The 55,307-nt window shown below is 65.9% G+C and carries 57 protein-coding genes and 1 riboswitch (2 of these 58 cut by a window edge); of the genes, 33 read left to right on the top strand and 24 right to left on the bottom strand.

The genetic code is table 11. The annotated features are described in order from the left end of the window. Positions 1–758: the 5' portion of a D-amino acid dehydrogenase gene (locus KW832_RS22240; protein WP_218301487.1), read on the bottom strand. The gene continues 562 nt to the left of window position 1, outside the view; 758 of the gene's 1,320 nt are visible here — the first part of the coding sequence; it begins with the start codon at positions 756–758; its stop codon lies off the left edge, out of view. A gap of 91 nt (positions 759–849) precedes the next feature. Beyond that, positions 850–971: riboswitch (glycine riboswitch) on the bottom strand. Positions 972–1,195: 224 nt separating this feature from the next. Between KW832_RS22240 and KW832_RS22235 the strand changes: the two genes are divergently transcribed. Beyond that, entirely contained in the window at positions 1,196–1,978 is a 783-nt protein-coding gene (locus KW832_RS22235) for a 2-keto-4-pentenoate hydratase (protein ID WP_218301488.1), read from the top strand. A 30-nt stretch (positions 1,979–2,008) separates the two neighbouring features. Here the strand turns inward: KW832_RS22235 and KW832_RS22230 are convergent, their stop codons facing one another. The 8 genes from KW832_RS22230 to KW832_RS22195 form a co-directional block, all read right to left on the bottom strand. Further along, entirely contained in the window at positions 2,009–2,503 is a 495-nt protein-coding gene (locus tag KW832_RS22230; RefSeq protein WP_218301489.1) for a YXWGXW repeat-containing protein, read from the bottom strand. Between the two features lie 174 nt (positions 2,504–2,677). Continuing rightward, positions 2,678–3,220 (bottom strand): YXWGXW repeat-containing protein, encoded by a 543-nt coding sequence (locus KW832_RS22225; protein WP_121508377.1) that lies wholly within the window; start codon positions 3,218–3,220, stop codon positions 2,678–2,680. A gap of 187 nt (positions 3,221–3,407) precedes the next feature. After that, the gene (locus tag KW832_RS22220) at positions 3,408–3,788 is read right to left on the bottom strand and encodes a hypothetical protein (RefSeq protein WP_218301490.1); all 381 of its coding nucleotides are present in this window, start codon (positions 3,786–3,788) and stop codon (positions 3,408–3,410) included. A gap of 52 nt (positions 3,789–3,840) precedes the next feature. Further along, positions 3,841–4,266 carry a DUF6463 family protein gene (locus tag KW832_RS22215; RefSeq protein ID WP_255577906.1) on the bottom strand — a complete coding sequence of 142 codons (426 nt, stop codon included), beginning with the start codon at positions 4,264–4,266 and terminating at the stop codon, positions 3,841–3,843. Between the two features lie 12 nt (positions 4,267–4,278). After that, positions 4,279–5,598: an AarF/ABC1/UbiB kinase family protein gene (locus KW832_RS22210; RefSeq protein ID WP_218301491.1), complete on the bottom strand. Its 1,320-nt coding sequence runs from the start codon at positions 5,596–5,598 to the stop codon at positions 4,279–4,281. Further along, a complete protein-coding gene (locus KW832_RS22205; RefSeq protein ID WP_218301492.1) occupies positions 5,585–6,148 on the bottom strand; it encodes a DUF2867 domain-containing protein in 564 nt (187 codons plus the stop codon). Before KW832_RS22205 ends, KW832_RS22210 begins: the two co-directional genes overlap by 14 nt. After that, the gene (locus KW832_RS22200) at positions 6,145–7,047 is read right to left on the bottom strand and encodes a TetR/AcrR family transcriptional regulator (protein ID WP_218301493.1); all 903 of its coding nucleotides are present in this window, start codon (positions 7,045–7,047) and stop codon (positions 6,145–6,147) included. Before KW832_RS22200 ends, KW832_RS22205 begins: the two co-directional genes overlap by 4 nt. A 178-nt stretch (positions 7,048–7,225) precedes the next feature. Then, entirely contained in the window at positions 7,226–7,957 is a 732-nt protein-coding gene (locus KW832_RS22195; RefSeq protein WP_055401999.1) for a helix-turn-helix transcriptional regulator, read from the bottom strand. Between the two features lie 136 nt (positions 7,958–8,093). Here KW832_RS22195 and KW832_RS22190 point away from each other — a divergent pair, with 136 nt between their 5' ends. The 3 genes from KW832_RS22190 to KW832_RS22180 all read left to right on the top strand — a co-directional run bounded on the left by KW832_RS22190 (position 8,094) and on the right by KW832_RS22180 (position 11,506). Then, a complete protein-coding gene (locus KW832_RS22190) occupies positions 8,094–8,954 on the top strand; it encodes a hypothetical protein (RefSeq protein WP_255577905.1) in 861 nt (286 codons plus the stop codon). Positions 8,955–9,029: 75 nt separating this feature from the next. Then, positions 9,030–10,970, top strand: a complete 1,941-nt coding sequence (locus tag KW832_RS22185) for an MFS transporter (protein WP_218301494.1) — start codon at positions 9,030–9,032, stop codon at positions 10,968–10,970. Continuing rightward, positions 10,967–11,506, top strand: coding sequence for a hypothetical protein (locus KW832_RS22180; protein ID WP_218301495.1), 540 nt, complete (start codon positions 10,967–10,969; stop codon positions 11,504–11,506). Before KW832_RS22185 ends, KW832_RS22180 begins: the two co-directional genes overlap by 4 nt. Positions 11,507–11,546: 40 nt before the next feature. Here the strand turns inward: KW832_RS22180 and KW832_RS22175 are convergent, their stop codons facing one another. Then, positions 11,547–12,545, bottom strand: a complete 999-nt coding sequence (locus KW832_RS22175; RefSeq protein ID WP_218301496.1) for a tripartite tricarboxylate transporter substrate binding protein — start codon at positions 12,543–12,545, stop codon at positions 11,547–11,549. A gap of 110 nt (positions 12,546–12,655) precedes the next feature. Further along, the gene (locus tag KW832_RS22170) at positions 12,656–13,672 is read right to left on the bottom strand and encodes a 1-aminocyclopropane-1-carboxylate deaminase (RefSeq protein WP_218301497.1); all 1,017 of its coding nucleotides are present in this window, start codon (positions 13,670–13,672) and stop codon (positions 12,656–12,658) included. Between the two features lie 160 nt (positions 13,673–13,832). Here KW832_RS22170 and KW832_RS22165 point away from each other — a divergent pair, with 160 nt between their 5' ends. Next, the gene (locus tag KW832_RS22165; protein ID WP_218301498.1) at positions 13,833–14,348 is read left to right on the top strand and encodes an Lrp/AsnC family transcriptional regulator; all 516 of its coding nucleotides are present in this window, start codon (positions 13,833–13,835) and stop codon (positions 14,346–14,348) included. A gap of 11 nt (positions 14,349–14,359) precedes the next feature. Here KW832_RS22165 and KW832_RS22160 read toward each other — a convergent pair whose 3' ends face one another. Further along, the gene (locus tag KW832_RS22160; protein ID WP_218301499.1) at positions 14,360–15,274 is read right to left on the bottom strand and encodes an EamA family transporter; all 915 of its coding nucleotides are present in this window, start codon (positions 15,272–15,274) and stop codon (positions 14,360–14,362) included. A gap of 175 nt (positions 15,275–15,449) precedes the next feature. Further along, positions 15,450–16,361: a LysR family transcriptional regulator gene (locus KW832_RS22155; protein ID WP_218301500.1), complete on the bottom strand. Its 912-nt coding sequence runs from the start codon at positions 16,359–16,361 to the stop codon at positions 15,450–15,452. 154 nt (positions 16,362–16,515) lie between these two features. On the opposite strand from KW832_RS22155, the gene KW832_RS22150 reads away from it, so the two are divergent. From KW832_RS22150 to KW832_RS22065, 18 genes are all read left to right on the top strand, one after another. Continuing rightward, positions 16,516–18,180 carry a DUF1302 domain-containing protein gene (locus tag KW832_RS22150; protein ID WP_255577904.1) on the top strand — a complete coding sequence of 555 codons (1,665 nt, stop codon included), beginning with the start codon at positions 16,516–16,518 and terminating at the stop codon, positions 18,178–18,180. A gap of 14 nt (positions 18,181–18,194) precedes the next feature. Then, positions 18,195–19,547 carry a DUF1329 domain-containing protein gene (locus KW832_RS22145; RefSeq protein WP_218301501.1) on the top strand — a complete coding sequence of 451 codons (1,353 nt, stop codon included), beginning with the start codon at positions 18,195–18,197 and terminating at the stop codon, positions 19,545–19,547. Positions 19,548–19,560: 13 nt separating this feature from the next. Further along, positions 19,561–20,595, top strand: a complete 1,035-nt coding sequence (locus tag KW832_RS22140; protein ID WP_218301502.1) for a hypothetical protein — start codon at positions 19,561–19,563, stop codon at positions 20,593–20,595. Further along, on the top strand, positions 20,592–22,991 hold the full coding sequence (locus tag KW832_RS22135; RefSeq protein ID WP_218301503.1) for an RND family transporter: 2,400 nt from the start codon (positions 20,592–20,594) through the stop codon (positions 22,989–22,991). The genes KW832_RS22140 and KW832_RS22135 overlap by 4 nt, the downstream gene beginning before the upstream one ends. Positions 22,992–23,010: 19 nt before the next feature. After that, a complete protein-coding gene (locus KW832_RS22130) occupies positions 23,011–23,508 on the top strand; it encodes a nuclear transport factor 2 family protein (protein ID WP_218301504.1) in 498 nt (165 codons plus the stop codon). Positions 23,509–23,512: 4 nt separating this feature from the next. Further along, on the top strand, positions 23,513–24,676 hold the full coding sequence (locus tag KW832_RS22125) for a S9 family peptidase (RefSeq protein ID WP_218301505.1): 1,164 nt from the start codon (positions 23,513–23,515) through the stop codon (positions 24,674–24,676). Between the two features lie 46 nt (positions 24,677–24,722). Then, positions 24,723–25,664, top strand: a complete 942-nt coding sequence (locus KW832_RS22120) for a VOC family protein (RefSeq protein WP_218301506.1) — start codon at positions 24,723–24,725, stop codon at positions 25,662–25,664. 9 nt (positions 25,665–25,673) lie between these two features. Beyond that, on the top strand, positions 25,674–26,024 hold the full coding sequence (locus KW832_RS22115; protein ID WP_218301507.1) for a Rieske (2Fe-2S) protein: 351 nt from the start codon (positions 25,674–25,676) through the stop codon (positions 26,022–26,024). Continuing rightward, complete coding sequence (locus tag KW832_RS22110; RefSeq protein WP_370628776.1) at positions 25,958–27,151, top strand: FAD-dependent oxidoreductase; 1,194 nt, start codon at positions 25,958–25,960, stop codon at positions 27,149–27,151. The genes KW832_RS22115 and KW832_RS22110 overlap by 67 nt, the downstream gene beginning before the upstream one ends. A 12-nt stretch (positions 27,152–27,163) precedes the next feature. Continuing rightward, complete coding sequence (locus KW832_RS22105) at positions 27,164–28,324, top strand: MFS transporter (protein ID WP_218301509.1); 1,161 nt, start codon at positions 27,164–27,166, stop codon at positions 28,322–28,324. 78 nt (positions 28,325–28,402) lie between these two features. Continuing rightward, positions 28,403–29,200, top strand: coding sequence for a cyclase family protein (locus KW832_RS22100; RefSeq protein ID WP_218301510.1), 798 nt, complete (start codon positions 28,403–28,405; stop codon positions 29,198–29,200). Positions 29,201–29,211: 11 nt separating this feature from the next. Next, positions 29,212–29,793, top strand: coding sequence for a cupin domain-containing protein (locus KW832_RS22095; RefSeq protein ID WP_218301511.1), 582 nt, complete (start codon positions 29,212–29,214; stop codon positions 29,791–29,793). Continuing rightward, positions 29,790–30,761 (top strand): tripartite tricarboxylate transporter substrate binding protein, encoded by a 972-nt coding sequence (locus KW832_RS22090; RefSeq protein ID WP_218301512.1) that lies wholly within the window; start codon positions 29,790–29,792, stop codon positions 30,759–30,761. The genes KW832_RS22095 and KW832_RS22090 overlap by 4 nt, the downstream gene beginning before the upstream one ends. Then, on the top strand, positions 30,758–31,504 hold the full coding sequence (locus tag KW832_RS22085) for an SDR family NAD(P)-dependent oxidoreductase (RefSeq protein WP_218301513.1): 747 nt from the start codon (positions 30,758–30,760) through the stop codon (positions 31,502–31,504). The genes KW832_RS22090 and KW832_RS22085 overlap by 4 nt, the downstream gene beginning before the upstream one ends. Before the next feature lie 4 nt (positions 31,505–31,508). Further along, entirely contained in the window at positions 31,509–32,498 is a 990-nt protein-coding gene (locus KW832_RS22080; protein WP_218301514.1) for a tripartite tricarboxylate transporter substrate binding protein, read from the top strand. A gap of 21 nt (positions 32,499–32,519) precedes the next feature. Then, positions 32,520–33,515, top strand: a complete 996-nt coding sequence (locus tag KW832_RS22075; protein WP_218301515.1) for a fumarylacetoacetate hydrolase family protein — start codon at positions 32,520–32,522, stop codon at positions 33,513–33,515. Further along, positions 33,515–34,516, top strand: coding sequence for an NAD-dependent epimerase/dehydratase family protein (locus tag KW832_RS22070; protein ID WP_218301516.1), 1,002 nt, complete (start codon positions 33,515–33,517; stop codon positions 34,514–34,516). Before KW832_RS22075 ends, KW832_RS22070 begins: the two co-directional genes overlap by 1 nt. A gap of 41 nt (positions 34,517–34,557) precedes the next feature. Continuing rightward, positions 34,558–36,102, top strand: coding sequence for a methyl-accepting chemotaxis protein (locus KW832_RS22065; protein ID WP_218301517.1), 1,545 nt, complete (start codon positions 34,558–34,560; stop codon positions 36,100–36,102). 165 nt (positions 36,103–36,267) lie between these two features. Here KW832_RS22065 and KW832_RS22060 read toward each other — a convergent pair whose 3' ends face one another. Continuing rightward, positions 36,268–37,449 carry a trans-acting enoyl reductase family protein gene (locus KW832_RS22060; protein WP_218301518.1) on the bottom strand — a complete coding sequence of 394 codons (1,182 nt, stop codon included), beginning with the start codon at positions 37,447–37,449 and terminating at the stop codon, positions 36,268–36,270. Positions 37,450–37,744: 295 nt separating this feature from the next. Between KW832_RS22060 and KW832_RS22055 the strand changes: the two genes are divergently transcribed. From KW832_RS22055 to KW832_RS22030, 6 genes are all read left to right on the top strand, one after another. Further along, positions 37,745–38,233 (top strand): YiaA/YiaB family inner membrane protein, encoded by a 489-nt coding sequence (locus KW832_RS22055; RefSeq protein ID WP_055401956.1) that lies wholly within the window; start codon positions 37,745–37,747, stop codon positions 38,231–38,233. Positions 38,234–38,353: 120 nt separating this feature from the next. Next, on the top strand, positions 38,354–38,836 hold the full coding sequence (locus KW832_RS22050) for a hypothetical protein (RefSeq protein WP_218301519.1): 483 nt from the start codon (positions 38,354–38,356) through the stop codon (positions 38,834–38,836). 71 nt (positions 38,837–38,907) lie between these two features. After that, positions 38,908–39,702 (top strand): DUF2145 domain-containing protein, encoded by a 795-nt coding sequence (locus KW832_RS22045; RefSeq protein WP_218301599.1) that lies wholly within the window; start codon positions 38,908–38,910, stop codon positions 39,700–39,702. A 77-nt stretch (positions 39,703–39,779) separates the two neighbouring features. Beyond that, entirely contained in the window at positions 39,780–40,835 is a 1,056-nt protein-coding gene (locus KW832_RS22040; RefSeq protein WP_218301520.1) for a zinc ribbon domain-containing protein, read from the top strand. A 123-nt stretch (positions 40,836–40,958) separates the two neighbouring features. Beyond that, positions 40,959–41,750 (top strand): acetoacetate decarboxylase family protein, encoded by a 792-nt coding sequence (locus tag KW832_RS22035; protein WP_218301521.1) that lies wholly within the window; start codon positions 40,959–40,961, stop codon positions 41,748–41,750. Next, complete coding sequence (locus KW832_RS22030; protein ID WP_218301522.1) at positions 41,743–42,186, top strand: DUF2000 family protein; 444 nt, start codon at positions 41,743–41,745, stop codon at positions 42,184–42,186. The genes KW832_RS22035 and KW832_RS22030 overlap by 8 nt, the downstream gene beginning before the upstream one ends. Here the strand turns inward: KW832_RS22030 and KW832_RS25775 are convergent. Then, positions 42,183–42,389, bottom strand: a complete 207-nt coding sequence (locus KW832_RS25775; RefSeq protein WP_255577903.1) for a hypothetical protein — start codon at positions 42,387–42,389, stop codon at positions 42,183–42,185. The two genes, KW832_RS22030 and KW832_RS25775, sit on opposite strands and share 4 nt — an antisense overlap. Between KW832_RS25775 and KW832_RS25770 the strand changes: the two genes are divergently transcribed. Continuing rightward, complete coding sequence (locus tag KW832_RS25770; RefSeq protein ID WP_370628777.1) at positions 42,300–42,992, top strand: AraC family transcriptional regulator; 693 nt, start codon at positions 42,300–42,302, stop codon at positions 42,990–42,992. The genes KW832_RS25775 and KW832_RS25770 overlap by 90 nt on opposite strands. Positions 42,993–43,065: 73 nt before the next feature. On the opposite strand, the gene KW832_RS22020 is transcribed toward KW832_RS25770, so the two are convergent. From KW832_RS22020 to tgt, 5 genes are all read right to left on the bottom strand, one after another. Continuing rightward, positions 43,066–44,463, bottom strand: coding sequence for a GGDEF domain-containing protein (locus KW832_RS22020; protein ID WP_218301524.1), 1,398 nt, complete (start codon positions 44,461–44,463; stop codon positions 43,066–43,068). A gap of 135 nt (positions 44,464–44,598) precedes the next feature. After that, the gene (locus KW832_RS22015; RefSeq protein WP_218301525.1) at positions 44,599–45,168 is read right to left on the bottom strand and encodes a LuxR C-terminal-related transcriptional regulator; all 570 of its coding nucleotides are present in this window, start codon (positions 45,166–45,168) and stop codon (positions 44,599–44,601) included. 54 nt (positions 45,169–45,222) lie between these two features. After that, positions 45,223–46,359: a diguanylate cyclase gene (locus tag KW832_RS22010; RefSeq protein WP_255577902.1), complete on the bottom strand. Its 1,137-nt coding sequence runs from the start codon at positions 46,357–46,359 to the stop codon at positions 45,223–45,225. A gap of 111 nt (positions 46,360–46,470) precedes the next feature. Continuing rightward, positions 46,471–46,947, bottom strand: a complete 477-nt coding sequence (locus KW832_RS22005) for a hypothetical protein (RefSeq protein ID WP_255577901.1) — start codon at positions 46,945–46,947, stop codon at positions 46,471–46,473. Between the two features lie 109 nt (positions 46,948–47,056). Beyond that, positions 47,057–48,229: a tRNA guanosine(34) transglycosylase Tgt gene (tgt, locus tag KW832_RS22000; RefSeq protein ID WP_218301527.1), complete on the bottom strand. Its 1,173-nt coding sequence runs from the start codon at positions 48,227–48,229 to the stop codon at positions 47,057–47,059. A 109-nt stretch (positions 48,230–48,338) separates the two neighbouring features. Between tgt and KW832_RS21995 the strand changes: the two genes are divergently transcribed. Beyond that, the gene (locus KW832_RS21995) at positions 48,339–48,818 is read left to right on the top strand and encodes a universal stress protein (protein ID WP_218301528.1); all 480 of its coding nucleotides are present in this window, start codon (positions 48,339–48,341) and stop codon (positions 48,816–48,818) included. A gap of 70 nt (positions 48,819–48,888) precedes the next feature. Here the strand turns inward: KW832_RS21995 and KW832_RS21990 are convergent, their stop codons facing one another. The 4 genes from KW832_RS21990 to KW832_RS21975 form a co-directional block, all read right to left on the bottom strand. Continuing rightward, positions 48,889–49,275, bottom strand: coding sequence for a hypothetical protein (locus tag KW832_RS21990; RefSeq protein ID WP_055392926.1), 387 nt, complete (start codon positions 49,273–49,275; stop codon positions 48,889–48,891). Positions 49,276–49,643: 368 nt separating this feature from the next. Continuing rightward, a complete protein-coding gene (locus KW832_RS21985; protein WP_202907095.1) occupies positions 49,644–50,843 on the bottom strand; it encodes a phospholipase A in 1,200 nt (399 codons plus the stop codon). Next, positions 50,840–51,193 carry a hypothetical protein gene (locus tag KW832_RS21980; RefSeq protein ID WP_238385436.1) on the bottom strand — a complete coding sequence of 118 codons (354 nt, stop codon included), beginning with the start codon at positions 51,191–51,193 and terminating at the stop codon, positions 50,840–50,842. The genes KW832_RS21985 and KW832_RS21980 overlap by 4 nt, the downstream gene beginning before the upstream one ends. A 179-nt stretch (positions 51,194–51,372) precedes the next feature. Then, positions 51,373–53,463: an ATP-dependent helicase gene (locus KW832_RS21975; protein WP_121508396.1), complete on the bottom strand. Its 2,091-nt coding sequence runs from the start codon at positions 53,461–53,463 to the stop codon at positions 51,373–51,375. 333 nt (positions 53,464–53,796) lie between these two features. Between KW832_RS21975 and KW832_RS21970 the strand changes: the two genes are divergently transcribed. Together KW832_RS21970 and KW832_RS21965 are read left to right on the top strand one after the other, a co-directional pair. Further along, on the top strand, positions 53,797–55,077 hold the full coding sequence (locus KW832_RS21970) for an ABC transporter substrate-binding protein (protein WP_218301529.1): 1,281 nt from the start codon (positions 53,797–53,799) through the stop codon (positions 55,075–55,077). 141 nt (positions 55,078–55,218) lie between these two features. Then, a protein-coding gene (locus KW832_RS21965) for an AEC family transporter (protein WP_121508398.1) crosses the window boundary here: on the top strand, positions 55,219–55,307 show its start. It continues 865 nt past the right edge of the window; 89 of the gene's 954 nt are visible here — the first part of the coding sequence; it begins with the start codon at positions 55,219–55,221; the stop codon falls past the right edge of the window.

Below are 55,307 nucleotides of genomic sequence, written 5' to 3'. Positions count from 1 at the left end.
GCATCGCCGCGCACGCGCTCGAAGCGGCCTTCGGCATTGGTCACTTCCACATGGTCGATGCGGCCGCCTGCCTCGCGCAGTGCGGTGATGTGGTGGCCCATGCGGAACTGCACGCCCGCCGTCTCGCACAGCTTGGCCAGCTCGCGTGTGAACTGGTTGGCATCGCCCGATTCGTCCTCGGCCGTGTAGGTGGCGCCTGCCAGCTGCGGGCGGATATGGGCCAGGGCGGGCTCGATGCGCACGGCTTCGTCGGCGCTGATGACCTGGCGCTCGCAGCCCAGCTGGCGCATCTGCTCGGCCGGGGCCAGGGCGCCGTCGAACTCCTTGGCGTTGGTATAGAAGTGCAGGATGCCCTGCGTGCGCTGGTCGTACTGGATGCCGGTGGCGGCGCGCAGCTGCTGCAATGTGTCGCGGCTGTAGGTGCCCAGGCGCACGATCTGTTCGATGTTGTGGCGCGTGCGCGCCGGGGTGCAGTTGCGCAGAAAGGACAGGCCCCACAGCCACTGGCGCATGTCGGCGCGGATGCGGAACAGCAGAGGCGCGTCCTCCTTGCCCAGCCACTGCAGCACCTTGAGCGGCGCACTGGGGTTGGCCCAGGGCTCGGCGTGGCTCACCGAGATCTGGCCGCCGTTGGCAAAGCTGGTCTCGGCACCGGGCGCACCCTGGCGGTCGATGACCGTGACCTCATGGCCAAGTTGTTGCAGGAAATAAGCCGAAGTCACGCCGAGCAAGCCGGCGCCCAAAACGATCACGCGCATTTTTGAAGCCTTTTAAGGGTTCAGCGCTTGATGGATATGCGTTGGCAGCTATTGATTCAATAGCAAGCAGCCAGCGCGCGTCCGCCAAGCTGCCGCTCCCCCTGTCCTTGGTACCTGAGAGATTCACCGCGCTGCCCACATGGCACGCGGTTTGCTCCTTCGGTGCGCCTCCACGCTGCTGACAGGTGGTGGCGGCTCTCCAGACGGCTTTGATAAATGGTGCAGTACGGGACCTGAGCGTGTATGGGAGTTTGCGCCTTCGGTGCAGCGGTGGGCCTTGTGGCCTGCCGTGCTCTCCTGCGGGGGCCATTCTAGGAGGGTGCGGGCGGCGGTGGGGTGTTTGGGGCGGCTAATGGGTGGCAATCGTTGCTGATGCTGGCGGCGACATGGGGTCGCCATAATCCGGCGATTTGACCCACCCCCAGGACGCTTTCCCGATGCCCGATACCGCCTTTGACCCCTTCGCCAGCGCCGCCGTGATCACCATGGCGCGCCAGGGACGCACGCCCCGGCCGCTGGATCTGCCCGTTGCATTGCGCCCTCGCGATGCGGCCGAGGCCTACGCCGTGCAGGACGCCGTAGTGCGTGAGCGCGGCGAGGTCGCGGGATGGAAAGTGGGCGCCGCGTCGCCCCAGGCCCAACCCGCGCGTGCGGCGTTGACCCGCGACTCGGTGTGGGTGGAGCAGCCTGGCCAGGAGGTCAACTTGTCGGCCACAGGCTTTGCCGTGATCGGGGTGGAGGCGGAGCTGGTGTACGAACTGGGCGCAGACCTGCCCGCACGCGCCACGCACTACAGCGCAGCCGAGGTGCTGGCCGCCATGGTGTCGGTGCGTGCCGCCATTGAGGTGTGCGACACGCGCTTTGCCGCCTGGGCACAACAGGGGGACTGGAGTCGCCTGGCCGACCAGGCCTGCCATGGGGCGCTGATCGTGGGTTCGGGTTTGACCGATGTGGCTTCGGTGCAGCCCCTGGTGCAAGGGGTCAGCCTGTCGGTGAACGGATCGGTGGCCGTGCAGCACGCCACCTGGGGTAACCCGGCAGGTGATCCGCTGCGGCTGCTGGTGTGGCTGGCCAACGAAGGCGCGCGCAGCCTGGGAGGGCTGCGCGCAGGGCAGTGGGTGACCACTGGGTCCTGCACCGGCACCGTGATGGTGGCGCCGGGCACGGTGGTGGTTGCCGACTTTCCTCGTGTCGGTCGCGCCGAGGTGAAATTCGACTGAATCGTTTCGAGGATCGTGGAACGCGGCAGATCAGTTGCGGCGCGGGTTGTCCGGCTGGCTGTCGCGGCGGTTGGACACGCCGTCACCGTCGCGATCACGGTCATTGCGGTTGGAGATGCCATCGCCATCGCGGTCCCGGTCGTTGCGGTCGGCAATGCCGTCACCGTCACTGTCCCAGCGGCCCCGCTGCATTTCCCAGCGGCCATCGCGCTCCACCCATTGGGGCTGCCGGTACTGGTAGCCGCTGCGCGCTTGTACCCAGTGGCCCTTCACCCAGCGGTGGCGGTTGCCGCGCCATTCCCAATGGCCTTGTTCCCACACCTGGCCACGGCGTGGGCGCGGCACGGCTTCGTACCGTGGTGGTGGGGGCGCGGGAATCACCTCGTAGGTCTGCGTGGGCTGGTACCCACGCTGTGGTTGGTCGGACTGAATGACGACGGTGCCTTGAATGGCCGCGTGTGTCGGTACGAGGGGCAGCAGTGCCATCAGGGCGATGGCGGCTGCGGTCAGTGTTTGGCGGGTCATGGTGGTCTCCGGGGTGATTCCTGTCGGAATCGGTCTTTGCATGGTGGCGGCCTGGTGCGCGGCGCCACGTAGGTGTTCAGTGGGGGCGGGCGTAGGCCAAAGGGGGGAGTGGGCGCGGGGCTCGCGAGCCTCCGCGCTCCTTCCGCTCCTTCAGTTGTTCACTCTCTCAATCGTTCAATTGCGGTAGGGGTTGTCCGGGCGGCGGTCGTGCCGATTGGGAACGCCGTCTCCGTCACGGTCGCGGTCATAGCGGTTGGACACGCCATCGCGGTCTCGGTCGTGGTGATCGCGGTCGTAGCGGTTGGGAACACCATCGCCATCGCGGTCACGGTCATAGCGGTTGGGGATGCCGTCGCCATCACGGTCCCAGCGGCCGGGGCGCAGGTCCCACCGGCCGCCGTGTTCCACCCAGCGCGGCTCGCGGTAGTAGTAACCAGGGCGGGCCTTGACCCAGTGGCCCTGGACCCAGACATGGCGGTGGCCGCGCCAATCCCAATAGCCGGGCACCCACACCATGTTGTGCCGAGGGCGGGGCGCCACTTCATGGCGGGGGGGCGGTGGTGGGCCGTATTGCACCACCATGGGCGCTGGTGCCTGGTAGTGGTGGGGCTGCCCTGACTGGATGACAACGGTGGCGCTGGTCTGTGCCTGCGCCACCGTTGCGGCGCCCAGAGACAGCAAGGCGATGGAAACAGCGGCGAGTGCATTGCGGGCCATGGTGATCTCCTCAGAATGATTCCTTGCGGAACCGGAGACTTCATGGTGCAGATGCTGCGTCAAGCCGGTGTAGGCGAATTGCGAAGTCTTGTGAAGTTGTGTTTCCTGCAGCAGGAGCAGCAGCGGTTTCCGTGATTTTTCTCACACTTCCGGAAAGCTGCCCACCCCGTGAACGTAGTGCGGCCCTTCAGCGCCACCACACCAGCGCCGCCACCACGAGCAGGGCAAACCAGGCAGGGTGTCGGCCCTCAGTGGCATAGAACACCAGCACGCCGCTGGCCAGCGTGGCGACCCCGGCCACATCGGCCACCCAGGCTCCCAGGTCCGCGTCCACGGGCGAGGTCCCCAGGCGCCACATCAAGGCGCTCAGGGCCCAGCCCAGCACGGTGGCCAGGTGCCAGGTGCCCCACAGAATGCGCACCTGCCACTCCCGCAGCACGGGCCGTCCGCCGGTGGGCACGATGCCCTCTGTGCGCAGGGCGCGAAACACTAGCAATTCACCCAGCACCGAGTGCGCAACACCCACCAGGGCGAGGCCCCCGGCTGCCAGTACCAGCGCAGTATTCATGGACAGTTTCTAGTTCAATCAGGATGGCCGTGGAAGGTGCAGACGCAGCGCATCAACCGCCTTTTTCGCCTTCAGCGCTTTGGGGCCAGCACAGCGCCAGCGCGGGCGGCAGCGCCAGCCAGAAACCGGAGGAAGGCATGAGCACAATGCCCAGCACCGTGAGTGCCAGCAACCCGGCACCCAGCCCGCGCAAAGGAACGGGCGCCAGGGCAGCGTTGCGTTCGGCCAGCAGGATGGCCCAGCCCAGCAACGCGAACAACACGCCGAACAATACAAACCAGACCACGGCGCCCACGGCCGGGTCTTTTTGTACGCTGTTGAAAACGCCGCGCCGCACGATCTCTTGCAGCTGGGTCGGAAACACGACGGCGGCATACAGCGTGTGCAGCACCGCCACGGCCAGCATCCACTGGCCCTTCCAGCGGTTGCGAAGCGGTATGGCCGTAGAGCGAGGGGAGGGGGAGGTCTGTGAGGTCATGTGGGTGGGGTCCTATGAAGGAAGAAGGGCGGGGCAATGCGTGTGGACGCGCGCGCCCAGCCCCGTAAGCAGGTGCATGAGGCCCATCCACATGCGCTCAAACGCGGGCATCTCGCCGGGCACCTGCACCAGGTGCTCGCCCAGCATGCGCTGGTGCCGTCCGGCGGTGATGGGTGGCGGCGTCTTGACGCCAAAATCGAAAACCGGTTGCGTGAAGGGCTCCATCTGCCAGGCCTGCATGTCAGCCAGTGCGGGCGCGAGTTCGGCGGTGTAGGCCGACACGGTGAGGCGGGCGTTGACGAGTCCGAGTGCCTGGTAGGCCTGCAGCACCAGCGCGTCTCGCTGTGGGTCGGTGGCAGGCCTCAGCAGGGCGGACCATGCCTTTGTCACCTGGGTGCGAAAGTGCTCCGACAGGCTGCGCGTGCAGCCAAAGTCCAGCACGCCCACGGTGCCATCGGGTGCGAACAGAAAATTGCCCGGGTGCGGATCGGCGTGCACTCGGCCCAGCACAAAGAGGCAGTGCATGAACCAGTCCCACAGGTGCTGTCCGGCCCGGTCGCGCTGCGCCTGCGTGGGCTGCGAGGCCAGCCAGTCCTGCAGATGCCGGCCCGGCAGAAACTGCTGTGTGAGCACCTGAGCCCGGGTGTGCGACAGGATAGGCTGGGCCAGCACCACGCCCGGCAGCGCCGCGTGCTGTGCAAACCACTGCAGTTGTTCGGCCTCCAGCAGGTAATCCACCTCGCGCAGCAGCGTGGCCTCGATCTCGGTCATCACGCTGTCCACCACGGTGTTGGCGGGCAGCGGCATGTCGGTATGGGCCAGGGCGCGCAGCGCGGCGCGCATGAGCTGCATGTCGCTGGTGATGGTGGCGGCGATGCCGGGGTACTGCACCTTCACGGCCACCGTGCCGTGGCCTGCCAGCTGCGCGCGGTGCACCTGGCCCAGGCTGGCGGCGGCGAAGGCGGTGGGTTCGAAGTGTTCAAACAGTGCCTCAGGCTCCTGCCCGAAAGCCTGGCGGAACACGCGGCCCACCAGCGCGCGGTTGAGTGGCGGGGCCTGGTGGTGGGCGCGCGCCAGCTCTTGCCGCACACCGTCGGGCAGCAGGCCGGGGTGCATGCTGAGCAACTGCGACACCTTGAGCGCCGAGCCCCGCAACTGGCCCAGCGCGCCAAAGAGGATGCGGCCGAGGGCGGCTTCGTGGTCGGCCTGCGCTTGGGCAGATGGCGTGCGCACGCGGTGCCCCAGCTGGGCCATCCCGATGCGCGCGGCAGCGATGCCCGTGATGGTGCCGCGCGCAAGGCGGCCGGTGCGCGGCGGTTCAGTGCGTGCCATGGTCTGCCAGGCGTTGCACCATGGCCCGTGCAATGCGGCGGTGAAAGGGGGTCACCACCGCCATGTAGGCATGCCCGAGCGTGTTGTGGATGTGCACCACGGTGCTGAGCACCATGGTCGGCGGCCCAGAGGTCTCGGTCCGTCCGCTGTGCTTGGTCAGTGCAACCTGCACGTCGAGGTGCTTGTCGTCCTGGCCCATCACGACTTCGGTGTCGCTCAGGTGGCGGATGCGGAAGATGCCCACGCGGTCGCCCACACGGTAGCTGCTGGCCTCGCGCAGCGATCTGCCGCTGGCGGGCGGGTACCCATCGTGCAGTTGCCCCAGGTCCTTCAGGCCCACCAGCCGCACCAGTTTGTTGCGCACGGTCATGAGCATTTGTGTCCAGCGCGGCGTGCGGGCCACCACGTCCAGCCAGGCCTGCAGGGCGGTGTGGGATGGCTGGCCGTCAGCCACCTCGTAGGCATCAAAAAAATGGGCGCCGGGCAAGCTTGCATGGATGGCGGTGCCTGCGGGCACCTGCGTTTCGCGCACGGTGGGGGCGGTGTTCATGCGGACTTCCTCTTGCGTGGTGCGGCGGCGGGCTTGGCGGTGGTGCTGGGGGGCGGGACTGGGCTGGCTGCGCGTGGTTTGCGCGGCGTACGGGGCGGCTTGGAAGGCTCTGGCGCTGCGGGTGAACCGGCGTTTGCCGTGTGGGCCTGGTGTGCCTGGGGAGTGCTGTAGGGCGCGCTGGCCATGGCCTGCTTGGCCAGCTGCAGCATCCCCATCAGGCCGCTGCTGTGCTGCACCATGCGGGCCATCTGGCTGCGCAGCACAAAGCCGCCCAGTTGCAGCACGCGATTGACGAGCCCGCCACGCAGTGCCTGCACCAGCACACCCAGCGAAAGGTCCACCAGCTGCGTGGTGTCGGCAAATTCGTCGGAGGTGTCGGCCAGCCAGTAGGTCACCACACCGGCCAGGTAGTCGGTGTAGAGCCCACCCGCCATGCCTTTGAAGTCGCAGGGCTCGATCTCGCCACTGGCCTCTGCCGCTTCGAGAAAGCTGGCGACGGCCTCGCGCAGGCTCTGGCGCGCCGCCAGGGGCTCGGCCAGCATCGACAGCGGCGAGCGCCGCGCCAGACTGCGTACCTGGGCCACAAATTCGCGGTCGGCCAGCAGGCGCTCCAGCACGGCGTCGGTCAGGCGCTGAAGCTTTTCCTGCAGCTGATAGCCCGCGAAGCCTGGCGTCTGCAGGGTTTCGGCCAGCGCCTGGTGGACCACATCGTCCAGGTAGCCGAGCACGATGCGGTCCTTGGTGGGGAAGTACTTGTAGATCGTGGCGTCGCCAATGCCTGCTGCACGCGCGATGTCTTTCATCGTCGTGCCGTCAAAGCCCTGGCGGGTCATGAGGTCCACCGCGCTGGCCACGATCTGGCGGCGCGTGGCGTCTTGTTGCTGGCGGGTGGTTTTCATTTGACTATCTTTAAATAAACAAAATTTGTTATTTAAAGAATAGTATTTTCTGTTTGTTGCGTCAAGCAGGGGTGGCACAGCACAGCTGCTGGCGCTGTGCTCAACTCATGAATTCAGGGTGTTATTGGCCTCTAGCGCTTTTTGGTAAAGCGCTGATAGCTATCAAAATAAGAGTAAATCAACGCCGCATGGACGCAAACGCCTCAAACTCCCAGCTGCGCATCGCCAGCAGCAAGGTGTAGCCCTCGCGCTCGCGGTCGGGCAGCTTCTGGTCGGCTAGGTGCTGCTGGGCAAAGTCCTGGGCCACGCGCTGCATGCGCTCCATGAACGCAGGGGCCAGGCTGCGGCTGATGTTGCCGTGCACCAGCAGCACGCCTTCGCCCGCGCCGTCAAAGCCGCCCGCGAAGTAGTCCAGCAACGCGTGGTCACGAAAGTAGTTCATCACCGGGCCATGCGGGCGCCAGCGAAAGGTCTTGGCCAGCTTGAGGCGGTAGCGGTTCAGTGGCCGCAGCTCGATGATGCCGATGCGGTCGAGCTGTGCGAGGTACTTGATGCCCTCGGCCTCGGTGAGGCGGTAGGCGGTGGTCACCTGCTCCAGCGTCCATTGGCTGAGCACGCAGATCGCCATCAGCAGCAGCTTCTTGTCGCCCACCACGGCTTTTTCCTGCTCTTGCGTCAGCTCTTTCAACAGCGGCTGTTCGTCGGCCACACGCCGCGCCAGATCGGCAAAGTCCAGCGCCAGTGCGCGGCAGATGGCGTCGATGCGCGACAGCGGCATGTCGCCCTTGGCCAGCATGCGCTTGACGCTGGACTCGGCCATGCCCAATGCCAACGCCAAGTCGGCGTAGGTCATCTGCGCGGTCTTGAGTTCCTTCTTCAGGGCGGTGACGAGGTCGGCGGTCGTGCTCATGGGCTTGGGCTCCTTGGTATCAATTATCAATACCTGAGGTGGCTTTGGTAGCCCTCTGAGCGACTTTCTGGTGTCCAGGTGACTGCGGCTGAACACACTTCGCGGCAATCCCCACTCATCCACGGATGTGACGACCATGACTTCTCTGATTTCTCTCCCCACCCGGCGCCACAAGACCGCGACCCGCGCTGAACTGGCTCTCTTGCTGGGCGCGGCCGCGTTGCTGGCGCTGGCGTTGTTCGGCCCGGTGCTGCCCGCAAGCGCACACCAGCATGCCTTTGCCGACCAGCGGGCGCTGTGGGGCATTCCTTGCGCGGTGGATGTACTCAGCAATCTGCCGTTTGCCATCGCAGGGGTGTGGGGCCTGTGGGCGCTGCGCCGGTTGGCGCCAGGAGCGCTGGATCCCACCTCGCGCGCGCTGGCCGCCCTGTTTTTTGCAGGGCTGCTGTGTACGGCCGTGGGCTCCAGCGTTTATCACTGGAAACCGCAGGATGCGGGCTTGCTGTGGGATCGGCTGGGCATGGTGCTGCCGTTTGCAGGACTGCTGGGGCTGGCGGCCAGCCGCGTGAGCGAACGGGCAGGCTGGGCCATGGCGGGGGCGGTGCTGCTGGCGGGGCCGTTGGCCGTGCTGTGGTGGGCACACACCGGCAACCTGATGCCCTGGGCCGTAGTGCAACTGGGCGGCATGCTGGTGGTATTGGCGCTCGCCTGTCTGCCCCGGCGCGATGGTGCGCTGGCGGTGCACTTGGGCGCGGTCATTGGCCTGTATGCCGTGGCCAAGTTGTTCGAGGCGGCGGACCACGCGGTGTTTGACGCCACCTACCACTGGGTGTCGGGCCACAGCCTCAAGCATGTGTTCGCTGCAAGCGCTGCCTGGCCGGCGCTGCTGGCACTGGCGGCATTACGCAACAGCAGGGCTGGAGGTGTGCCGCAGGTCACGCTGTCCGGGCAGAATGGCGCCCACGCCGTGGGTGTTGCCCGCAGATCACGCGCATGAAGAGCCATGAAGGCGCATGAAGTGCGGGCACGGAAAATTCCAACAAGCCAACCCATCGGAAACGAGGAGAAACGCATGCACCCCGAGACTCCCTCAGCCAGCGCGGCGCCAGTGCCGACGCATGAGGACCCGAACCAGTTCGCCCTGCTGCGCCAGCGGCGATTTGCGCCGTTCTTCTGGACGCAATTTTCTGGGGCGGCCAACGACAACCTCTTCAAGTTCGCGTTCACCGTGATGGTGACCTACCAGCTCAGCGTGTCGTGGCTACCGCCAGCGATGGCGGGGCTGGTGATTGGTGCGCTGTTCATCCTGCCGTTTTTGCTGTTCTCGGCCACCTCGGGGCAGCTGACCGACAAGTACGACAAGACCAAGATGATCCGGTTCGTGAAGAACATGGAGATCGCCATCATGCTGGTGGCGGCCTTCGGGTTCATGACGGACAACGTGCCCATCCTGCTGCTGTGTACCTTTCTGATGGGCGTGCACTCCACGCTGTTCGGCCCCGTGAAGTTCGCCTACATGCCCCAGGTGCTCAACGAACGTGAGCTGACCGGCGGCAATGGCATGGTGGAGATGGGCACCTTTGTGGCCATCCTGCTGGGCAACGTGGCCGGTGGCCTGCTGGTGGCCGTCCCGGGCATTGGCCACACCACGGTGGCCGTGGCCTGCGTGGTGGCGGCCCTGGCCGGGCGCGCGGTCGCGCAGTTCATTCCCTCGCTGCCCGCCACCGACCCCGGCCTGACCATCAACTGGAATCCCTTCACGGAAACCTGGCGCAACCTGAAACTGGCGCACGAGAACGTCGCAGTGTTCCGCTCGCTGCTCGGCATCAGCTGGATGTGGTTCTTTGGCGCCGTGTTTCTGAGCCAGTTTCCGAGCCTGGCCAAGGAGGTGTTGCACGGCAACGAACAGGTGGCGTCGCTGCTCCTTGTGGTGTTCTCCATCGGCATCGGCATCGGCTCGCTGCTGTGCGAGGTGCTCTCGCGCCGCCATGTCGAGATCGGCTTGGTGCCGCTGGGCGCCATCGGCATGAGCGTGTTCTCCATCGACCTGTACTTCGCCTCGCGCAACCTGCCCCCTGCCGAGATCATGGGCTTGGCCGCCTTCATGGCCCAGGGCGCGCACTGGCGTGTGATGCTGGATCTGCTGCTGCTCAGCCTGTTTGCGGGCCTGTACAGCGTGCCCATGTACGCACTGATCCAGATGCGCAGCCAGCCCACACACCGCGCGCGCATCATCGCGGCCAACAACATCCTCAACGCGCTGTTCATGATCGCCAGCTCGCTCATCGCGGGCGCCTTGCTGGGCGCGGGCTTCACGGTGCCGCAGATCTTCCTGTTCACCGGCATTGCCAACGCGGTGGTGGCGTTCTATATCTTCATGCTGGTGCCCGAGTACCTGCTGCGGTTTGTGGCCTGGGTGTCGTCGCGCTTCGTGTACCGCTTCAAGGTGCAGGGCGACGAGAACCTGCCTTCGACGGGCGCGGCCATCCTGGCCTGCAACCATGTGAGCTTTGTCGATGCCGTGTTGCTCATGGCGGCCAGCCCGCGCCCCATCTACTTCGTGATGGACCACCGCATCTTCCGCGTGCCGGTGCTGGGCTGGCTGTTTCGCCTCGCCAAGGCGATTCCGATTGCACCCTACAAGGAAGACCCCAAGACTTACGAAGCCGCTTTCGACCGCGCCGCGCAGGTGCTGCGCGAGGGCGATCTGCTGGCCATCTTCCCTGAAGGTGGAATCACCAAGGACGGGCAGCTGCAGGAGTTCAAGGGCGGCATCATGAAGATCATCGAGCGCGCGCGCGCAGAGGGTGTTGAAGCCCCGGTGATCCCTATGGCGCTGACCAATTTGTGGGGCTCGTACTTCAGCCGTATCGAGCAGGGCGGCGCCATGGTGCGACCGTTCCGGCGGGGATTTTTCAGCCGTGTGGGGCTCAATGTGGGCCGCCCGGTGGCATCGACGCAGGTGCAGCCCGCGCTGCTGCGCACCCAGGTGGCGGACCTGCTGCAAGCATGAGCCGCGATGAATCCTCCAACGCTGCAGCGGCAGCGGCGGACCACGGCGCATTGACGGACCGCATCCTGGAATTCCTGCGCAGCATCGGCCTTGCGGTCTGCGAGGCCGAGGTCCCCGAAGGCAGTTTTCTACCCGGCGTCCGCATCGAGCGGGGTGGCCTGCGTGTGGACCGGGCGCGGCTGCGCTGGCCTGGAGACCTGCTGCATGAAGCTGGCCACCTAGCGGTGGTACCCACAGCGCTGCGATCCACCCTGGATGATGCGCTGCAGGACCTGCCCGAGGTGGCCCACGGTGGTGAGATCGAAGCCACGGCATGGGCCTGGGCGGCCACTCGGCACCTGGGGCTGGATTCCGCCGTGCTGTTCCATGACGGCGGTTACCACGGGCGCTCCGTCGGGTTGCGCACCACCTTTGAGCTGGGGGTGTACCTGGGCGCCTCGGGCTTGGCTGCTGCTGGGCTCACTCTGCTGCCCGCGCAGGTCCTGCCGGGCGGAACCCCGGCCTATCCGCACATGCTGGCCTGGCTGCGGGGCTGAGAGTCCAAAAGGGCCAAAGGCAAGGGGCCTCGCGCGGCGTTCAATCCGCGCGGATCTGCGCGCGCTGTGCAATTGCACGCATGCGTGGCAACTCGTCTTCGATCTGCGTGAGCACGGCATCGCCCGTGGCGTACGACGGCTCCAGCCCGGCGGCGATGAGCTTGCTGCGGACCTCCGCGTCCGCCAGGGTGTCGGCCAGGGCCTTGTGCAGTTTGGCCTTGGCCTCGGCGGGTAAGCCGCGTGGCGCAACCACGGCCAGCCAGGAGTCGGCCGAGAACCCGGGGAAGCCACTTTCCGCCACCGTAGGCACGTCGGGCAGTTGCGTGGCCCGCGTTGCACCCGTGACGGCAATGGCCTTGATCTTGCCCGCCTTGAGCTGTGGCAGCGCTGCGGCCACGGTGTCGATGGTGAACGGGATCTGCCCGCCCATCAGGTCGCTCATGGCGGGCGCGCTGCCTCGGTAGGGCACGTGCATCACCTTGATGCCGGCGGCAGACCACGTCAGCTCTGCCGCGAAGTGGCCGGTGGTGCCGTTGCCAAAGGAGCCGTAGGAAAACTTGTCGGGAGCGCGCTGCACCGCCCCGATCAGCTGCTTGAGATTGCCCACGGGCACCTCGCGGTTTGCCAGCAGGATCAGCGGCACGCGGGCCACCATGCCGATGGGCTCATAGCTCTTGACGGGGTCGTAGGGCAGCTTGGCATTGAGCGCCGGATTCACGGTGAACGTGGAGCCCGAACTGATCAAGAGCGTGTAGCCATCGGCGGGTGCGTTGGCCACGAAGGCCGCTCCGACCACAGTGCCTGCACCCGCCTTGTTCTCAATCACGATGGGCTGGCCAAGGCGGTCGCCCAGCTTCTTGCTGATCGTTCGACCCACGATGTCCACGGCGCCCCCTGGCGGGAAGGGAACGATGAGCTGTATCGGCTTGGTCGGATAGCCTTCGGCAAGCGCCAGCCACGGCGTTCCGAGTCCCAGCCCCGCGAGGGCTGCTGCCAAGAGGGTCACGCTGCGTCGTCTGTCGATCTGCAAGCACTTCATGGGGCACTCCTTGGAGGGGAAAAGCGTAGGCCTCCAGCATCGAGGCCAGGGCCACTCAGATCAACGACAGCCGGGCCAGCGGTGCCAGCCGGTGCTGCTCGCTGGACGCATCAGCCGTTGCGAAAAAGAAAGCTGTAGGCGTTGAGCGCTGGCACGCCTCCCAGGTGCGCGTACAACACGCGAGAGCCTTCGGGGAACTCGCCCTTGCGCACCATGTCGATCATGCCGTGCATGGACTTGCCTTCGTACACCGGGTCGGTGAGCATGCCTTCCTGGCGCGCACACAGGCGGATGGCTTCGAGCGTGCCCTCGTTGGGCAGGCCGTACTCAGGGCCGCCGTAGCGGGTGTCCAGCACCACGTCTTCGGCGGTCAGATCCTGGCCCAGCTCCACGAGCTTGGCGGTGTTTTGGGCGATGCGCAGGATCTGCGCATGGGTCTTCTCGGGTTTGGCCGAGGCGTCGATGCCGATCACCTTGCGCGCCCGGCCATCGGCCGCAAAGCCCACCACCATGCCGGCCTGCGTGCTGCCCGTGACCGAGCACACGACGATGTAGTCGAACTGGAAGCCCAGCTCTTTTTCCTGCTGGCGAACCTCTTCGGCAAAGCCCACAAAGCCCAGGCCGCCATACGGGTGCTCGGAGCAACCGGCCGGGATGGGGAAGGGCTTGCCACCGGCCTTTTTCACATCGTCCATGGCTTGCTCCCAGCTGGGGCGGATGCCGATGTCGAAGCCCGCAGCATCCAGGCGCACATCGGCACCCATGATGCGGCTCATCTCGATGTTGCCCACGCGGTCGTACACCGCATCGGAGTAGTTCACCCAGTTCTCCTGCACCAGCACGCACTTCATGCCCAGGTGTGCGGCCACGGCGGCCACCTGGCGTGTCTGGTTGGACTGGATGCCGCCAATGGAGACCAGCGTGTCGTAGCCGCCCGCAATCGCCTCGGGGATGAGGTATTCAAGCTTGCGCGTCTTGTTGCCGCCGAAGGCGAGACCGCTGTTGCAGTCCTCGCGCTTGGCGTACAGGTGCACCTTGCCGCCCAGGTGGGCCGACAGGCGCGGCAGCGGTGTGATGGGCGAGGGGCCGAAGGTGAGCGGGTGGCGGGCAAATTTCTGCAGGTTCATGGCGGTTTCCGGTCGATGAAGAGAAGGCGCAAGCGGGGGGCTTGCAGTGTCTTCATCGTAAAAAAATGCGCGCATCACGTGGTTGCAAAATTTGTTCGAATTTCAGCGTTTATGGTTTATGAAAGAGAATATTGGCGAAAAATGTTTCTATAAATAATCTATGTGCGCAATAAAAGTTCGTGTCAAGAATGTGCCGCAGGCCGATGTCTCGGCCGAGCTGGACCGCACCGACAAAGCCATCTTGCGCCAGCTGCAGCGCGACGCGTCGCTGTCGAACGTGGCTTTGGCCGAGAAGGTGCACCTGAGCCCACCCGCCTGCCTGCGCCGGGTGGATCGTCTCAAGCGCCTGGGGCTCATCGACAAGGTGGTGGCACTGCTCAACCCCCAGGCCGTGGGCGCTGGCATGCTGGTGATGATTGGCGTGGTGCTGGACCGCTCCACGCCCGAGTCGTTTGCCGAATTTGAAAAGGCGGCAGCCAAGGTGTCGGGCTGCATGGAATGCCATGTAGTCACTGGCGAGTTTGACTACTTCATGCTGGTGCGCACGCGCGACAACGACAGCTTCAATCGCCTGCACGCCGAGCAACTGCTCTACCTGCCGGGCGTGCGGCAGGTGCGCTCATTCATGGTGCTGCGCAATGTGCTTTCGACCACCGAGCTGCCGCTGGCGGTGTAAGCCCCATTTCTTTATTGCGCCCCGCGCAGCCGCCCCATCACCGCCGTCCAGGCGGTGCCGCCAAACAGGTTGGCCACCAGCCCCGCCATCAGCAGCCCGGCGCCCGCAAAGTGCACAGGCAGCAACTGCTCGCCAAATACCACCCAGCCCGTGGTCAGGCCCACCACGGGCACCAGCAGCGTGAACGGCGCCACGCGGTTTACGGGGTAGCGCGACATGAGGTAGGTCCACAGCCCGAAGCCCAGCAGCGTGGAGATCCACGCGATGTAGGCTACGGCGGCCATGGATTTCAGCGACAGGTTTTGCACCGCTGCCAGCACAGCACTGGGGCCGTCCATCACCAGCGCCAGGGCCACAAACGGCAGGGGCGCCACCAGGCTGGACCAGACGATGAAGGCAAACTGGTTCATCGGCCCATAACGCCCCACGGCGCGGGTCACGATATTGCCGCAGCCCCACAGCGCTGCCGCCGCCACGGTCAGCGCGAAGCCCGCCAGCGGCATGGAGGCCCCATGTGCACTGCCAATCAGCACCAGCCCCACACCTGCCAGCGCCAGGCCCGCCACCTGGTTGCCTAGCCATTTCTCACGCAGCCACCAGGCGGCCAGCAGCAGCGTGAAGAACGACTGCGCTTGCAGCACCAGCGAGGCCAGGCCCGAAGGCATGCCCATGTGGATAGCGGTGAACAGCAGCGCAAACTGGCCCACGGCCATGGTCATACCGTACAGCAGGTAGAGCCGCAGCGGCACCTTGGGTGGTTTGACGAACAGCAGCGCCGGAAACGCCGCCAGAAGGTAGCGCAGCGCGCCCAGCAGCATGGGAGGGATGTCGGCCACGCCCACCTTGATCACGGCAAAGTTCAGCCCCCAGACGACGATGACGAGCAGGGCGAGGGCGAGATCACGAGGGCGCAGGGGCAAATTCATGGTGAGGCCGTAGAAGGGTCTGGCTGGATGGGGAGATTGTGCGTGGGCATGCTGGGGGTGGCCGGTACCGATGGGCCGGATCTCGATCAAAACAAGACATTTCTCGCGCGCCTCGCGCCTTGCATCCCATTCTGGCAAGGGCCTTGTGCGACCCCGAAAAAATCTTGAACAGGTTCTAAATAAGCGTAGCCACCTCGATCGCGCGCTCGCGCAACCACTGCAGAGCCAGGTCCTTGTCTCGATGGCGGTGCCATTGAAGGGTCTGGCGCATCACCGGGATTTCCAGGGGGGGCTCCCATACGTGGATGGGCAGCCCGTACTGCAGCGCGCGTTGAGCAAGGCGCTTGTGCACGGTGGCAATGCGTGCGGTGCCGATCACCAGGCTGGGCAGGGATGCGAGGGTGGGCGCGGTGACTTCGATGCGGCGCTTGACGCCGAAGCGCTCCAGAAACCAGCCATCGAACGCGGGGATCTGCCGCGCGCCGGAGTAGTCGGCCACCACATGTCCCGCCGCCAGGTAGTCGTCAAAGCTGAGCTGGCCTTGGATGTGCGGGTTGCCCGTCCAGGTGACGCACATGTATGTCTCCTCGAACAGCGTCATGCTCGGGTGTTTGGCCGACACATATTGCTCGGGGATGATGAGCATGTCGGCCCCGTACTCCTCCAGCTGTTCCACGGGGCGGGCGTTTTGCGCCCGCAGATGCACTTGCACCCCGGGCGCTTCGTGAAACAGCCTCTCGATCAGCGGCTGCATGAACACGGTGGTGGTGAAGTCTGACACCAGCAGCGTGAAGCTCCGGGTGTCGGTAGAGGGGTCAAAGCGGGGCTTCTCGGCGATGGTGCTGTCGATGCGCATCAGCACCTCACGCACAGGGTCCAGCAGCGCCTCAGCGCGGGGCGTCAACACCATCTGACGGCCCTGCGGCACCAGCAATTCATCGTCGAAATACGCACGCAGCCGCGCCAGCGCATTGCTGGTGGCGGGCTGGCTCAAGTGGATGCGCTCACCCGCGCGGCTGATGTTGCGTTCGGTCAGCAGCGCGTCCAGCGCCACCAGCAGGTTCAGGTCGAGTTTGTTGAATCGCATGGGCTACGGGTAAACGTTGATATTCGCTATATCAATTAATGGAATCTGAAAAATCCATTTTTCGAATGTGAGCTTACTCCCTACAGTAGCCACCGAACCGATGTCCAGCCCCTTTGGTCATCAGATTCCCAAAAAAACAGAACGGAGACAAATGATGAAACACTGCCCATCAGGCGCAGTGCGGCGGGGTGCTGCCCAAAGCCGCAGAAGCCGCCTCACGCTGGCCCTTGCCACTCTGGCTGTCACCCCCTGTGTTTCTGCCATCGAGCTGGACACCGGCAACCCCGACTGGAAGCTGCGCTGGGACAACACCGTCAAATACAGCCTCACCGGCCGCCTCAATACGGCACTGCCTGAGTTGTCGTCCGCGTTGCCCCTGGCGGCCAACCAAAACGACGGCAACAACAATTTCAAGCGTGGTGTGGTGTCCAACCGCGTGGACCTGCTCAGCGAGCTGGATCTGACCGGCCCCAGCTACGGTGCGCGCCTGAGTGCGGCGGCCTGGTACGACCAGGCCTATAACAGCCATACGGACAACACCAGCGCCACGTCCAACCACAGCCCTGCGAGCGAGTTTCCGGCGGAGACCCGCAAGCTCATGGGGCGCAAGACCGAGCTGCTGGACGCCTTTGTGTACGGGCGCTTTGATGTGGCCGACAAGCCCGCCACGGTGCGCCTGGGCCGCCACACCCTGTTGTGGGGAGAGAGCCTGTTCTTTGGCGCCAATGGCATCGCGGGCGGCCAGGCCCCGCTGGACCTGATCAAGCTGCTGTCGGTACCCAACTCCACCTTCAAGGAAGTGGCCCGGCCGACCGGCAAGGTCTCGGGGCAGGTGCAGCTGTCGTCCGACGTGACGGTGGGCGCGTACGTGAACTACGAGTGGGAGAAGACCCGGCTGATGCCCGTGGGGGCCTACCTCTCGACCAGTGATTCGCTGGGCCCGGGTGCAGAGCGCATCAATGCGGGGCCCACGGGCACGTTCATCCGGCAGGCGGACCTGGAGGCCAAGAACCCGGGCCAGGGCGGCTTGCAGCTGCGCTGGCGGGTCGAGTCCATCGACACCGATCTGGGTTTCTATGCCATCCGCTACCACGCCACCACCCCCAGCAACATCAACAACGTGCTGGTGGGCCTGCCCCCTGCTTTGACAGCCAGCAGCTACCGCTGGATGTACCACGAGGGCGTGCGCGCCTATGGCGCCAGCTTCTCCAAAACGATTGATAACTGGGGCCTGGCTGGGGAAGTCTCGGTGCGCCACAACGCGCCCCTGGCTAGCTCTGGGCAGTCCACCCTAGCCACTATTGGTGTGAATGCGGGCCTCAACAACAACAGCAACCCGGGCTACGCGGTGGGCGAGACGGCCCATGCGCAAGTGTCCTGGATCGCATCGCTGGGCCCCTCGTGGATATCGCGCGAAGCGTCCTTTGTGGGCGAGGTGGCCTGGAACCAGCGCACCAAGGTCACACGCAATGCGCAGATGCTCAATCCCAATGCGGACAAGTCGGCCACTGGCGTGCGCATGGTGTATTCGCCCAGCTACCGGCAGGTGCTGCCGGGTCTGGACCTCACCCCCTCCATCGGCATGGGCTACACGTTTGGCGCCTCGTCAGCCGTCGGCCCGGGTTTTGGGGTGGACAAGGGCGGCGACATCAACCTCGGTCTGGCCGGGGTGTACCTGGGCACGTGGAACGTATCGCTGAACTATGTGCATTACCTGGGCAAGGCCGCGCCCACGCTTGATGCCGCCAACAACGCGCAATACAAGCAAGCGCTCAAAGACCGCAACTCGCTGACGCTCTCGGTCCGCACCACTTTCTGATCTGGAACTCTGTCATGAAGCACTACCTGCACATCGCGGGCGTCTGCCTGCTGTCGTCTGTGGCCCTGGGCGCTGCACACGCCGCCGTGAGCGCCGAGGAAGCCGCCAAACTCAAAACCGAGCTGACCCCCCTGGGGGCCGAGCGCGCGGGCAACAAGGAGGGCACCATCCCCGCGTGGAGTGGTGGCTACACCACCCCCATTGCGGGCTTCCAGAATGGCGGGCGCCGGGGCGACCCGTTTGCCAGCGAAAAGCCGCTGTACAGCGTCACCGCCGCCAACATGGTCGAACATGCGAGCAAGCTGACCGAAGGCACGCAGGCGCTGCTCAAGAAATACCCGCAGACCTTCCGGGTCGATGTGTACAAGACGCACCGCACCGCCGCTGCGCCGCAGTGGGTTTATGACTACACGGCCAAAAACGCCACGCAGGCCAAGCTGGATGGCGAAAAGGTGACGGGTGCCTACGGAGGCATTCCATTCCCCATCCCCAAGACGGGCGAGGAGATCATGGCCAACCACGAACTTCACTGGCGTGGCGAGGCCTGGCAGGCCGACTTCCGGGGCTACCTGGGCACGGCCAATGGCCAGCGCGTGCTGTCGGTGGAGGGGCGCGGTGACTTCCAGATGCCCTACTACGCCCAGAGGCAGCACGACAAGTTCACAGGCGAGTACTGGACCATCCGCCTGGTCAACAGCGGCCCACCGGTGCGTGCGGGCGAGGCCATCACGGGCCGGTCGCACCTGGACCAGGACAAGAGCGCATCGTGGGTGTACCTGACGGGGCAGCGCCGCGTGCGCAAGCTGCCCAATGCCTGCTGCGACACGCCCACGCCTGCCACCGCAGGTGTGGCAAGTTTCGACGAAATCGACGTCTTTGCTGGGCGCAACGACCGCTTCGACTGGAAGGTCGTGGGCAAGCAGGAGATGCTGATCCCCTACAACAGCAACCGCCTGCATACGCCGACCAAGGACAGCGATGTGCTATTGGCCAATCACCTGAACCCCGACCACGTGCGCTGGGAGCTGCACCGCGTTTGGGTGGTGGAGGCCACCCTCAAGCCCGGCCAGCGCCACCAGGCACCCAAGAGCCGCTACTACGTGGACGAAGACACCTGGGTGGCCGTGCTGGGCGACCGCTGGGATGCCAAGGGCCAGCTGTGGAAGACCATCTGGTCCCACCCGGTGGTGATGCCTGACCTTCCTGCCACCACACCGCAGCAGCAGTGGGGCTTCAACGACCTGATCTCTGGGGCCTGGTATGCCAGCGGCGTGGTCAACGAGCGCAACCAGCACTACAAGATCGTGCCGCGTCGCACGGACAGCTTCTTCTCGCCCGATGCGATGGCGGGCGAGGGTGTCCGCTGAGCGGGACTGAACCATGCGTATTGCGATCTATGTAGCTGCGGCCATCGCTGCGGCGGGGGCGGGCTGCGCCTCCGCGCAGGTGGGGGATGCACTCCAGCGCCCCGCACTGAGCGTGAAGGCACCTCAGCGCGCCGTGCTGCTGGCAGCTGCCACTGCAGGGCAGCGGCTGGTGGCGGTGGGCGAGCGCGGAGTGGTCGCGCTGTCCGACGACCGGGGCGCGACCTGGCGCCAGGCGGCATGCCCGGTCAGTGTGAGCCTGACGATGGTGCGTTTTGCGGACGAGCGCCACGGTGTGGCCGTGGGCCATGGCGGCACGGTGCTGACCACGTCCGATGCCGGCGCCAGCTGGGCGCTGCGGCTGGACGGCCGCCGCCTGGCCTTGCTGGCCAAGGCGGCAGCAACAACGCCCCAGGCGCGGCAGGATGCAGAGCGCCTGGTGGCCGATGGTCCGGACAAGCCCTTCATGGATGTGGTGGTATGGGACACCCAGCGCATGCTGGCGGTGGGTGCCTATGGCTTGGCCTTCTACACCGCCGATGGCGGACAGACCTGGGCGCCCTGGATGGGCAGGCTGCCCAATCCCAAGGCCCTGCACTGGTATGTGGCGCGGCGCCAGGGCAATACCCTGCTGCTGGCGGGTGAGCAGGGGCTGCTTGCCCGCTCCAGCGACGGCGGCGCTACGTTTGAGGCCTTGCCTTCGCCCTACAAGGGCAGCTGGTTTGCGGGAGAGCTGCAGGCCAACGGGCAGGTGGTCCTGGCGGGCCTGCGGGGCAATGCCTGGCGCTCGGGCGATGCGGGCAACACCTGGTTGCAGCTGGCATCGCCCACCCAGAGCACGATCACCGCCGTGGCCGACGATGGCAAAGATGGGCTGTGGTTCGCCACCCAGGCGGGCGCAGTGCTACGCCAGCAGGGCGAGGCCCTGGTGCCCCTGAACGCGGCACCCGTACCCATGCCGTCTGCGCTGCTGCCGCAGCGCGAAGGTCCTTTGCTGGCACTGGGCGTGGCCGGTGTGGTGCCCGTGGTGGCACAGGGGGCGCAGCCATGAGCACACCCTCCTTCGACACCCGCTCGGGCTCGCTGATCGAGCGCGCGCTGTTCAACCACCGCGCCGTGGTGGTGCTGCTGTGTGCCCTGGTCACCACCCTGCTGGGTTGGCAGGCCACGCGGCTGCAGCTCAATGCCAGTTTTGAGAAGACTATTCCCACCAACCACCCATACATCCAGAACTATCTGGCCTACCAATCCGAGCTCAGTGGCCTGGGCAACGCTGTGCGTGTGGCCGTTGCACGCCCACAAGGCAACATTTATGACGCGCAGTACCTGGACACGCTGCGCCGCCTGTCTGACGAAGTCTTCCTGCTGCCGGGTGTGGACCGTGCTCGGATGAAGTCGCTGTGGACCCCCACCACACGCTGGGTGGGTGTCACCGAAGAGGGCCTGGAAGGCGGGCCGGTCATTCCCGATGGTTTTGATGGATCGTCAGCCAAGCTGCAGCAACTCGCGGCGAACGTGGCGCGCTCCGGAGAGATCGGCCAGACGGTAGCGCGCGATGCCGCATCGACCGTGATCTTTGTGCCCCTGCTGGTCAAGGATGCCCAGGGCCAGTCGCTCGACTACGCCCTGCTGTCGCGGCAGCTGGAGACGCTGCGCGGAAAGTACGAGGCCGAAGGCGTGGCTATCCACATCACCGGCTTTGCCAAGATCGTGGGCGACCTGATCGATGGCGTGCAGGCCGTGCTGGTGTTCTTTGCCATGGCGGTAGCCATCGCCACGGCCATGGTGTTCTGGTACACGCGCTGCATCCGTTCCACGCTGCTGGTGGTGCTGGCGTCGCTGGTGGCCGTGGTGTGGCAGCTGGGCCTGCTGCCTTTGCTGGGGTATGCACTCGACCCGTATTCCATCCTGGTGCCGTTTCTGGTGTTTGCCATCGGCATGAGCCATGGTGCGCAAAAGATGAACGGCATCATGCAGGACGTGGGACGAGGCGTGGACAAACTGGTGGCGGCGCGGTTCACCTTCCGGCGCCTGTTCCTGGCGGGCTTGACGGCACTGCTGGCAGACGCGGTGGGGTTTGCCGTGCTGCTGGTCATCGACATCCAGGTCATCCGCGAACTGGCGATTGCCGCGTCGATTGGCGTGGCCGTGCTGATCTTCACCAACCTGATCCTGTTGCCCATATTGTTGAGCTACACCGGCGTCAGTGCGGTGGCTGCCGAGCGCAGTCTGCGCGCCGAACAGGCCGATGCGGCGGGAGCTGCCAAACACCCGCTGTGGACCCTGCTCGACCGCTTCACCCAACGGCCCTGGGCCACGGTGGCCGTGGCCGCCGGGCTGGTCATGGGGGTGGGGGGCTTTCTTGTCAGCACGCAGCTCAAGATTGGCGACCTGGACCCGGGGGCGCCCGAGTTGCGCGCAGACAGCCGCTACAACCGCGATGTGGGATTCATGAACGCAGCCTATGGCGCGGGCAGTGACGTGCTGGCGGTGATGGTCAAGACGCCTGAGGGGCAGTGCTCCCACTTCGATGCGCTGAACAAGGTCGATGCGCTCGAATGGGAGCTGCGCCAGATCGACGGCGTCGAGAGCACCAACTCGCTCTCTCTGCTCAACCGCCGGGTGCTGTCGGGCCTTAACGAAGGCAACCCACGGTGGTACGAGTTCTTGCCCAACCAGGACATGCTCAACACCGTGACGGCCAGCGCACCCCGTGGGCTCTACAACGATGCCTGTGGGTTGTTGACGGTGTACGTCTATCTGCGCGACCACAAGGCCGACACCCTGGCGCGCGTCGTGGGCCACATCGAGGCCTTTGCCCAGCGCAACAACACGGCAGACACCCAGTTTCTGCTGGCCGCCGGGTCTGCGGGCATTGAGGCGGCCACCAACATCGTGGTCAAGGACGCGTGGCGAACCATGCTGCTCATGGTGTACGGGGCGGTGGTCGTGCTGTGTTTTGTGACCTTCCGCTCGTGGAAGGCGGTGGTGGTGGCCGTGTTGCCGCTGGTGGTCACGTCCTTCCTGGCCGAAGCGTTGATGGTGGCGTTGGGCATGGGCGTAAAGGTCGCCACGCTGCCGGTGATTGCGCTGGGCGTGGGCATCGGCGTGGACTACGCGCTCTACATCCTGTCCATCACGCTGTCGCAACTGCGCGAAGGCAAGAGCCTGTCGGAGGCGTACTACCGCGCCCTGCTGTTCACCGGCAAGGTCGTGATGCTGACGGGCGTCACGCTGGCTGTGGGCGTGATCACCTGGGTGGCGAGCCCGATCAAGTTCCAGGCCGACATGGGTTTGCTGCTGGCGTTCATGTTCCTCTGGAACATGCTGGGGGCGCTGGTGTTGTTGCCCGCGCTGGCCCACTTTTTACTCAAGCCTGCGGCGCCCGTCGCCAACGCCCGTACAACTGGGCGCGGTGTGCACGGGGTACCGCAAGGCGCTCATTGATTGACAACGAGGACGAACCATGACCACGACCCACACGATGTGCGTTGCTGCCGGCCTGTTGCTGGCATGCGTCTGCTCACAGGCCGAGCCCAGCCCCCAACCGACCGAAGTGCTTGATCGCTACATCGCCGCAGTCCACGCGGGTGACATGGCCGCCGTGCGCGCGCTCATCGCGCCGGAGGTGGAGCGATCGGACTTTTCCGGCTGCACTCCTGCCATGGACAACCCCACCTGCCTGGCGCACTACATCGACGCCACAGTGGTTCGACCGCAGGCCCGCTTGTCTGTGCTGAGCACCGAGGTGGATGGGGACCGGGTGTCTGCGCTGCTGGAGGTGCGCAGCGAGCTGTATCGCCGTGCCGGTGTGGAACGCATCGTGGGCCGCGATGTGCTCCGTGTGACCGATGGGCGGATCCAGTCCTTCCGCTTTGTCCCCGACTTTTCCGACGCGCCCACGGCCGTCTTTTTTGGCACGCTGGGCATTGGCCCGCGTGCCTCCCAAGCCCCCGCAAAGTGATCCTATGTTCAAGTACTTTCCTACCAACTACGTCTGGAACCTCTCGGTCGATCTGGCCATCGAGATGGGCGCACGCATCGGTGAAATCGAGGAGATGTGCGCTCCGCTGCAAGAGGCCGCCAAGGCGCCCGATGCCGCTGGCACGCAAGCCTTCCGTGAAACCTGGGTGCGCATGGCGGACAAGCTCTGCGGCTTGGCCGAAGAAGATGAAGCGCGCGGCTGGCTGTATTCCGCTGGCGAGAAATACCGCCGCGCCTCCAGCTATCTGATCACCGCCGAGCGCTTGCAGGCGCACAACGCGCCCGGGCGGCTTGCCGTCTATCAGCGCGAGCTGGAGTTGTTTCTCAAGGGTTCGCAGTTGCTGGGCGACCGGGTGCAACGTGTGGAGATTCCCTACGAGGGCACCCACCTGTCCGCGTTGTACTACCCGGCCCACGGCCTGCAGCCGGGCAAGCGCGCGCCTTTGTTGGTGCAACTCAATGGCCTCGACTCCACCAAGGAAATGAAGCACCTGGTCGGGTTGCCCGCATGGCTGGCCCAACGCGGCGTGTCCTCTCTGGTGGTGGACCAGCCAGGCACCGGCGAGGCGCTGCGGCTGCAGGGGTTGACGGCGCGGTACGACACCGAACACTGGGCCAGCCGCGTGGTGGACTGGCTGGAGCAGCACCCCGACGTGGACCCGAAGCGTATCGGCTGCGAGGGCGTTTCGCTGGGCGGCTACTACTGCCCGCGCGCCGTGGCCATGGAGCCGCGTTTTGCCTGCGGCGTGGCCTGGGGCGCCAACCACGACTGGCGTGATGTACAAAAGCGCCGCTTGGAGAAAGAGGGCGACTTCCCCGTGCCGCACTACTGGGCTCACGTGTGCTGGGTCTGGGGCGCCAAGGACGTGGACGACTTCATGCGCATCGCGGAAAACGTGCACCTCGATGGTGTTGTCGAGAAGATCAAAGTGCCTTTCCTGGTCACGCACGGCGAGCGCGACTCGCAGATCCCGCTCAAGTGGGCGCACCGCACCTACGAGCAGCTGGTCAACAGCCCCCAGCGCGAACTCAAGGTGTTCACCGACCGCGAGGGTGGGTCGCAGCACGCCAGCTTTGACAACAGCATCAACGCCGGCCACTACATCGCCGACTGGGTGGCCCAGACCCTGGGTGGTCATACCGCCTGAGAGCCCCGCACCTGCCCTGACAACCTCTACAACCAAGGATCAACAGATGAACATCATTGGACCCGACGCGCTCGTTTTTGGCGTGGACGACGTCGCTGCCTGCGCCCAGTACCTCACCGACTACGGACTCACTCCCGTGGGCGTCACCGCTGCTGGTGGGCGCTTTGAAGCGCTGGACGGCACGTGCGTGGAGATCCGCTCCCAGGGCGATCCTTCCCTGCCACCCGCGCTGGGCACTGCCAGCATGTTGCGCGAAACGGTCTACGGGGTCGCAGATGCGGCCACGCTCGACGCCATCGAAGCCGAGCTGGCGCGCGACCGCGCCGTGGTGCGCCAGGGCGGCGTGCTGCGCACCACCGATGACTTGGGCTTTGCCCTCGCTTTCCAGGTCACGGTGCGCAAGCCGCTGGCATTGCCTGCCGAGGCCGTGAACGCGCCCGGTGCCGTCCCGCAGCGTGGGCCCAACGCCCTGGGCCTGTCGCCCGACATGGCGGCGCGGCCCCGTTCGCTGTCGCATGTGGTGTATTTCGTGCCCGACGCGGCCAAGGCCGAGGCGTTCTATGCCCGACTGGGCTTTGTGTGCACCGATCGCTTCAAGGGTGTGGGGCCGTTCTTGCGCCCTGCGGGCACGCAAGACCACCACACCTTGTTCATGATCCAGACACCGCCGTTCATGAAGGGCTGCGAACACTTCACCTTCCACATGGGTGGCCCTACCGATGTGTTGCTGGCCGGCACCCGCTTTGTCGAGAAGGGCTACCAGAGCTTCTGGGGGCCGGGGCGCCACAAGTTTGGCAGCAACTGGTTCTGGTACTTCAACTCGCCCCTGGGCTGCCACGTGGAGTACGACGCCGACATGGACCAGCATGACGACACCTGGGCCGCGCGCGAGGTGCCGATGAGTGCCGATGCTTCGCAGCTCTTCCTCTTTCAACACCGCGAGAAGTGGGCGCCTTCAGGCCCGCCACCTGCGGGTGCACCGCACTGAGAGCCGACCATGAAGCTCTGCCAATGGAACGATCTGCCCGATGGTGAATCGCGGGGCTTTGACCCCGCAGGCCGTGGGCAGGACACGGTGCTCATCGTGCGCCAGGGCGAGCGGCTGTACGCCTATGCCGATCTGTGCCCCCACCTGGACACCCCCATGGCATGGCGCAAGGACAAGTACCTGAATGCAGCAGGTGATCGCATCGTCTGCGCGGCCCACGGCGCGCTGTTTGACATCACCAATGGGCTGTGTACCTTGGGCCCGTGCCTGGGCGACGCCTTGGTGCCCGTGCCATTGACAGTACAAGCGAACGGCGAGATCCACATCGCCCCTACCAATCACAAGGAGACAAACCCATGAGCCTTTCTCACCAACGCATTTTGATCATCGGCGGGGGCTTTTCCGGCATGGCCGCCGCCATCGAACTGCGCAAGCTGGGTGCGCAGGTGGACCTCGTAGAGATCGACCCCGGCTGGCGCAGCTACGGTGCGGGCATCAGCCTGGGGGGCGCCACGCTGCGGGCGTTTCGGCGCCTGGGCATTCTCGAAGCGTTTCTGGCGCAGGGCAACGCCTCGGACGGCGTGAACCTGCACCTGCCCCACGGCCCTCAGGTGGCCACCTTGCCCACGCCCCGCATTGCGGGGGACGATATCCCGGGCGGTGGCGCCATCATGCGCCCGGTGCTGGCCCGCATCCTGGCCGAGGCCACCCGCGCGGCGGGCGCCAACGTCCGCCTGGGCTGCACCTTCTCTGCCATTGAGCAAGAGGCCGATGGCGTACAGGTCACCTTCACCGATGGACAGCGCCAGCGCTATGACCTGGTGATCGGTGCCGATGGCCTGTACTCCAAGGTGCGTGAGACGGTGTTTGAAAACGCACCCCAGCCGCGCTACAGCGGCCAGGCCGTGTGGCGTGCCGTGCTTCCCAAGCCGCCAGAGATCGAGACCGCCACGATGTGGATGGGCCCGAAGATCAAACCCGGCGTGAACCCTGTCTCCAAGACTGAGATGTACCTCTTCGTCACCGAGCCGCGCCCGACCAACGACCATGTTGATCCGGCCACCTTTGCGGACCGTTTGCGCGCATTGCTCGACGGGTTTTCCGCACCCACGCTGCAGTCCATCCGCAGCCAGATCGGACCGGATTCACAGATTGTGTTTCGCCCGCTCGAAGGCCTGCTCATGCCACGCCCGTGGTCGCGCGGCCGGGTGGTGCTGATTGGTGACACGGTGCACGCCACCACGCCGCATCTGGCATCTGGGGCCTGTATCGGTATCGAGGACGCCTTGGTGCTGGCCGATGAACTGGCGCAGGCGGGCGATGTACCGACCGCGTTGTCAGCCTTTGAAGCCCGCCGCTGGGAGCGCTGCCGCATGGTGGTCGAAAACTCCGCCCGGCTGGGTGAGATCGAGATCGAAGGCGGCGACAAGGAGGAGCATTCGCGCATCATGCGCGAGTCCCTCATGGCGTTGTCCCAACCCATCTGAGGCGAGGTGCCCATGATTACAACCCAATCGCTGCGGGGCCGGGTGGCCCTGATGGTGGGCCATTGCGCAGGCATGGTGGATCTGGTGGCCTTGCCCGTCTGGGTGGGCACGCTGATATCGGTGTACCGGTTCGACCCGCAGCAGGCCGGCTTGCTGGCGACGCTGTTTTTGGCTGGAGCGGTGGCCGCCAGCCTGGTGTTGGCGCCGTTCTTTCAGTTGTTGCGCGGGCGCGCCGTGGCGACCTGCGGCTTTGCCGGCGCGGCCGTGGCGTTTGCCGTAGCGTCCACCACCACCCAGTTTGCGCTGTTGGCGCTGTTGCATGCCGGGGCTGGCATCGCGGCCGGCACGGCCCTGAGCGTTACCCATGGCACCATTGCCCGCAGCCTCAACCCCCACCGCATGTTCGCCCTGGTGGGCATGGCACTGGGGGTATTTGCCATCGCGTTCCTGGGGGGCACCCCCGTGCTGGTGGCCAAGCTGGGTGGACCCGCGTTGTTCCAGGTCTTTGCCGGCGTCATGGCAGTGGGCGCGGTGGTGGCGGCTCTGGCGTTTCCCGAGGCCGACAGCGTAGGCGGTGCGGTGCCTTCGCAGGCGCCGGCTGCGCCTCTGCCCGCTGCGGTCTGGTGGGGCGTGCTGGGCATCGCGGCGCTCGGGCTGGTGCAGTCCATGACCTTCAGCTTTCTGGAGCGCGTGGGTAGTGACCGGGGCTACGGACTTCAGGCCGTCACCGGCGTGCTGATTGCCCTGGGCGTCGTCAACCTCTTTCCCGCAGCGTTGGCCGCTGTGCTGGAAAAGCGCTGGGCTGCCCGCAGCGTTCTGCTGTCGGGACCTGCGCTCCAGGCCTTGCTGGTGGTGGTGATCATGAACTCGCCCGTGTTTGCGCCCTATGCCGCAGCCGCCGCCGTGTTTGCGGCCGTGATGATCTTCACGCACACCTTTGCCTTTGGCGTGCTGGCGCGGCTGGACCCCAGCGGCCGTGCCTTGGCCGCCACCCCCGCCATGCTCATGTTCGGCGCGGCCATTGGGCCCATCCTCGGCGGCACCTTGGTCAAGGCATGGGGCTATGGCAGCCTGGGGGCGGCGGCCCTCGTGATTGACGCAGTGGCCGTCTATGCATTTGCGCGCATCCACCGAGCCCCTCACAAAGCGAAGCCTTTGCCCGGGGTGGCGTGACAACGTTTGCCTTCTCTATTCCATGCCCCGCTGAACGCTCCCGTTTCGGTCGCGTTCAGCGCCAACTCCTGTGCCCGTATGACCAAACCCCAACGCCGCTTCGTGGACCTGTCCATTTACCTCGAAAACGACGTGCTCTCCGACCCGCCGCCCCTGGCGCCGAAGATCACCTACCAGAAACACGCCGATACGTTGCCCGAGTTCATGACCATGATCCCCGGCACCCAGCCCGAGGACTACCCCGACGGCGAAGCAGCGGCTGCCGAATGGGTGACGCTGACCACGCACAACGGCACCCACCTGGATGCGCCGTGGCACTTTCATTCCACGCAGGATGCAAAGAACGGCGGTGCCCGCCCCTCCATCACCATTGACGAGGTGCCGCTGGAGTGGTGCTTTCAGCCGGGCGTGAAGCTGGACTTCCGCCACCTGCCGGATGGCTATGTGGCCACTGCGGCCGATGTGGAGGCCGAGCTGGCCCGCATCGGCCACACGCTGCAGCCGCTCGACATCGTGGTGGTCAATACCCGGGCTGGGTCGCGCTACGGGCACAAGGACTACCTGGGCGCCGGTTGTGGCATGGGCTACGAAGCGACGATGTACCTGCTGGAGCGCGGTGTGCGCCTCACGGGCACCGATGCCTGGAGCTGGGATGCGCCGTTTTCGTACACCGCCCAGCGCGTGGCCGAGACGGGCAACAAGGCCCTGATCTGGGAGGGCCACAAGGCGGGCCGCGACATCGGCTACTGCCATCTTGAGAAGTTGCACAACCTGGAGGCGCTGCCGGCAACGGGGTTCACGATCAGCTGCTTCCCCCACAAGATCCGCGGTGCCTCGGCAGGCTGGACGCGCGCGGTCGCCATTTTTGAAGACTGAGGAGTCCGTTCATGGGTTTTCCATCCATCCACCGCGTGGTCACGGGCCACAACGCCGAAGGCCGTGCCGTGGTTACCAGCGCGGGGCCGCTGCCCACCGTGGTCGAGATTGCGGCCATTCCCGGTACGGTGTTCCATGAGGTCTGGAGCACATTGCAATCGCCCGCCGTCGTGGACAACGGCCCGGACCCTACGCTCGGTCCGCTGGTGCTGCCGCCCCCGCAGGGTGGCACGCGCATCCGGTTCGTGGACATTCCGCCCGATACGCCCGAGTTCCTCGCACGGGGTGCCGAGCGCATGCATGACGCCTTCAGCCAGATTGGCGATGCGGCCGCCTCCACGGTGAAAACCGACTCCCCCCACCCGCTGATGCACCGTACCGAATCGGTGGACTACGGCGTGGTGATTGAAGGCGAACTGACGCTGGTGCTGGACGAAGGCGAAGTGCCACTGCGCCCCGGCAGCGTGGTGGTGCAGCGGGGTACCAACCACGCATGGGCCAACCGTTCGGGCGCGCCGTGCCGCATGCTGTTTGTGCTGGTGGACGGGCGCTTTGATGCGTCAGTGGCCGCACCTGCCAAGGAGCAGCCATGAGCACGCGCCGTCAATGGCTGGGCGCTGCAGCGTCCGCAGCGGTGGTCCCCCGGGCGTGGGCGCAGGCCCCGTATCCCGCGCGCCCTTTGAGCTGGGTGGTACCTTACCCGGCCGGGGGCTTTGGCGACGCGATGTCGCGCCTGCTGGTGCAGAAGCTGGGAGAGCGCATGCAGCAAGCCGTGGTCGTGGAAAACAAGCCCGGCGGTGCCGCGCAACTGGCGGCGCAGTACGTCAAGCAGCAACCCGCCGATGGCCACACCTTGCTGTACGCAGACATCGGCCCGCTGGCCATGTACCCGACGCTGTATGCCAAACTGAGCTTCAGCCCCCTCAAGGACTTTGCGCCCCTGACGCGGTTGTTCAAGTCGCCACTGGTCGTGGTCGTGCCAGCGGGCAGCCCGTTCCAGTCCCTGGCCGACTTGCTGCGCGCGGCGGCTGCAGGCGATGGCCTCAACTACGGCTCATATGGGCAGGGCAGTCAGCCGCATGTGTGGACCGAACAACTGCGCATCAAGACACGCTCGCGCATGACCCATGTGCCCTACCAGGGCGCAGCGCCCGCGCTGCAGGACCTGATGGCCGGGCGCCTGGACTTCATGTGCGATGTTGTGGCTTCGAGCCTGCCGCTGGTGCGCGAAGGCAAGCTGCGCGCGCTGGTCAGCGTTGGCAGCGAGCAGCGCCTGCAAGTGCGCCTCCAGGTGCCCACCCTGACCGAGGCCGGGCATGCGGACCTCGATATTCCGGGCTGGAATGGTGTCATGGTGCGGGCTGGTACCCCGGCGTCCGTGGTCGATGTGCTTCACAAGGCGGTGGTGACCGCGCTGGAGTCTCCCGAAGTGCTGGGCCGCTACCGGCCGCTGGGCCTGGAGCCTGCACCACTCACGCCAACTGCATTCGGCGAGTTCATCCAGGGCGAATCGCAGCGGTGGGGTTTGGCCATTCGCCAAGCTGGGATCAAGGTCGAATGAGCCTCTTTGACCTGCAGGGCCGCACCGCCCTGGTCACGGGGGCCACCCAGGGCTTGGGTCTGGCGATTGCGCGCACCCTGGCCGAGCAGGGCGCCCGGGTGGTGGTCTCCGACCGCGATGCACTCGCCTGCGAACAGGTGGCTGCATCGTTGCCGAACGCCATCGGCGTTGCTGCCGATATGGCGTTGCCCTCCGCAATTGCCGCGCTGGTGGAGCGCGCCGGACCGCTGGACATCCTCGTGTGCAACGCCGGCATCCAGGGGCCAGCCGGCCCGTTGGCCGATGCCAGCGATGCCGACTGGCATCAGGTGTTTGACATCAACCTGCGGGCCGCAGCGCGGCTGTGTGCGCTGGCGCTGCCCGGCATGGCGGCGCGGGGCGGTGGCAGTGCCGTGCTCATCTCCAGCATTGCAGGCCTGCGCGGCAACCGTTCGATTGGCCTGTACGGTCTGACCAAGGCGGCCCTGGCCCAGCTGGCGCGCAACCTGGCTGTGGAGTGGGGCCCTGCGGGTGTGCGGGTCAACGCCGTGTCACCCGGCCTCATCCGCACGCCGCTGGCCGAGCAGCTCATGGCCGATGAAGCCTTCATGGTCAGGCGCATCCAGGCCACCCCGCTGCGGCGCGCAGGAGAACCCGAGGAAGTGGCCGGCGTGGTCGCCATGCTGGCCAGCCCCGCCGGGGCCTTTGTGACCGGACACAACCTGGTGGTCGATGGCGGCACCACCATCAGCGATGGGAGTTGAAACCATGCACCGCATGTTGAACCGAAGAACCCTGGTGGTGAGTGCCTTGGCGTTCCCGCCGAGCACGTGGGCGGCCACCTGGCCCACACGGCCGTTGCGCATCGTCCTGCCGTTCGCAGCCGGGGGCAGCTCTGACCTGGTGGCACGCCTGCTGGCCGACAAGCTGGGCCAAGCCCTGGGCAGCCCAGTGGTGGTGGAGTCGCGCGCAGGGGCCAACGGCATCATTGCCTCGGAGGCCGTAGCGCGAAGCACAGACGGGCACTCCCTGTTGTGGATCAGCGCAGCCCACGCCATCAACGCCAGCCTTTACCCCCGGCTGCCTTACGACAGCCAGCGCGACTTTGCCCCTGTGGCCCTGGTGGCCAGCCCCGGGCCGATGGTGATTGCGGTGCCTGCAGCCCTGCCGGTGCGCAGCTTGTCGGACCTGATCGCACTGGCCCGGCGGCAGCCCGGGCAGGTCAGCTACGCATCGGCCGGGGTCGGCAACGTGCTGCACCTGGCGGGCGAGATGCTGGCGCAGCAGGCCGGAGTGCAGCTGCTGCATGTGCCTTACAAAGGCGCTGCGCCCGCCCTCAACGACCTGGCGGCTGGGCAAGTCAATCTGATGTTCAACAGCGCCCTGGCCGTGGCCCCGATGGTCAAGGACGGGCGCGTCCGCCTGCTGGCGCAGACCGGCGCACAGCGCTCGCCTGCCTTGCCCGCCGATCTGCCCACGGTGGCCGAGACGCTGGGCCTGACGGGCTTTCAGGTGACAGGCTGGTTTGGCTTGTTGGCGCCTGCTGCCATGCCGGCCGACGTTGTGGGCCGGCTCAACGCGGAATGCGTTCGCATCCTGGCCTTGCCAGAGCTGCGCGAAAAACTGGCCTTGCTGGGCAGTGCTGATACACCCACCCAAAGCGCGCGCGAATTTGGCGCATTTCTGGCAGCAGAGACAGACCGTTATGCCCGCGTCATCCGGGCGGCGGGGCTGCGTCTTGAAACACCTTCTTCCTGATTCTTCCTGATGGGACTGGCGATGCGATTTGCAACTTTGAAAGACGGCAGCCTGGACGGCCGCCTGGTACTGGTTTCTTCCAACGGCCTGCGGGCCGTCGATGCCGCTCCGATAGCGGCCAGCTTGCTGGCCGCTGTGCAGAACTGGGATGCTGTGGTGCCCGCCCTGCGCGAGCGCGCTGCTGCGCTGGAGGCTGGCACTGCCACCGGCATCTTTGCGTTCGATCCCGCCGCATGCAGCGCTCCCTTGCCGCGCAGCCCGCAGTGGCTCGATGCATCGGCGTTCCTCAACCATGGCCGCTTGATGGAGCGGGCGTTCAACACGCCGCCCATCCCGCACTTTGACACCATCCCCGTGATGTACCAGGGCGCTAGCGACGATTTTCTGGGCCCTTGCGACGATGTGCCCTTGCCCAGTGAGGCCGACGGCATCGATTTCGAAGGCGAGTTCGGCGTCGTCTGTGGCCCCGTGCCCATGGGCGTGACGCCCGAAGTGGCATTGAACTGCGTGCGCTTGGTCGTCCAGATCAACGACTGGAGCCTGCGCGCGCTGGGCCCGCACGAAATGAAGACGGGCTTTGGCTTCCTGCAAGCCAAGCCGTCTACCAGCTTTGCCCCTTTGGCCGTGACGCCGGATGAATTGGGCGACGCTTGGCAGGGTGGGCGCGTGCATCTGCGATTGCATGTGGACTCCAACGGCAAGTGGTTTGGCCACCCCCATGGCGGAGAAATGAATTTCAGTTTCGGCCAGCTCATTGCCCACGCGGCCCGCACACGGCGGCTTACGGCGGGCACCATCATCGGTTCGGGCACGGTGTCCAACCAGGCGCGCGATGCAGGCTCTGCCTGCCTGGCCGAGCGGCGCGTGATCGAGATCCTGGACAAAGGTGCGGCCAAGACGCCGTTCATGCATTACGGGGATAGCGTGCGCATGCAGGCACGCTGGCCCGATGGCCGTGATGGGCCTTTTGGCGTGGTGCATCAGCGCGTGGTGGCGCCTAGTACCGAGGTGCGCTGATGCACACCGTCGTCACAGGCGCTGGGGGCTTTGTGGGTGCGGCCCTGGTGCAGCGTCTTCGCGCGCAGCCCCAGGGTTTGGGGGGGGCAAAGGCTTTGCGTCTCACCCTGGTGGACCGCACGGCCCCCACCGGCGCCCAGGCGCTCGGTGTGCGCTGGCATGTGGGCAGCTTTGCCGATCCAGCCCTTTTGCAGGCCTTGCACAACGATCCGCCGGACTGTGTGTTCCACCTAGCGAGCGTGCCTGGCGCACTGGCAGAGCGCGAGCCTGCACTGGGCGTGCAGGCCAATTTGCTCGACACCGTGGCCTTGCTGGAGGGGTTGGCTGGCCCGGTGCGGGAGAAGATCGCCAGCGCGCCTCGGTTGGTGTTTGCAAGCTCGGTTGCGGTGTATGGCGAAGTCGGCCCGGACCCCATGATGGAGGACCATCCTCCCCAGCCCACTTTGAGCTATGGCACCCACAAGTGGGCCACCGAGTTGCTGCTGGCCGACTACAGCCGCCGTGGAGAGCTGGATGCCTGCAGCCTCCGGTTGCCTGGCGTTGTGGCCAGACCGGTCTCCGAGAGTGGGCATGGCTCCGCTTTCATGAGTCAGATCTTTCACGCACTGTCTGCGGGGCGACCTTATGTGTGTCCCGTGTCACCGCAGGCCACGGCCTGGTGGATGTCTTTGGAGCGGTGCTTGGACAACCTGCTGCTGGGTGCCAGTTTGCCAGCCAGTGCCATGCCCGCCTCGCGCTGCTGGCAGCTGCCGGTGCTACAGGCGTCCGTAGATGCTGTGGTGAAGGCGGTCGCCCAACGAACCGGACGAGATATCACCACTTATCTGCGCTATGCGCCAGACGCTCGCACGGAAGCACTGTTTGGGCGGCAGCCGGCCGTGCATGCCGCATCTGCACAGGCCGCAGGCTTTGTGGATGACGAGTCTGTTCAGGCGATGGTAGCGCGTGTGCTGGCTTCTTTGCCACCGGTCGATAGCGCTGCAGATGCGCGAACGGCGTGAAATGACGGCCCCATGGATACTCTGACCTGGATGGAACTCGGATGAAACTACTTCGGCATCTCAGTGTGGCGCAGCAGCTCGTGGTCGGCTTTGGTGTCGCCCTGCTGGTGTTGATGGCGCAAAGTCTGATGGGGTTTGTCAACGCTGGAAAGACGCTTCAGATCGTCCGTGGCGAGGCCGCGCAGGCCATGGCCCACCATGCGTTCTCGTTGGACATACAGAACGCCCTGAAGGACGAGGAGCTTCACCTTCGGCGCATGTCTGTGCAGATGGACGGCCGGCGTATTGCCGACGCAGCGCAGGGTGCGCGGGAGGCTGTTGAGCGGGTGACCAAGGCACTGAGTCAGCTTGCGCAGTCCGGTAATGGTGCGAGGTCTCAGCCGCTGGTTCAAGAGTTGAGCGAGTTGGTGCTGCAGGCTGCTCCGGTCAAAGACGAAGTGATCGCGCTGGCCACCGCGTTGCAAACAGATCAGGCTAACAGCTTGTTTGACGAGAAGCTGGATGCATTGTCCCAGCGCAGGCAATCTGTGGCGCAAGCGCTGGCTGCCGCAGAGAAGCAAATACTGGACAGCACCTTTGCCTCCATCTCCGCGCAGGCCGAGCGAGATCGGGTGATGACCGTCATCCTGGTTTTGGTGGGGGGCAGCATTGCTGTTGTGGCGGCTTGGCTGTTGTACTTAAGTATCACGCGTCCGCTGACGGCGGCGGTGCGCGTGGCAGATTTGGTAGCGGACGGTGACCTGGGTGTTCAGTGCGACTCTGATGCATCCAACGAATTGGGTGCCCTGATGCGTGCATTTGACCGTATGGCATTGCGCATGCGCCTGGCCATCCAGGAGGTGCGGCTGGCCTCTGGCTCCACGCTGTGCGCCGCAGGCGAAATTGCCGCGGGCAATATGGATCTTTCTATCCGCACAGAGCGACAGGCCCTGGCACTTCAGAGTGTGAGCCAATCGATCGAGGATGTAGCCCAACGCGTGACGAGCAATGCCGAGCTGGCTCGTCAGGCGCAGCGGCAGGCCCATGACGCCGCAGGCATGGCGTCGGACAGCGCTGAAAAAGTGCGCCGATTCACCGAGACCATCGAGGCCATCCTGCGCTCGTCGCAACAGATGTCTGACATCGTGTCTGTCATCGACGGCATTGCATTTCAAACCAATATTCTTGCGCTCAATGCGGCCGTCGAGGCAGCGCGGGCGGGCGAGCAGGGAAGGGGCTTTGCCGTAGTGGCCTCAGAAGTTCGCACGCTTGCGCAGCGCTCATCCACTGCCGCCCGAGAGATTCGCGATTTGATCCATCTCAACCTGCAAACGGTGGAAACAGGCGCCTTGCAGGCAACACAGGTGGACAGCAGCATCCGGAACATGGTCGGCGCGAGCGAGCAGGTTGCCGGGGTGGTTGCCGATATTTCCCGTTCGACCGAAGTGCAAGCGGCCAGCATTGGCCAGGTGCACGTCGTGATCCACGATATTGACGAAGGTATTCGCCAGAACGCGGCATTGGTGGAGGAGGCCGCGGCATCGGCGGCAAGTCTGCGTGGCCAAGCGGAGGCTCTGGATCAGACACTCGGGCGTTTCAGGGGGTGAGGTGGCGCGTCACGGGGTGGTTTTGATATCTCAGCGCCGGTCTGGTGGGCGGCGCTGAGATTTTTGTATCGCTCCGTGGCGCGTCGATGACCTCGCAAATGCGCGCGTTGGTTGCCAGCACGTCGTGCTGCGTGGAGCGCCTGCGATCGGTGAAATGCTGTGTGCTCAGGCCGTCTCGACCGCAAAGCTCAAACCTGCGTTCGCCTGGAGCCGCGCAATCAGCTTGTCGCCCAGGGCTGGGGCCGTGGTCCAGATGCCGCCAGCCGTGTCTTTGGCGTCCTGCAGCAGGCACACTGCGGCTTCGGTGATCATCTTGGAGGTGGAGCCATAGCCCGGATCACGGTCCCCCTTCACGCCCACGCGCAAGGTGTTGCCTGCATCGTCAGTACCCAGGAACAGCACGTCGTAGAACCCGTTCTCACGTTCTTCGCGCGAAGGGCCTTCGCCGGGCTTGGGGCCTTTGTCCGAGCCCAGCGACTTGTCGCCCGCCACCGCGTTGGCGATGGCCCCGCCCTTTTCGCCAGGGCCGGTGATGAGCATTTCGTCGTAGACAAAGTCGGTGCCATAGGCGTGCTGCAAAAGGAAGTTGGAGCGGTGCACGTTGCGCGTGTTGATGGCGGCCATTACAAACGGGGCCACCCAGATTCCATCGCCCAGCGCCTCGTCCACCATGGGTTTGTGGCCGGTTGGCTGGCGCGGCCCTTCAAACCCGGGCGTGAGAGAGAACGGGTTCTTCAGCAAATCCAGCACCGCAGGGTTGGTGGCAGCCGCGGCCATGGTGGCCTTGAGGCTGGCGGCCGTGCCCCCAGAGAAGGTGCCCTTCATCTTGCGCACCCGGCCGCGCACGCGCGGGGCGGGGTGGCCGAAGCGCTGGGCAAATTCCTTTTGCAGCAGGAACACGCCCAGGTCAAACGGGATCGAGTCGAACCCACACGAGAACACGATGCGCGCGCCGCTGGCCTTGGCCGCAGCTTCGTGCGCGTCGATCATCTGGCGCATCCAGGCGGGCTCGCCGCACAGGTCCACATAGTCCACACCAGCCTTCGCGCAGGCGGCCACCAGTTCGTTGCCATAGAGCTGGTAGGGGCCTACCGTGGTCAGCACCAGGCGCGTGGAATCCATCAGCGCTTGCAGGCTGGCGGGGTTGCTGGTGTCGGTCACGACCAGCGGAGTGTCGGCCGGTGCGCCCACTTCGTCGCGCACGGCGGCGAGTTTGTCGGCATTGCGCCCGCCCATGGCCCAGCGCAGGCCGCTGCCAGCGGGGTAGCGCTGGAGCAGGTATTCGACCACCAGGCGGCCGGTGAAGCCGGTAGCGCCGTGGACGACGAGGTCAAAGGGTTTGGTCATGGTGTGGGTCTCCGTCCATCAAAAAAGCAAGCACGCGCAGCGGTCAGGGGCTGCCACGCCGGGGGGTCTGCCATTGTCTTTGGCAGGGCCTGCAGGCTCTGTCGCGCAGGTGCGTTGCAGGGGCTGCGTAGGGCGAGAACAACGGACTTCGGCTATTTTTTCGAGAAAAAGTACCGCCAAACGATACCGGGTAGCCTGCGGGTAGCCACTGTTACGGTTCAATGCAGACACGCAAGTTACGTCTGGGCACCATTCGCTCCGTGTTCAACCAACGTCCCCCCGGGGCACCACTGCAATGTCTTCTTCTCCCATCGTTGTTCAGCGTGACACCAAGGCCTGGCAGTTGCAGGTGTGGGTCTCGTTCGGCATCGCGGTTTTTCTGTGTGCCGTGGGCCTGGCATGGCTGCCTGGCGAGCAACTGGAGCAGGCCTTCATGGTGATGGGCTACGTGTTCTGCCTCTCGGCCGCGTTTGTGTTGGCCAAGTTTGTGCGGGACAACGAAAGCGCTTCGCGCCGTGGCGGTGGCGACACCCCCATGTGGAAGCTGGTGGTGTGGGGCGGCTTTGCGGTGGCCATGGGCCTCACGGGTTGGGGCCTGATGAGCATGGACATTAACGTGACCTACAAGGCGTTTCTGGGCGTGAGCTGGCTTTACCTCATCACCACCGCCTTCACGCTGGCCAAGATGCTGCGCGATCGCCACGAGGCTGATCTGATGGACGCCCGCCTGCAAGGCCGCCGCGAAGCCGCCCAGGCGGCAGCCAACGGCAGCAGCGCGAACTGATCGCATCGAACGTGCGCAGGCGGCAATCCGCCGCCTGTTCGGGTGATTTTTCTTTCTGGTCTATCGACCCGGTTTCTCCGGAACCCCGGGTGCGCGGTGGGGCCGCATTTTGAGGAGTGAATGATGATGAATGCTGTGTTTTCTTCGTGGGGCTCTGCCCGCCTGTCTCGCGCTCTGCTCGCGGCCGGTGTGGTGTGTGCCGTGATGGCCATGGCTCCCGCGCGCGCCCAGAGCGAGGCCTCTGCCGCGCTGTCGCTGTTGCCGGTGGCCTCGGTGGTGGGCACGGCGTCTGTGGCTTCCGCTGCTGCGGGCGCAGTGGTGGCAGTGCCCGCAGCGTTGTCGGTGGGCGGCGCGGTGCTGTCCGTGAAGGCGGTGGAGGCCTCGGCCGTGGGCACGGTGTACCTGCTGGAGCGTGCCTCGGACGGCGCCCAGGTGAGTGTGGAGGTGGTGGGGCGCGGCGTTGTGGGCTCAGCCTACGCGGTGGGCACGGTGGTCACCTGCAGCGTGATCGGCACGGGCGTGATCCTGTCGGCAGCGGGCGAGGCGATTGCCTTTGTGCCCAACGCCATCGGTCGTGCGCTTTTGCACAACGAGCGTCTTTGAGGAGCTGCACGATGGTGAAAGCCCTGAATCTTGGTCGCGACCCCGTGCAGCGCGTCCCTGCCGTAGTGGGCATGGTGTTCCTCGCCGGGGCGGCGCTGTTGGCCGCCACCCCAGCCCAGGCGGGCCGCTCGTGCGAATCGCGCAAGCCCGTGCCGCCGCAGGTGATCGAGCGGGGCATGAAGCTGGCCGAGCAGACCTCGGCCGCGCTCGATGCCGAGCACGCCAGGTCGGGCGCACAGGTGGTGGCGCTGGCCCGTGCGGGGCAGGACCTGAGCAAATATGGCCTGCGCTACTCGCACATGGGCTGGGCCTACAAGACGGCCGAAGGCCCCTGGCGCGTGGCGCACAAGCTCAACGAATGTGGCACGGCCGTGGGGCACCTGTACCGCCAGGGCCTGGGGGAATTCTTCCTGGACGACCTGTGGCGCTACGAAGCCGTCTACGCTGTGCCCACGCCCGAGGTGCAGCAGCGCCTGCTGGCCGTGCTGCTGGACAAGGGCCGTACCAAGACGCTGCAGCACCCACCCTACAGCATGGTCAGCTACGTGTGGGGCCGCAAATACCTGCAGTCCAACCAGTGGGCGCTGGAGACCCTGGCGATGGCCATGGAGCCCGCCACCGTGCGCTCGCGCGACCAGGCGCAGGCCTGGCTGCAGTTCAAGGGCTACGAGCCCACTGCACTGAAGCTCGGGCCGCTCACGCGCATGGGCGGGCGGGTGGGCTCGGCCAACATTGCGTTTGACGACCACCCGAACGAGAAGCGGTTTTCGGACCGCATTGAAACCGTCACCGTCGATTCGGTACTGGCCTGGCTGCAGCGCGCGCAACTGGCGGCACCGCCGGCGGTGCTGGCGGTAAATAATTGAATAAAAATGGCCTCTAGCGCTTGCTTGGTAAGCGCTGGAAGCTATCGAATGCATAGCATTTCCAGAGGGGAACGATCATGAGCAAATCCCTGCGGCTGTCCGAAAAATGGTTTCGCCGTGGCCTGTGGCTGGTGGCGCTGGTGTTTGCCAGCTTCCTCATCGGCCTGGGTGGCACCATCGTGGGTGATTTGCCCAAGGTTGAGACCCCGCTGCGGGTGGACGACTTTCTGGATAAAGCCGCAGCCGACAAGCTGCGCGCCGAGGTCAAAGCAGCGCGCCAGGCCGAGCAGGATGCGCAGACCGCGCTGGAGCAGGCCCAGCTGCAGCGCAGCAAGGTGCGCAGCGAGGTGCAGGCCGAGAGGGACAGCTTCAACAACTGGCTGTCCACCCGCAGCGCCACGCAGCGCGCCGATCAGGACCCCGAGGTGCTGGCGCGCACCCAGGCGCTGGACGTGCTCAAGCTCGCTGAACGCAAGACCCAGCAGGCGGTGGAGGCGCAGCAGCAGGCTGCGCTGGATGCCCGCCAGACCGCAGCCGCCCGGCAGGAGCAGTTGAACCGCATGGAGTCGGACGGCTACGTGAAGCTCAATGCCGAGCGCCGCAAGGTCGAGCTGCGGGTGTTCCTCTACCGCCTGGCCCTCACGCTGCCGCTGCTGGCGGCTGCGGGCTGGCTGTTCGTCAAGAAGCGCAAGAGCACCTACTGGCCGTTTGTGTGGGGCTTCATCTTCTTCGCGCTGTTTGCGTTTTTTGTGGAGCTGGTGCCTTACCTGCCCAGCTACGGCGGTTATGTGCGCTACGTGGCGGGCATTGCCTTGACGGCCGTGGTGGGGCGCTACGCCATCTTGGCGCTCAACCGCTACCTGGAGCGCCAGAAGCTGGCCGAAACCCTGCCCGACCAGGAGCGCCGCAAGGAGCTGAGCTATGACGTCGCCCTGGCCCGCCTGGCCAAAAGCGTGTGCCCTGGCTGCGAGCGACCGGTGGACCTGAAAAACGAGAAGATCGACTTTTGCCCGCATTGCGGCATTGGGCTGTTCGACCATTGCGGCCACTGCAGCACCCGCAAGAGCGCTTTTGCACGCTTTTGCCATGCCTGCGGCACGGGGGCGGGGGTGAAATTGGCGAGCGAAGACTGACGCAGGTGAATCGGTCGTGTCCCTGGGCCCTGCCGCCCTGTGCGGCGCGTTGGGCCCCCTGCGCGCCTGCGATGTTCACATCCGTTCTATCGGAAGCGCGACTGACTGGCCAGAATCGTCGGCATGCATTCCCACCATTGGCCCCACCAAAGTTTCACCGCTCCCTTCACGACCACCGGCCGCTCCGCGCTGGTGCGTCCGCCACCCTGGCACTACGCGGGCTGGCTGCTCAACGTCGCCTTTCGGTTCGACGCACTAGCGGCGATGCCGCTGGTTCCTGATGCTGTTGGCAGGCCGGTGGGCACAGGGTGTGTGCACTTTGCCGACTGGCAGGCCTGTACAGACGGCCATGAATTGCTGGATCCAGTGCTGTCGCAGTACCGAGAAACCATTGTGGTGCTGGAGATTGAACGGCCTGACGGGAGCCGCTGCATGTACTGTCCTGCCATCTGGGTTGACCAGGATATCTCCATGGTGCGGGGGCTGCTGCAGGGGTGGCCCAAGAAGATGGGCAGCACCTGGCTGACGCGCAGCTTGCCGCTGGACCACCCCGCAGCGGCACCTTTGCGCAGGGGGAGCAAACTGGGCGCCAGCCTTGCGGTGAAAGACCGCCGCCTGTTTGAGGCGCATGCGGAGTTCACCGGCCAGCCAGGACGACCGCTGGGATTTCTGACGCAAGCGACCATTGGTGCCTTGGGCTGGGCCGATCTGCGGCAGCCTGAACAGTTTCCCGAGTTGGCGCTTGTCAAGCCAGACATCGTGGCGCGCACGGGGGGCTGCTGGCATGAAGTCTCTGCCTGCCTTCGCATGGCTTCGCACCCAGGAGAGGACATTGGCCTGCTGGGCGACTTGGTGGTTGAGGACGCCAGTGCGGGCTGGTTGGGTCTCACCGTGGCGGGAGCGCGCGATGCCTGACGTGTTGTCTGCCCCTGCCGATCCGGCCAAGGTTGCCATAGTGCTGGCGGCGGATCTGGCGCCCGGGCCTGCTGCCAACATTGCCGCGTGCATTGCCGCAGGCTTGGCAGCCTCTCGCCCGGACTGGGCGGGCCGGGCGCTGGTCGATGCATCTGGATGGAGATCTGTGTCGTCCTCGCATGTGCCCATCACCATCCTGAAGGCGCCAGTCACTGCGATGAATGCGCTGCTCAGGCGCCTGACCGAAGGGCCGGCGCAGGACAATGGCCGTATTTCACTATTTCCAGCCTATGCGCATGCCATCCACGAAAGCAGCGAATACTGGCACCGCCATGGTCTGGTGTCGCACGCTGAAGAGGCTATGCTCGGTGTCGGTTTGGTCGGCGCAAAGCGTTGGGTGAGCAGCATGACTGGGAGCCTGCCGCTATGGCGTTAAATCGATCTGAAGTGCGACGGCTGCACCTGTCCGATCTTGCGCAGGTGCACCATCAGCAGCCTGAACAGGAGTGGGTGCCACACTGGCATGAAGAGTGGTCTTTCGGCGCTGTTCTGGAGGGTCAATGCTGCTGCAGCGTTGCCGGACGTCCGTTTGTCGCGCGTGCCGGTGATTTGATTGTGATACGGCCAGGTGTCGTTCACGTGGGGGCGCTGACCGATCCTGCGCACACAGGTGCCGTGCACCTGGTCATGTTGTATGTTCCGCCCCCCTATTTGGCACAGTGGGGTCTCGCAGGGCCTGAGCGCAGCGGGGCAATACGCGCCCCTGGGCTTGCCGGTGCAGCCGCGCGGATGGCCTGCGCAAACGATGTGCAAGCCTGGCTGGACAGCGCAGTGCCCCTTCTTTCCGATGCGCTACCGCTGGACCGAAGCGCTGCTGATCCCATCCCCACCAAGGCGGTACGCGTGCTCATCGAGGGGGTGCGGTCTGCCGTCCTGGGGGGCGAACAGACGGTCTCTGGGTTGGCGAGGCACTGCGCTGTCAGCCGGGAGCGTGTGCATCGGGTGCTCAGGCAATGGCTGGGCATGGCACCCCGGGAGTACTTGCGTGCCGTCCGCCTGCTCCGCGCAAAACAACTGGTCATGAACGGAGAGCCGGTGGCCTCTGTGGCGGCGGAATGTGGGTTCTCTGACCAGGCGCACTTCACGCGCTGGTTCCGGCGCACATTCGGCTACACGCCTGGTGACTTGGTGCGTGCGATGTCCCGTGACGCGGAGCGCGACCAGGCTGCATCCATCAAGTAGACACAGCACTCCTGTCTTGATCGCAGTGGGCGTTGGCAGCACCGATGCCTTGGCATCGACGCTGCGTTTGTTTTCATCCCACCATCACCCGGTTGCGGCCCTCTGCCTTCGCGCGGTACAGCGCCGCGTCGGCCGCCAGCAGCAGGGTGTCCATGTCGGCGTCCGAGCCCATGGTGGCGCTGTGCACCAGGCCAATGCTGACGGTGGCGCGTTGGGGGCCACCCTCTACCGGGTCAAGCGCCTGCTGCTCCACGGCGCTGCGCACGCGCTCGGCAATGGCCTGGGCCTCGGTGGGGGACACTCCGGGCAGCACGGCCGCAAACTCCTCGCCACCCATGCGGCCCAGGGCGTCGTGGGGGCGCAGCGCGCGCGCCATGGTCTGGGCAATGCTGACCAGCAGCCGGTCGCCCGCGCCATGCCCGTGTTGGTCGTTGACCTGCTTGAAATGGTCCACGTCCACCATCATCACCGCCAGCCCGGTGGACTCGCGCTGGTAGCGTACCAGCAGGCGGTCGCCTTGTTTGAGCAGCGCGCGGCGTGCCAGGACACCGGTCAGGTCGTCGTGGCGCACGGCGTGGTCCAGGCGGCGCAGGGCTTCGGCGCGCGCCGCGCTAGCACAGGCCACGGCCAGCGGCCCCAGTGCCAGCAGCGTGACGCCCACACGCAGCGAGAACACGTCGCTGGCATGGGCAGGTGTGAAGTTGAGCACGCCGGTGGCCACGCCGGCCATGGTCCACAGGCACACCACCAGCGACAGCAGGCTGGAGACAAACGGGCTGTAGCTGAGCGCGCACCACAGCAGCCCTGGCACCACAAAGGCCAGCATGCCGGGCCCCCCGATCACGGTGCGCACGCCTTCGGCCAGCAGCAGCGAGCTGACGGGTGCCACACGCCAGATCAGGGGCACCTCCTGCGTTGCGGGCGGCGGGTCGTCGGCGCGCGGCGCGGCCAGCACCACCGGCACGATGAGCATGTAGTTCATGAGTTCGGTGCTGAACCACAGGGACAGCAGGTCGGTCCACGGGCTGTTGAAGTAGACCGGCGCGGCGCCACAGCCTGCCAGTGCCCCCACGGCACTGGCTGCCAGCGCAGCCAGCAGCAGGTAGAGGGCAGAGATGGTGCGTTGCAGGCGCCGGATGCGTTCGTCCAGCCGACGCAGCCCCAGCCAGCCCGCCGTGGCGCCCAGCAGGTTGGCGCCGTTGAGCCACAGGGCCATGGACCAGGAGCTGCCCGTCACCAGGTCTGCCGCCACATAGCCCACGGCGGCAGCTACCCAGGCTGGCGGGCGCGCCAGCCTGGGATAACGCACCAGCAGGCCCAGCAGCAGCGCATTGGCGGGCCAGAAGACCGACAGAAAACCGATGGGCCGCGCAAAGATGCCCACCAGGCAGGCGGCGAAGATCAGCACGGACAAACCCAGCCAGGCCAGGGGCGGCGAAAGCGGGCGGTGGAGCAAAAAAGGGCGGTACATGGGGGCAGCAGTTGATGGGCGTGGAGCGGCGCGCGCGTCAGTGCCGATTGTCCCCGGGCCGGGTGCGCGGGAGACTCCGCAGCGTTGGCTGGGGAAACAATTGTTGATGATTGCCTGTGAGATCGCTGCCAGCTCTCAGGTGTTGCCCAGCAGCAGCGCCACCAGCTCCCCCGTGCTGCTGGCCCCCAGTTTGCGCATGAGCCGCGCGCGGTGGGCGTCCACCGTGCGGTGGCTGATGTCCAGGTAGCGCCCGATCTGCTTGCTGGTGGCGCCGGTGACGATGTGTTGGGCGATTTCGCGCTCGCGCAGGGTCAGCGGCGTGCTCACGGGGCGGCGGTGCGAGATGTCCTCGAACATCCACACCGCCCGTGCAAACGGGTCCGACCGGTCCAGTGCCCGGCCCACCACGTGGCACCAGAACATCGAACCATCGCGCCGTCGCATGATGCGCTCATCCGCATAACTTCCCGACGCCTTCATCGCCTGCAGGCCCAGGTGGCCCGTGTGGGTGAACTCTTCGAACGAGGGGTACAGCGGCGCCAGCGGCTGGCCCAGCAGCTCGGCCTGCTCGTGGCCGAACATGTGGGCAAAGGCGTCGTTGCAGATCTCGATGCTGCGCTCGCGCGTCACGCACATGCCTACCGGGGCCAGGTTAAAGGCCAGCTCCAGCGCTTCGTTCAGGGCGGCATAGGGCGGTGCGGGCATGGGGTGGGATTCTGCCGCAGGTCAGCGGCGCGGCTCGGGTGAGAAGGACCGGTTTCAGGCAGTGCGCTCGTGCGTTGTCACCACGCGGTTGCGGCCCGCGCGCTTGGCGTCGTAGAGCGCCCGGTCGGCCGCAGCCAGCCAGTCGGCCCAGGTTCCGCCGGGGGAGGTCACGCAGGCCAGTCCAATGCTCACGGTGATGGGGATGTCCTCGCCCAGCTCGGACAGCCGGATCTGCTGCACGGCCCCGCACAGGCGCTGGGCGATGGCGCTTGCAGCGCTGGCGCTGGCGTCCGGCAGGTAGACCAGGAACTCTTCACCGCCCATGCGGGCCAGCAGGTCCGAATCGCGCAGCTGGTGGCGAAGTGCGTCGGCCGTGGCGACCAGCACGCGGTCGCCCGCCGCATGGCCGAAGCGGTCATTGATGTGCTTGAAGTGGTCCAGGTCGAGCTGCGCGATGGCGCTGCCCACGGGCAGCCGCGCGGGCAGCATGGACATGGCCCAGCGGCGGTTGCCCACGCCCGTGAGCGTGTCGGTCTGCGCCACTTTTTCCAGGCGCACTTCGGCGCGCTCGTTGGAGAGGGTCGAGACCATGAGCGCAACGCCAAAGTGGCAGAACATCTGCACGGAGAATGCCAGCGCAAAACCCTGTGGGCTGGCGGTGTGCGTGGCGATGTACAACAGCTGCAGGGCAAAGGTGCCCGCGCTGGCCAGGAGCAGCCCGGCCAGCAGGGGACGCGATGGCAGGGATTCGGTGCGGCGGTCGTGCCACACCTCCCAGGCTGCCGCGGTCAGTGACACTGCGGCGGTCAGGTGGAAGGCGCCTGCGCGCAGCAGGTTGTCCAGCGGAAACTGCGTGACCAGGCCCAGCACCAGCCAGCCTCCGGGAACCAGTATCAGCACCGCAGGCAGGACGCGCCTGCGGCCGCTCAGTGTCCGTGCACCTGCCCAGAAGAGGGTGTACCCCAGTGCCCCGAGCAGCAGGCTGGTGTGGGTCCAGAACCAGAGCGGCAGCATGGAATATTCACCCTGGCCTGCCAGTTCGGCACCAACGGCCAGCAGCAGGTAGGCGGCTGCCAGGGGCTTGAGCCCTTGCGGGCGGCACGAATGGCGGCTGACATGAAAGATGCTCAGCGCCCCCGCCACCAGCGCGGTCTTGTAGAGCAGGAGGATGGTCGGGAGGTCAAGCTGCATACCCATGTCGCAATGCGGTGGCGGTGGGGGATGACGTTGGGGAAGGCTTTTGCGGGAGCGCATATCTTGGCAGCAAAACAGCGGCGGGCGCTACCCTGGCGCTACCCAACATTACCTGGCGCGAAGCCTGTGCCAGCGCAGCCGCCATTGCCGCCGCACCACCCGCGCCACGCGCCATGCCCACGAGGCGCGGGCGCGCTCCAGCACCGCGTGCTTGAGGCGCATCCAGTGGGCATAGGTCCAGGCAAACCAGTGCAGCTGCATCAGGGCGGGCTGGGTCAGGCTGAACAGCCGCGCCACCACGGCGGTGCCCACCACCTTGGCCAGCACGATCACCAGCATGCCCAGTACCACGTGCCCCCGGCCCACCGCCCACAGGGCCAGCAGCTTGACGGGCAGCAGCAGTGCCGTGGGCAGCAGAAACACCGCCACCGCCGCCCAGGGGGGCAGGGCGCGCACGCAGCCTTCAATCCAGCGCAGGCCGGGCCAGCGGCCGATGCGCGCCAGCAGGCGCTGCAGCGGCTCCCAACCCCATTCCTCGAACAGGATCACCAGCGCCAGCAGCCCGCTGCCCAGGCCGGTCAGCATGCGGGCGGGCCAGCGCAGCAGGTGGTGCAGGAGATTTTGGATGATTTTGGCCTCTGGCGCTTATCTATCAAGCGCTAATAGCTATTATTTTTATAGCTATTGGTTGTGCTTACACGCCCCGTGCGCGCTCGGTCTTGAAGCGTGCACGGAATTCGGCGAACGTGCCCGCGTCCAGCGACTCGCGCACCTCGCGCATCAGGTTCAGGTAGTAGTGCAGGTTGTGCACGGTGGTCAGCATGGGGCCCAGCATCTCGCCGCAGCGGTCCAGGTGGTGCAGGTAGGCGCGGCTGAAGCCCTCGCGCCCGCCATCGTCCCACGACACGCCCGAACTGCCCGCGCAGGCGTAGCAGGTGCAGCTGGTGTCCATCGGTTTGTGGTCGGCCTTGTGGCGTGCGTTGCGGATCTTCAGGTCGCCAAAGCGCGTGAACATCGTGCCGTTGCGCGCGTTGCGCGTGGGCATCACGCAGTCGAACATGTCCACGCCGTCGGCCACGCCCTGCACCAGGTCCTCGGGCGTGCCCACGCCCATCAGGTAGCGCGGCTTGTGCGCAGGCAGGCGGTGGGGCGTGTGGGCCATGATGTCCAGCATCTCGTCCTTGGGCTCGCCCACGCTCACGCCGCCCACGGCGTAGCCGGGGAAGTCCATCTCGACCAGGTGCTCCAGCGATTCCTGGCGCAGGTTCTTGAACATGCCGCCCTGCACGATGCCAAAGAGCGCGTTGGGGTTCTGCAGCCGCTCGAATTCATCGCGCGAGCGCTTGGCCCAGCGCAGGCTCATTTCCATGCTCTTGCGCGCCTCGGCCTCGGTGGTCTTGTGGCCCTTGGTCTCGTACGGCGTGCACTCGTCGAGTTGCATGACGATGTCGGAGTTGAGCGTGGTCTGGATCTGCATGCTCACCTCGGGCGACATGAAGAGCTTGTCGCCGTTGACGGGGCTGGCAAAGGTCACACCTTCTTCGGTGATCTTGCGCATGGCGCCCAGGCTCCAGACCTGGAAGCCGCCCGAGTCGGTGAGGATGGGCTTGTCCCACTTTTCAAAGCCGTGCAGGCCGCCAAAGCTCTGCATTACATCCAGGCCCGGGCGCATCCACAGGTGGAAGGTGTTGCCCAGGATGATCTGCGCGCCCATGTCGTGCAGGCTGCGCGGCATCACGCCCTTGACGGTGCCATAGGTGCCCACGGGCATGAAGATGGGGGTTTGCACCACGCCATGGTTGAGCGTGAGCGTGCCACGGCGTGCGTGGCTGGTGGGGTCGGTTTTGAGGAGGTCGAACTGCAGCATGATGGGCGGCATTGTCCCAGACAGGCTACCCTGACCTCGCTCAAGGTTATGGACGGGTTTTCGACGAGGCCGTGGCTACACTGGACCAAGGTACTACAAGGAGAACACCATGCTCAAAATCCTCATCGCCGTGGACGGCTCCGAACTCTCCCTGGATGGCGTGCACCACGCACTGGCGCTGGTGGGCCAGGGGCTCCAGGCCACCATGGTGCTGGCCAACGTGCAGGAGCCCGCCACGCTGTACGAACTGGTGACCACGCGCGACCCCGACCTGATCGCCGCCGCCAGCCTGGAGGCGGGTGACCATCTCATGGCGTCGGCGCGCGCGCTGCTCGACGCGGCCGGGGTGGCCTATGAAACCGATGTGGGTGTGGGCGATGTGGCGCACACGCTGGTGGACATGATCGAGCGCTCGGGCTGCGACATGGTCATCATCGGCGCCAAGGGCCAGGGCGCCATCACCAGTGCGCTGCTGGGTTCGGTGTCGCAGGAGGTGGCGCATGCCAGCCCGGTGCCGGTGACCATCGTCAAACACGCCGAGGTGCTGGAGAACACAGACAGCGACATGGCCGAGGACTCGGAGGCCTGAGCGCTCCCAGAAAAGAAAAGGGCCGCTGTGTGCGGCCCTGATCGGGATCTTTGAGGAAGCTCGCCTGGTTTCAGGCTGCCTTGCGAAACGGCTCCGCAGGGCGCTGCAGCTTGCCGTGGGGCAAGGTGGCCAGGCGCGAGAACATGCGGCGCACATAGCCGCGCACCCACAGGCATTTGTTGAGTTCGTCCACCGGCAGTGGGCCCGACACCACCACGATGTCGTTGGCCATGTCCTGCGCCCCAGCAGCGCGCAGGCGGCGGCGCGTGTTGTTGGCCCAGGACTGGATGCGCGTGGGGCTGCCATGCTGGTGCACCTCGCCCGTGTGCGCATCGAACGCAATGGCCACCGTGTCGGTCTTGAGCTTGAACCTGCGCTCACCCGTGACGGCACTGGGCGCCTCGCGCATGTCGTAGAGGTAGTAGCTGCCTGCCTTGAGCTGGTATTGCATGTCCATGGGTGTGTTCCTCTTTGTCGGCATTGTCGAGGGCGCACGGTGCGGGCAATGGCAGGTAAAACGGTGGGAAAGGGGCTCTTTTTGAACGCCTCTCACAGATGGCCACGCCGGTTTCTGTGCGCGTGCCATTGTGGCGGCCTGTCGGCGCCGTCACACGAAACTTAAGGACGATGTCGTAACGAGTTGTGAACAATCCAGCGCGGAGTTCGCTGCGCTTTGCCTTGTGCGCAGCCTGTGAGACTGGCGCAGCCCCAGGCGCGGGCAGCCGAGCAAGGGCCGCCCTGCAGCGAGGGCTGCGTCCCCCTTCCCGAATGGCGCAGCCATTCGAGAGAAGGGGGAAGGTGCGCAGCGCCTCAGGGGGATGGACTCTAGAAGTCCACCAGACTCAACCCCACGCTGAACACCGTGCGTTTGCGGTTGTAGTCGATCATGCTGTCGCCGTAGCCGCTGAACAGCTGCGTGTGCAGGCGCAGGTTGCTCTTGTTGCCAAACAGGCCCGTGCCCACGGTCTGCAGCCATTCCAGGCGGACCGAGCCTCGGTCGCTGCTCGACAACGAGTGGCGCAGCGTGGCGCCCACCGTGTTCTCCTTGTTGACGTTCCAGAATGCCGACAGCTCACCCCGACCGATGTAGTCACTGATGCCGGGGTTGTCGTCGCTGCCCGAGCTTTCGGGGATGCGCTTCCAGATGCGCGCGTTCACGCTGACGCTGTTGCCCAGCTCCATGCCCGTCATCAGGTAGGCGCGGTTCCAGCTGCGCGACAGGGGCTTGCTCTGGCCGTTGGACTGGTGCACCAGTCCGATGCCGCTGTAGCGCCACTTCCAGCCAAACGGCAGTTGTGCCGTGGTGGGGTAGACATACATGACCTCGGGCTCGTGGTCGGTGGCGCGGAAGGGGCGCGAGATCTCGGGGGTGAACAGCTGCCAGTACGACTGCTGGGAGTAGCCGAACCACACCGAGTCCTTGAGCGTGGGATGTCCCTGGGTCAGCAGCCCTTGCGCAACCTTGGTACGCACCGACAGCTGAATGCGGTTCTCGGTGCGGCGGTAGGGCGTGGACTCGGTGGCCGAATGGTCGGCTGCATCCGACGTGGGCTGGCGGTTCACATTGCTTGACGCCACCACCGACACAGTGATGGGCCGGTAGCCCCGGAAGCTGAAGGTGCCGCAGTCGCTGCCCGACTCCAGTTCCCAGAAGCGCGAGAGGTCGCTGTACTGCGGATCGCGGCAGCCCTCGGTGCGGGCCACGTCAATCACACGGGTGGCGGGTAGCGTGGTGTCCACCGGGGGCGGCACGTCTGTCGAGGCCGACGCCGTGGCGCCAGGCGCGTTCCAGCCTTGCTGGTCGGTGGCCCACTGGTCAAAGCAGGCCAGGCGCGCCTGATTGTCACTGGACAGGGCGGCGCAGCGGCGCCAGGCAGCGTCGCCGCTCGGGGTGGCCGAGCCGCCAGCAGGCGGGGTCTGCGCCAGCGCGGCGCCGGCAGGCGTCAGCGCAGCGGCCACCAGCAGGGCCAGCGTGCCACGCCGGTGGCCGCCGCTGCGGCGAGGTGAGGCTGGCGCGGCCGTCATTGCCAGCCCACCTGCTTGCGCAGCACAAAAGGAGCCGAGGGGGCCGAAGGGGTGGGGTTGGCGTTGTTCCATGTTCCGCGTATTTCCTTGCCGCAACTCCCATCGACCACCTGGCCTGTCCAGGTGGCGCTGATGTTCGTGCCATTGATCGATTCTTCCAGCATCAGGTCGCCGCCATCGACGTCTCCGCTGACCTGCGCCGTGGCGCCATCTCTTTGCACGGTGCCACGCACGCTCTGTGCCAGCTCGGGATGCGGGCCCAGTTGCAGTGTGGCGGTGGCGCCAGGTGCATCCGGTGCTGCGCCCTGCAGTTGGGCCAGCCAGCGCCCTTGCAGGTGCTGGTGGTCCATGTCTGCCGCCGACGGGCATGCTGCCGTGGATTTTGGGTCATTTTGGCTACTGGCGCTTGTAGGATAAGCGCTGATAGCTATCAAAACAAAAGCAACCGCCAACAGCGGCGTGTGTCGGTGGGTGTCGGGCGCCATGGGTGGAGTGCGTTGTGGTGGGTGCCGTGGCTGCGGTGGGGCGCTCATTCCGGGGTGGCGGCTGCGGCTGCAGTGGCTGCGGTGGTGGCCTGGGCCTTGGCCGCAAATTCGGCGCGCAATGCCTTGAGCTTCTCGCGCGGGTCTTCGCGGGCGGTGGTCTTGTCCAGGCCCATTTCGGCGATGAAGCGGCTCGGTTGTGCGGCCACCATCTCGCGGCCCTTCTTGCGCCGCTTGGTCCAGCTCACGGCCAGGGTGCGCTGGGCGCGGGTGATGCCCACGTACATCAGGCGGCGCTCTTCCTGCAGGCGCTGCAGCGTGTCGTCGCTCACCTTCTGCTGTCGGCCTTCGTCGTCGTCGAGCTTGAAGGGCAGCATGCCCTCGGTCACGCCCACCAGCACCACATGCGGCCACTCCAGCCCCTTGCTGGCGTGCAGGGTCGAGAGCGTGACCATGTCCTGCTCCTGCTCGCGCTCGCTGATGGTGGAGAGCAGCGCAATGGTCTGCGACACCTCCAGCAGGCTCTTGGTCTCCTTGGCCACCACGGCACCGGCCGTATCGTCGATCTGCCCGCCCGCGCGCTGGGCCATCCAGTCGCAGAACTCCATCACGTTGCTCCAGCGGGCGGCCGCCACTTTTTCGCTGTCTTCGTTGTCGTACAGGTGCTGCTCGTAGCCAATTTCCTTGAGCCATTCGTTCAAAAAGGCGCGGGCCTCTTCGGCGCCATGGGTGCGGCGCGCGCTGTACTCCAGGTAGTTGATGTAGCGGCCGAATTCGTGCAGGCCGTCCATGGCACGCTTGGGCACCGCCGCTGGCAGCATGCCGTTGAACAGCGCGCCGAACATGCTCTGCTTGTGCTGCGTGGCAAACGCGCCCAGAGCCGCCAGCGTGGTGTGGCCGATGCCGCGCTTGGGCGTGGTGATGGCGCGCAGAAACGCCGGGTCGTCGTCGTTGTTGATCCAGAGGCGAAACCAGGCGCACAGGTCCTTGATTTCGGCGCGGTCGAAAAAGCTGGTGCCGCCCGACACCTTGTACGGAATATTGGCCTTGCGCAGCGCCTTCTCGAACGGCTTGGCCTGGTGATTGGCGCGGTACAGGATGGCAAAACTCTTCCAGTCCGGTGGCGGGTTGCTGGCCGCACGCAGGCTCTGGATGCGGGCCACGGCGCGCTCGGCTTCGTGTTCTTCGCTGTCGGCGTCCACCACCCGCACGGGCTCGCCTTCGCCCAGTTCGCTGAACAGGGTTTTGGGGAACAGCTTCGGGTTGGGCCCGATCACGTTGTTGGCCGCACGCAGGATGGCGCTGGTGGAGCGGTAGTTCTGCTCCAGCTTGATGACCTTGAGGTGGGGGTAGTCCACCGGCAACTTCTTGAGGTTGTCCAGCGTCGCGCCGCGCCAGCCGTAGATGGACTGGTCGTCGTCGCCCACGGCGGTGAAGTGCCCCTTTTCGCCCACCAGCAGCTTGAGCAGCTCGTACTGCGTGGCATTGGTGTCCTGGTACTCGTCCACCAGCACATGGCCCAGGGCAGCCTGCCACTTGGCTCGCACCTCCGGGAAGTCGCGCAGCAGCCGCAGCGGCATGCCGATCAGGTCGTCAAAGTCCACGCTCTGGTAGGCCGCCAGGCGCTCTTCGTAGCGGGCCATCAGCGTGGCGATGATGCGTTCGTTGTCGTCCGCCGCCTGGGCCAGCGCCTGCTCGGAGGTCAGGCCCATATTCTTCCACTTGCTGATCACCCACTGCCACTGGCGCGCGGTGGCCATGTCGGTGGTGCCGCCCGAGGCTTCCTTCAGGATGCCCGTTACGTCATCGGCGTCGAGGATGCTGAACTGGGGTTTGAGGCCCAGCACATGGCCGTCCTCGCGCACCATGCGCACGCCCAGGGCATGGAAGGTGCACACCAGCACATCCTTGGCGCGCCGGCCGATCAGGCCCTTGGCGCGCTCGCGCATTTCGGCGGCAGCCTTGTTCGTGAAGGTGATGGCCGCAATGCGCTTGGGGTCCATGCCCTTTTCGATCATGTGGGCGATCTTCATGGTGATCACCCGCGTCTTGCCCGAGCCCGCCCCGGCCAGCACGAGGCAAGCCCCGTCGGTGTAGTGGACAGCCTGGAGCTGGGCGAGATTGAGACCGGCAGACATGGGAGGGAGGGCAGCAGAGCAGCGGGGAGCGGGACAGGGAGGGCGGGAGTGGGCGGCGCATGCCCAGGGGCTGATGGTGGCGCGGCCGGGTCAGGCCGCGCAAGGGCGCAATGATACCGGCGCGGTCCGGCAGCCTGTCTAGCCCGTGCCCAGTCGGGGTGGACCGCGTGTGCCGGGCGGGCGGCTGACAGGCCCCTGACGGGTGGGCGCCACTAGCACCTGGCGGGCCGGACGCTCCGGGAAACCCCGCTAGGGGCTTTGTTTTCACAATTTGATACTCGCAGGCCAGTGCATCTCTTGCCGGGATGCTGGTGTAGAGAACCGAGCCCCGCCATGAACCCCACTGACCAGCCCTCCACCGCTCAGACCGCCGCACCGGGCATCCCGGACGCACGCCGCCGCTGTGGGCACCTTCGCGCATGGAGCGCTGTGGTGGCCTCCGGTGTACTGGCCTGCACAGCCCTGCTGCCGGCACAGGCCCAGATCGGCAGCACCGTGCCTGTGCGCGTGGGGGTCGTGGGGCCGTTCACCGGGCCATCGGCCGATTTTGGCGTGCCCATGCTCAACGGCATCAAGCTGGCGGTGGACGAAATCAATGCCGTGGGGGGCTATCTGGGCCGCCCGCTGGAACTGGTCATCAAGGACGACACGGCCGACCCCGACCAGGGGCGTAAGGTGTCGCAAGAACTTCTCAATGAAAAAGTGGTCGCCACCATCGGCTTTTGCAACACCGGCGTGGCGCTCAAGGCCATCGACCTGTTCCAGGGCGCCGCCAGCCCCCTCATCGTGCCCTGCGCCACGGGCACTGCCGTGACGGCCAAATACCCCGCGCCCGACAGCTACATCTTCCGCGTGCAGGCGCGCGACGCGATCCAGGCGCCCTTCCTGGTGGACGACATCGTCAAGCGCGGCTGGGACAAGGTCGCCATCTTTGCCGACAAGACCGGCTATGGCGAAGGCGGCTACAACGACGTGGTGGCCGCGCTGGCGGCCAAAAACCTCAAGCCCGTGCATGTGGCGCGTTTTGACTTGGGGGTGAAGGACCTCACGGCCGAGCTGACCGCCGCGCGCAACGCGGGCGCCAACGTGGTCTACAGCTACACCGTGGGGCCGGAAAACGCCACCATCGCCAACGGCAAGAAGGCCCTGGGCTGGAAGGTGCCGCAGGTGGGGCCGTGGCCACTGTCCTTCCCCTTCTTCCTCGAAGGCGCCAAGGACGCGGCCGAGGGCGCGCTCATGGTGCAGACCTTCATCGCCGAGCCCAGCAACGAGCGCCGTGCATCGTTCCTGTCGAGCTACACCCGCAAGTACCACGGCAAGGTGGCCGTGCCCATGGCAGCGGCCAACGCCTACGACGCCACCTACCTGCTGATGTATTCCTTTCTCGGCATCCGCGACGGCAACCTCACCGGCAAGGCCATCAAGGAGTCGCTGGAGGGCAAGATGAAGACCTACTACGGCGTGGTCACCACCTACGACAAGCCCTTCAGCGTGCAGGACAAGGACGCGATCACGCGCAACATGCTGGTCATGGGCATGGTCAAGAACGGTGCCATCACCTTTGCCTACCCCGAAGACGCCAAGCGCAACCTGATCATCCAGCGCAAGCAGTGAAGTGGATGCGCCTTCAACCGCAACGCTGGCTGGAGATCCTTGCCGTGCATTCGCCATGGGTGATGGCACCCACCTGACTTTGCGCTGACCACACCGGGCGCCGCAGACCCCGGCCGCAGGCGCAGCAAGGACAATGGGACCGTGCTCTCCGTCCTTCTCATCACCTTTCCCTTCTTTGCGCTGGTGCTCTGCGGCTATCTCGCCGCCCGGCGCGGAGTGCTTCCCCAGCC

Source organism: Acidovorax sp. sif0632 (genome assembly GCF_019218805.1).
GTDB lineage: Bacteria > Pseudomonadota > Gammaproteobacteria > Burkholderiales > Burkholderiaceae_C > Acidovorax > Acidovorax facilis.
This window is presented reverse-complemented; position numbering and strand designations above follow the sequence as displayed.

Coding starts and splice junctions, on each gene's coding strand:
- KW832_RS22135 (WP_218301503.1), top strand. CDS start 20,592: ATGAGCACACCCTCCTTCGACACCCGCTCGGGCTCGCTGATCGAGCGC.
- KW832_RS22030 (WP_218301522.1), top strand. CDS start 41,743: ATGCCTGACGTGTTGTCTGCCCCTGCCGATCCGGCCAAGGTTGCCATA.
- KW832_RS22070 (WP_218301516.1), top strand. CDS start 33,515: ATGCACACCGTCGTCACAGGCGCTGGGGGCTTTGTGGGTGCGGCCCTG.
- KW832_RS22195 (WP_055401999.1), bottom strand. CDS start 7,957: ATGAGCACGACCGCCGACCTCGTCACCGCCCTGAAGAAGGAACTCAAG.
- KW832_RS21995 (WP_218301528.1), top strand. CDS start 48,339: ATGCTCAAAATCCTCATCGCCGTGGACGGCTCCGAACTCTCCCTGGAT.
- KW832_RS21990 (WP_055392926.1), bottom strand. CDS start 49,275: ATGGACATGCAATACCAGCTCAAGGCAGGCAGCTACTACCTCTACGAC.
- tgt (WP_218301527.1), bottom strand. CDS start 48,229: ATGCTGCAGTTCGACCTCCTCAAAACCGACCCCACCAGCCACGCACGC.
- KW832_RS22150 (WP_255577904.1), top strand. CDS start 16,516: ATGAAACACTGCCCATCAGGCGCAGTGCGGCGGGGTGCTGCCCAAAGC.
- KW832_RS22165 (WP_218301498.1), top strand. CDS start 13,833: ATGTGCGCAATAAAAGTTCGTGTCAAGAATGTGCCGCAGGCCGATGTC.
- KW832_RS22205 (WP_218301492.1), bottom strand. CDS start 6,148: ATGAACACCGCCCCCACCGTGCGCGAAACGCAGGTGCCCGCAGGCACC.
- KW832_RS22130 (WP_218301504.1), top strand. CDS start 23,011: ATGACCACGACCCACACGATGTGCGTTGCTGCCGGCCTGTTGCTGGCA.
- KW832_RS22075 (WP_218301515.1), top strand. CDS start 32,520: ATGCGATTTGCAACTTTGAAAGACGGCAGCCTGGACGGCCGCCTGGTA.
- KW832_RS22090 (WP_218301512.1), top strand. CDS start 29,790: ATGAGCACGCGCCGTCAATGGCTGGGCGCTGCAGCGTCCGCAGCGGTG.
- KW832_RS22120 (WP_218301506.1), top strand. CDS start 24,723: ATGAACATCATTGGACCCGACGCGCTCGTTTTTGGCGTGGACGACGTC.
- KW832_RS22185 (WP_218301494.1), top strand. CDS start 9,030: ATGCACCCCGAGACTCCCTCAGCCAGCGCGGCGCCAGTGCCGACGCAT.
- KW832_RS22040 (WP_218301520.1), top strand. CDS start 39,780: ATGAGCAAATCCCTGCGGCTGTCCGAAAAATGGTTTCGCCGTGGCCTG.
- KW832_RS22020 (WP_218301524.1), bottom strand. CDS start 44,463: ATGTACCGCCCTTTTTTGCTCCACCGCCCGCTTTCGCCGCCCCTGGCC.
- KW832_RS22190 (WP_255577905.1), top strand. CDS start 8,094: ATGACTTCTCTGATTTCTCTCCCCACCCGGCGCCACAAGACCGCGACC.
- KW832_RS22055 (WP_055401956.1), top strand. CDS start 37,745: ATGTCTTCTTCTCCCATCGTTGTTCAGCGTGACACCAAGGCCTGGCAG.
- KW832_RS22210 (WP_218301491.1), bottom strand. CDS start 5,598: ATGGCACGCACTGAACCGCCGCGCACCGGCCGCCTTGCGCGCGGCACC.
- KW832_RS22100 (WP_218301510.1), top strand. CDS start 28,403: ATGACCAAACCCCAACGCCGCTTCGTGGACCTGTCCATTTACCTCGAA.
- KW832_RS22235 (WP_218301488.1), top strand. CDS start 1,196: ATGCCCGATACCGCCTTTGACCCCTTCGCCAGCGCCGCCGTGATCACC.
- KW832_RS22005 (WP_255577901.1), bottom strand. CDS start 46,947: ATGCTGACCGGCCTGGGCAGCGGGCTGCTGGCGCTGGTGATCCTGTTC.
- KW832_RS22200 (WP_218301493.1), bottom strand. CDS start 7,047: ATGAAAACCACCCGCCAGCAACAAGACGCCACGCGCCGCCAGATCGTG.
- KW832_RS22080 (WP_218301514.1), top strand. CDS start 31,509: ATGCACCGCATGTTGAACCGAAGAACCCTGGTGGTGAGTGCCTTGGCG.
- KW832_RS22140 (WP_218301502.1), top strand. CDS start 19,561: ATGCGTATTGCGATCTATGTAGCTGCGGCCATCGCTGCGGCGGGGGCG.
- KW832_RS21970 (WP_218301529.1), top strand. CDS start 53,797: ATGAACCCCACTGACCAGCCCTCCACCGCTCAGACCGCCGCACCGGGC.
- KW832_RS22125 (WP_218301505.1), top strand. CDS start 23,513: ATGTTCAAGTACTTTCCTACCAACTACGTCTGGAACCTCTCGGTCGAT.
- KW832_RS22225 (WP_121508377.1), bottom strand. CDS start 3,220: ATGGCCCGCAATGCACTCGCCGCTGTTTCCATCGCCTTGCTGTCTCTG.
- KW832_RS21985 (WP_202907095.1), bottom strand. CDS start 50,843: ATGACGGCCGCGCCAGCCTCACCTCGCCGCAGCGGCGGCCACCGGCGT.
- KW832_RS22105 (WP_218301509.1), top strand. CDS start 27,164: ATGATTACAACCCAATCGCTGCGGGGCCGGGTGGCCCTGATGGTGGGC.
- KW832_RS22060 (WP_218301518.1), bottom strand. CDS start 37,449: ATGACCAAACCCTTTGACCTCGTCGTCCACGGCGCTACCGGCTTCACC.
- KW832_RS21975 (WP_121508396.1), bottom strand. CDS start 53,463: ATGTCTGCCGGTCTCAATCTCGCCCAGCTCCAGGCTGTCCACTACACC.
- KW832_RS22170 (WP_218301497.1), bottom strand. CDS start 13,672: ATGAACCTGCAGAAATTTGCCCGCCACCCGCTCACCTTCGGCCCCTCG.
- KW832_RS22045 (WP_218301599.1), top strand. CDS start 38,908: ATGGTGTTCCTCGCCGGGGCGGCGCTGTTGGCCGCCACCCCAGCCCAG.
- KW832_RS22065 (WP_218301517.1), top strand. CDS start 34,558: ATGAAACTACTTCGGCATCTCAGTGTGGCGCAGCAGCTCGTGGTCGGC.
- KW832_RS22220 (WP_218301490.1), bottom strand. CDS start 3,788: ATGAATACTGCGCTGGTACTGGCAGCCGGGGGCCTCGCCCTGGTGGGT.
- KW832_RS22035 (WP_218301521.1), top strand. CDS start 40,959: ATGCATTCCCACCATTGGCCCCACCAAAGTTTCACCGCTCCCTTCACG.
- KW832_RS22180 (WP_218301495.1), top strand. CDS start 10,967: ATGAGCCGCGATGAATCCTCCAACGCTGCAGCGGCAGCGGCGGACCAC.
- KW832_RS22215 (WP_255577906.1), bottom strand. CDS start 4,266: ATGACCTCACAGACCTCCCCCTCCCCTCGCTCTACGGCCATACCGCTT.
- KW832_RS22230 (WP_218301489.1), bottom strand. CDS start 2,503: ATGACCCGCCAAACACTGACCGCAGCCGCCATCGCCCTGATGGCACTG.
- KW832_RS22010 (WP_255577902.1), bottom strand. CDS start 46,359: ATGCAGCTTGACCTCCCGACCATCCTCCTGCTCTACAAGACCGCGCTG.
- KW832_RS22050 (WP_218301519.1), top strand. CDS start 38,354: ATGATGATGAATGCTGTGTTTTCTTCGTGGGGCTCTGCCCGCCTGTCT.
- KW832_RS22160 (WP_218301499.1), bottom strand. CDS start 15,274: ATGAATTTGCCCCTGCGCCCTCGTGATCTCGCCCTCGCCCTGCTCGTC.
- KW832_RS22115 (WP_218301507.1), top strand. CDS start 25,674: ATGAAGCTCTGCCAATGGAACGATCTGCCCGATGGTGAATCGCGGGGC.
- KW832_RS22095 (WP_218301511.1), top strand. CDS start 29,212: ATGGGTTTTCCATCCATCCACCGCGTGGTCACGGGCCACAACGCCGAA.
- KW832_RS22015 (WP_218301525.1), bottom strand. CDS start 45,168: ATGCCCGCACCGCCCTATGCCGCCCTGAACGAAGCGCTGGAGCTGGCC.
- KW832_RS21980 (WP_238385436.1), bottom strand. CDS start 51,193: ATGGACCACCAGCACCTGCAAGGGCGCTGGCTGGCCCAACTGCAGGGC.
- KW832_RS22145 (WP_218301501.1), top strand. CDS start 18,195: ATGAAGCACTACCTGCACATCGCGGGCGTCTGCCTGCTGTCGTCTGTG.
- KW832_RS22175 (WP_218301496.1), bottom strand. CDS start 12,545: ATGAAGTGCTTGCAGATCGACAGACGACGCAGCGTGACCCTCTTGGCA.
- KW832_RS22085 (WP_218301513.1), top strand. CDS start 30,758: ATGAGCCTCTTTGACCTGCAGGGCCGCACCGCCCTGGTCACGGGGGCC.
- KW832_RS22155 (WP_218301500.1), bottom strand. CDS start 16,361: ATGCGATTCAACAAACTCGACCTGAACCTGCTGGTGGCGCTGGACGCG.